General features: G+C 49.1%; 53 protein-coding genes and 1 pseudogene (2 of these 54 cut by a window edge). 44 read left to right on the top strand and 10 right to left on the bottom strand.

What is annotated here, in order from left to right:
* The 7 genes and pseudogenes from DXA36_RS09290 to DXA36_RS09260 all read left to right on the top strand — a co-directional run.
* Nucleotides 1-197, top strand: the end of a protein-coding gene (locus DXA36_RS09290; protein ID WP_118678425.1) for a flavodoxin. Its footprint begins 562 nt before the window's first position; 197 of the gene's 759 nt are visible here — the last part of the coding sequence; the start codon falls outside the window, past its left edge; the stop codon is at nucleotides 195-197.
* A 21-nt stretch (nucleotides 198-218) separates the two neighbouring features.
* Nucleotides 219-751 (top strand): annotated as a pseudogene (locus DXA36_RS34210) (flavodoxin family protein).
* Between the two features lie 18 nt (nucleotides 752-769).
* On the top strand, nucleotides 770-1,522 hold the full coding sequence (locus DXA36_RS09280; protein WP_118678423.1) for a flavodoxin: 753 nt from the start codon (nucleotides 770-772) through the stop codon (nucleotides 1,520-1,522).
* A gap of 26 nt (nucleotides 1,523-1,548) precedes the next feature.
* Nucleotides 1,549-2,193: a flavodoxin gene (locus DXA36_RS09275; protein WP_330425003.1), complete on the top strand. Its 645-nt coding sequence runs from the start codon at nucleotides 1,549-1,551 to the stop codon at nucleotides 2,191-2,193.
* A 142-nt stretch (nucleotides 2,194-2,335) separates the two neighbouring features.
* Complete coding sequence (locus DXA36_RS09270) at nucleotides 2,336-3,007, top strand: DUF4405 domain-containing protein (protein WP_118678421.1); 672 nt, start codon at nucleotides 2,336-2,338, stop codon at nucleotides 3,005-3,007.
* Complete coding sequence (locus DXA36_RS09265) at nucleotides 3,004-4,038, top strand: FAD:protein FMN transferase (RefSeq protein ID WP_118678419.1); 1,035 nt, start codon at nucleotides 3,004-3,006, stop codon at nucleotides 4,036-4,038. The genes DXA36_RS09270 and DXA36_RS09265 overlap by 4 nt, the downstream gene beginning before the upstream one ends.
* 30 nt (nucleotides 4,039-4,068) lie before the next feature.
* The gene (locus DXA36_RS09260) at nucleotides 4,069-4,749 is read left to right on the top strand and encodes a response regulator transcription factor (protein WP_118678417.1); all 681 of its coding nucleotides are present in this window, start codon (nucleotides 4,069-4,071) and stop codon (nucleotides 4,747-4,749) included.
* Nucleotides 4,750-4,793: 44 nt separating this feature from the next.
* On the opposite strand, the gene DXA36_RS09255 is transcribed toward DXA36_RS09260, so the two are convergent.
* Both DXA36_RS09255 and DXA36_RS09250 read right to left on the bottom strand, forming a co-directional pair.
* Nucleotides 4,794-5,144 (bottom strand): TnpV protein, encoded by a 351-nt coding sequence (locus tag DXA36_RS09255; protein WP_118678415.1) that lies wholly within the window; start codon nucleotides 5,142-5,144, stop codon nucleotides 4,794-4,796.
* A gap of 155 nt (nucleotides 5,145-5,299) precedes the next feature.
* Nucleotides 5,300-5,695: a putative ABC transporter permease gene (locus DXA36_RS09250; RefSeq protein ID WP_118678413.1), complete on the bottom strand. Its 396-nt coding sequence runs from the start codon at nucleotides 5,693-5,695 to the stop codon at nucleotides 5,300-5,302.
* 127 nt (nucleotides 5,696-5,822) lie between these two features.
* Between DXA36_RS09250 and DXA36_RS09245 the strand changes: the two genes are divergently transcribed.
* From DXA36_RS09245 to DXA36_RS09180, 14 genes are all read left to right on the top strand, one after another.
* A complete protein-coding gene (locus DXA36_RS09245; protein ID WP_118678411.1) occupies nucleotides 5,823-7,133 on the top strand; it encodes a bifunctional folylpolyglutamate synthase/dihydrofolate synthase in 1,311 nt (436 codons plus the stop codon).
* Entirely contained in the window at nucleotides 7,123-7,680 is a 558-nt protein-coding gene (gene folE, locus DXA36_RS09240; RefSeq protein ID WP_207666350.1) for a GTP cyclohydrolase I FolE, read from the top strand. Before DXA36_RS09245 ends, folE begins: the two co-directional genes overlap by 11 nt.
* 26 nt (nucleotides 7,681-7,706) lie before the next feature.
* Nucleotides 7,707-8,189 (top strand): HD domain-containing protein, encoded by a 483-nt coding sequence (locus DXA36_RS09235; RefSeq protein WP_118678407.1) that lies wholly within the window; start codon nucleotides 7,707-7,709, stop codon nucleotides 8,187-8,189.
* Between the two features lie 58 nt (nucleotides 8,190-8,247).
* Nucleotides 8,248-9,057, top strand: a complete 810-nt coding sequence (gene folP / locus DXA36_RS09230; RefSeq protein WP_118678405.1) for a dihydropteroate synthase — start codon at nucleotides 8,248-8,250, stop codon at nucleotides 9,055-9,057.
* A gap of 89 nt (nucleotides 9,058-9,146) precedes the next feature.
* A complete protein-coding gene (gene folK / locus DXA36_RS09225; RefSeq protein WP_118678403.1) occupies nucleotides 9,147-10,007 on the top strand; it encodes a 2-amino-4-hydroxy-6-hydroxymethyldihydropteridine diphosphokinase in 861 nt (286 codons plus the stop codon).
* Nucleotides 10,008-10,009: 2 nt separating this feature from the next.
* On the top strand, nucleotides 10,010-11,134 hold the full coding sequence (gene pheA / locus DXA36_RS09220) for a prephenate dehydratase (protein WP_118678401.1): 1,125 nt from the start codon (nucleotides 10,010-10,012) through the stop codon (nucleotides 11,132-11,134).
* Between the two features lie 63 nt (nucleotides 11,135-11,197).
* Nucleotides 11,198-12,532 carry an ATP-binding protein gene (locus DXA36_RS09215; RefSeq protein ID WP_118678585.1) on the top strand — a complete coding sequence of 445 codons (1,335 nt, stop codon included), beginning with the start codon at nucleotides 11,198-11,200 and terminating at the stop codon, nucleotides 12,530-12,532.
* A gap of 64 nt (nucleotides 12,533-12,596) precedes the next feature.
* Nucleotides 12,597-14,090, top strand: coding sequence for a Ppx/GppA phosphatase family protein (locus DXA36_RS09210; protein ID WP_118678583.1), 1,494 nt, complete (start codon nucleotides 12,597-12,599; stop codon nucleotides 14,088-14,090).
* Nucleotides 14,091-14,104: 14 nt separating this feature from the next.
* Nucleotides 14,105-16,249: an RNA degradosome polyphosphate kinase gene (locus DXA36_RS09205; RefSeq protein WP_118678399.1), complete on the top strand. Its 2,145-nt coding sequence runs from the start codon at nucleotides 14,105-14,107 to the stop codon at nucleotides 16,247-16,249.
* Between the two features lie 28 nt (nucleotides 16,250-16,277).
* The gene (locus DXA36_RS09200) at nucleotides 16,278-16,877 is read left to right on the top strand and encodes a Maf family protein (RefSeq protein ID WP_118678397.1); all 600 of its coding nucleotides are present in this window, start codon (nucleotides 16,278-16,280) and stop codon (nucleotides 16,875-16,877) included.
* 58 nt (nucleotides 16,878-16,935) lie between these two features.
* Complete coding sequence (locus DXA36_RS09195; protein ID WP_118678395.1) at nucleotides 16,936-17,586, top strand: HAD family hydrolase; 651 nt, start codon at nucleotides 16,936-16,938, stop codon at nucleotides 17,584-17,586.
* Nucleotides 17,587-17,666: 80 nt separating this feature from the next.
* On the top strand, nucleotides 17,667-18,467 hold the full coding sequence (locus DXA36_RS09190) for a Cof-type HAD-IIB family hydrolase (protein WP_118678393.1): 801 nt from the start codon (nucleotides 17,667-17,669) through the stop codon (nucleotides 18,465-18,467).
* A gap of 185 nt (nucleotides 18,468-18,652) precedes the next feature.
* On the top strand, nucleotides 18,653-18,919 hold the full coding sequence (locus DXA36_RS09185; protein ID WP_118678391.1) for a glyoxalase: 267 nt from the start codon (nucleotides 18,653-18,655) through the stop codon (nucleotides 18,917-18,919).
* A gap of 426 nt (nucleotides 18,920-19,345) precedes the next feature.
* On the top strand, nucleotides 19,346-20,437 hold the full coding sequence (locus tag DXA36_RS09180) for an acyltransferase family protein (RefSeq protein ID WP_118678389.1): 1,092 nt from the start codon (nucleotides 19,346-19,348) through the stop codon (nucleotides 20,435-20,437).
* 123 nt (nucleotides 20,438-20,560) lie between these two features.
* Here the strand turns inward: DXA36_RS09180 and DXA36_RS09175 are convergent, their stop codons facing one another.
* From DXA36_RS09175 to DXA36_RS09165, 3 genes are all read right to left on the bottom strand, one after another.
* Nucleotides 20,561-21,391: a Cof-type HAD-IIB family hydrolase gene (locus DXA36_RS09175; RefSeq protein WP_182478990.1), complete on the bottom strand. Its 831-nt coding sequence runs from the start codon at nucleotides 21,389-21,391 to the stop codon at nucleotides 20,561-20,563.
* The gene (locus DXA36_RS09170) at nucleotides 21,384-22,301 is read right to left on the bottom strand and encodes a PHP domain-containing protein (RefSeq protein WP_118678385.1); all 918 of its coding nucleotides are present in this window, start codon (nucleotides 22,299-22,301) and stop codon (nucleotides 21,384-21,386) included. The genes DXA36_RS09175 and DXA36_RS09170 overlap by 8 nt, the downstream gene beginning before the upstream one ends.
* Nucleotides 22,302-22,458: 157 nt before the next feature.
* The gene (locus tag DXA36_RS09165; RefSeq protein WP_118678383.1) at nucleotides 22,459-24,096 is read right to left on the bottom strand and encodes an ABC-F family ATP-binding cassette domain-containing protein; all 1,638 of its coding nucleotides are present in this window, start codon (nucleotides 24,094-24,096) and stop codon (nucleotides 22,459-22,461) included.
* Nucleotides 24,097-24,464: 368 nt separating this feature from the next.
* Here DXA36_RS09165 and DXA36_RS09160 point away from each other — a divergent pair, with 368 nt between their 5' ends.
* From DXA36_RS09160 to DXA36_RS09150, 3 genes are all read left to right on the top strand, one after another.
* Nucleotides 24,465-24,839, top strand: coding sequence for a PadR family transcriptional regulator (locus DXA36_RS09160; protein WP_118678381.1), 375 nt, complete (start codon nucleotides 24,465-24,467; stop codon nucleotides 24,837-24,839).
* A gap of 101 nt (nucleotides 24,840-24,940) precedes the next feature.
* Complete coding sequence (locus DXA36_RS09155; protein WP_118678379.1) at nucleotides 24,941-25,483, top strand: DUF2812 domain-containing protein; 543 nt, start codon at nucleotides 24,941-24,943, stop codon at nucleotides 25,481-25,483.
* A gap of 14 nt (nucleotides 25,484-25,497) precedes the next feature.
* Nucleotides 25,498-25,749, top strand: coding sequence for a Smr/MutS family protein (locus tag DXA36_RS09150; protein WP_118678581.1), 252 nt, complete (start codon nucleotides 25,498-25,500; stop codon nucleotides 25,747-25,749).
* Nucleotides 25,750-26,045: 296 nt separating this feature from the next.
* On the opposite strand, the gene DXA36_RS09145 is transcribed toward DXA36_RS09150, so the two are convergent.
* Nucleotides 26,046-26,963 carry an alpha/beta fold hydrolase gene (locus DXA36_RS09145; RefSeq protein ID WP_118678377.1) on the bottom strand — a complete coding sequence of 306 codons (918 nt, stop codon included), beginning with the start codon at nucleotides 26,961-26,963 and terminating at the stop codon, nucleotides 26,046-26,048.
* A 413-nt stretch (nucleotides 26,964-27,376) separates the two neighbouring features.
* Here DXA36_RS09145 and DXA36_RS09140 point away from each other — a divergent pair, with 413 nt between their 5' ends.
* The 3 genes from DXA36_RS09140 (at nucleotide 27,377) to groL (ending at nucleotide 30,507) form a co-directional block, all read left to right on the top strand.
* Nucleotides 27,377-28,303 carry a GGDEF domain-containing protein gene (locus tag DXA36_RS09140; RefSeq protein ID WP_118678375.1) on the top strand — a complete coding sequence of 309 codons (927 nt, stop codon included), beginning with the start codon at nucleotides 27,377-27,379 and terminating at the stop codon, nucleotides 28,301-28,303.
* Between the two features lie 250 nt (nucleotides 28,304-28,553).
* Nucleotides 28,554-28,841: a co-chaperone GroES gene (locus DXA36_RS09135; RefSeq protein WP_118678373.1), complete on the top strand. Its 288-nt coding sequence runs from the start codon at nucleotides 28,554-28,556 to the stop codon at nucleotides 28,839-28,841.
* A 43-nt stretch (nucleotides 28,842-28,884) separates the two neighbouring features.
* The gene (gene groL, locus DXA36_RS09130) at nucleotides 28,885-30,507 is read left to right on the top strand and encodes a chaperonin GroEL (RefSeq protein WP_118678371.1); all 1,623 of its coding nucleotides are present in this window, start codon (nucleotides 28,885-28,887) and stop codon (nucleotides 30,505-30,507) included.
* Nucleotides 30,508-30,700: 193 nt separating this feature from the next.
* Here the strand turns inward: groL and DXA36_RS09125 are convergent, their stop codons facing one another.
* On the bottom strand, nucleotides 30,701-31,597 hold the full coding sequence (locus DXA36_RS09125; protein WP_118678369.1) for a GGDEF domain-containing protein: 897 nt from the start codon (nucleotides 31,595-31,597) through the stop codon (nucleotides 30,701-30,703).
* Between the two features lie 177 nt (nucleotides 31,598-31,774).
* Between DXA36_RS09125 and DXA36_RS09120 the strand changes: the two genes are divergently transcribed.
* From DXA36_RS09120 to DXA36_RS09080, 8 genes are all read left to right on the top strand, one after another.
* Complete coding sequence (locus tag DXA36_RS09120; protein WP_243114597.1) at nucleotides 31,775-32,533, top strand: YdcF family protein; 759 nt, start codon at nucleotides 31,775-31,777, stop codon at nucleotides 32,531-32,533.
* Nucleotides 32,534-32,656: 123 nt separating this feature from the next.
* Nucleotides 32,657-33,181, top strand: a complete 525-nt coding sequence (locus DXA36_RS09115) for an adenine phosphoribosyltransferase (protein WP_118678367.1) — start codon at nucleotides 32,657-32,659, stop codon at nucleotides 33,179-33,181.
* Between the two features lie 270 nt (nucleotides 33,182-33,451).
* Nucleotides 33,452-35,713, top strand: a complete 2,262-nt coding sequence (locus DXA36_RS09110; RefSeq protein ID WP_243114601.1) for a RelA/SpoT family protein — start codon at nucleotides 33,452-33,454, stop codon at nucleotides 35,711-35,713.
* A gap of 4 nt (nucleotides 35,714-35,717) precedes the next feature.
* Nucleotides 35,718-36,389: an MBL fold metallo-hydrolase gene (locus DXA36_RS09105; RefSeq protein ID WP_118678365.1), complete on the top strand. Its 672-nt coding sequence runs from the start codon at nucleotides 35,718-35,720 to the stop codon at nucleotides 36,387-36,389.
* 162 nt (nucleotides 36,390-36,551) lie between these two features.
* A complete protein-coding gene (gene hemZ / locus DXA36_RS09100) occupies nucleotides 36,552-38,036 on the top strand; it encodes a coproporphyrinogen dehydrogenase HemZ (RefSeq protein WP_118678363.1) in 1,485 nt (494 codons plus the stop codon).
* A gap of 190 nt (nucleotides 38,037-38,226) precedes the next feature.
* Nucleotides 38,227-39,486 carry a histidine--tRNA ligase gene (gene hisS, locus DXA36_RS09090; RefSeq protein ID WP_118678359.1) on the top strand — a complete coding sequence of 420 codons (1,260 nt, stop codon included), beginning with the start codon at nucleotides 38,227-38,229 and terminating at the stop codon, nucleotides 39,484-39,486.
* Between the two features lie 23 nt (nucleotides 39,487-39,509).
* Nucleotides 39,510-41,306, top strand: a complete 1,797-nt coding sequence (aspS, locus tag DXA36_RS09085; protein ID WP_118678357.1) for an aspartate--tRNA ligase — start codon at nucleotides 39,510-39,512, stop codon at nucleotides 41,304-41,306.
* A gap of 10 nt (nucleotides 41,307-41,316) precedes the next feature.
* Nucleotides 41,317-42,858: a diguanylate cyclase gene (locus DXA36_RS09080; RefSeq protein ID WP_147366563.1), complete on the top strand. Its 1,542-nt coding sequence runs from the start codon at nucleotides 41,317-41,319 to the stop codon at nucleotides 42,856-42,858.
* A 10-nt stretch (nucleotides 42,859-42,868) separates the two neighbouring features.
* On the opposite strand, the gene DXA36_RS09075 is transcribed toward DXA36_RS09080, so the two are convergent.
* Nucleotides 42,869-44,077 carry a DUF4190 domain-containing protein gene (locus tag DXA36_RS09075; RefSeq protein WP_118678353.1) on the bottom strand — a complete coding sequence of 403 codons (1,209 nt, stop codon included), beginning with the start codon at nucleotides 44,075-44,077 and terminating at the stop codon, nucleotides 42,869-42,871.
* 196 nt (nucleotides 44,078-44,273) lie between these two features.
* Between DXA36_RS09075 and DXA36_RS09070 the strand changes: the two genes are divergently transcribed.
* The 3 genes from DXA36_RS09070 to DXA36_RS09060 all read left to right on the top strand — a co-directional run bounded on the left by DXA36_RS09070 (nucleotide 44,274) and on the right by DXA36_RS09060 (nucleotide 48,052).
* Complete coding sequence (locus tag DXA36_RS09070; RefSeq protein ID WP_182478989.1) at nucleotides 44,274-45,101, top strand: peptidoglycan recognition protein family protein; 828 nt, start codon at nucleotides 44,274-44,276, stop codon at nucleotides 45,099-45,101.
* 11 nt (nucleotides 45,102-45,112) lie between these two features.
* Complete coding sequence (locus DXA36_RS09065; RefSeq protein WP_118678351.1) at nucleotides 45,113-46,984, top strand: GH25 family lysozyme; 1,872 nt, start codon at nucleotides 45,113-45,115, stop codon at nucleotides 46,982-46,984.
* Between the two features lie 144 nt (nucleotides 46,985-47,128).
* The gene (locus tag DXA36_RS09060; protein ID WP_182478988.1) at nucleotides 47,129-48,052 is read left to right on the top strand and encodes an AEC family transporter; all 924 of its coding nucleotides are present in this window, start codon (nucleotides 47,129-47,131) and stop codon (nucleotides 48,050-48,052) included.
* Nucleotides 48,053-48,109: 57 nt separating this feature from the next.
* Here the strand turns inward: DXA36_RS09060 and DXA36_RS09055 are convergent, their stop codons facing one another.
* Complete coding sequence (locus DXA36_RS09055) at nucleotides 48,110-48,655, bottom strand: N-acetylmuramoyl-L-alanine amidase family protein (protein ID WP_118678347.1); 546 nt, start codon at nucleotides 48,653-48,655, stop codon at nucleotides 48,110-48,112.
* Nucleotides 48,656-48,967: 312 nt separating this feature from the next.
* On the opposite strand from DXA36_RS09055, the gene DXA36_RS09050 reads away from it, so the two are divergent.
* Entirely contained in the window at nucleotides 48,968-49,597 is a 630-nt protein-coding gene (locus DXA36_RS09050) for a hypothetical protein (protein WP_118678345.1), read from the top strand.
* Between the two features lie 125 nt (nucleotides 49,598-49,722).
* Here the strand turns inward: DXA36_RS09050 and DXA36_RS09045 are convergent, their stop codons facing one another.
* Complete coding sequence (locus DXA36_RS09045; protein ID WP_118678573.1) at nucleotides 49,723-51,066, bottom strand: HlyC/CorC family transporter; 1,344 nt, start codon at nucleotides 51,064-51,066, stop codon at nucleotides 49,723-49,725.
* A gap of 178 nt (nucleotides 51,067-51,244) precedes the next feature.
* On the opposite strand from DXA36_RS09045, the gene DXA36_RS09040 reads away from it, so the two are divergent.
* The 5 genes from DXA36_RS09040 to recJ all read left to right on the top strand — a co-directional run.
* A complete protein-coding gene (locus DXA36_RS09040; protein ID WP_118678571.1) occupies nucleotides 51,245-51,619 on the top strand; it encodes a TIGR04086 family membrane protein in 375 nt (124 codons plus the stop codon).
* A 222-nt stretch (nucleotides 51,620-51,841) separates the two neighbouring features.
* Nucleotides 51,842-51,985: a six-cysteine ranthipeptide SCIFF gene (gene scfA, locus DXA36_RS09035; RefSeq protein WP_009250044.1), complete on the top strand. Its 144-nt coding sequence runs from the start codon at nucleotides 51,842-51,844 to the stop codon at nucleotides 51,983-51,985.
* Nucleotides 51,986-52,169: 184 nt separating this feature from the next.
* Nucleotides 52,170-53,585, top strand: a complete 1,416-nt coding sequence (scfB, locus tag DXA36_RS09030) for a thioether cross-link-forming SCIFF peptide maturase (RefSeq protein WP_118678343.1) — start codon at nucleotides 52,170-52,172, stop codon at nucleotides 53,583-53,585.
* Nucleotides 53,586-53,605: 20 nt separating this feature from the next.
* Nucleotides 53,606-55,783 (top strand): protein translocase subunit SecD, encoded by a 2,178-nt coding sequence (gene secD / locus DXA36_RS09025; RefSeq protein WP_118678341.1) that lies wholly within the window; start codon nucleotides 53,606-53,608, stop codon nucleotides 55,781-55,783.
* A gap of 156 nt (nucleotides 55,784-55,939) precedes the next feature.
* Nucleotides 55,940-57,671, top strand: partial view of a single-stranded-DNA-specific exonuclease RecJ gene (gene recJ / locus DXA36_RS09020; protein ID WP_118678339.1) — the 5' portion only. Its footprint extends 38 nt past the window's final position; 1,732 of the gene's 1,770 nt are visible here — the first part of the coding sequence; it begins with the start codon at nucleotides 55,940-55,942; its stop codon lies off the right edge, out of view.

The following is a 57,671-nucleotide window of genomic DNA, read 5'->3' as shown; positions in this document are numbered from 1 at the left end:
ACGAGTACGATTTTTCCGGGAAAAACATCATTCCTTTTAATACCCATGGCGGCAGTGGATTTTCAAATACGATCAGCACGATTAAGAACTTGGAGTCAGGTGCAAATGTTGATGAGGATGGATTATCTATCAGCCGAAATAACATTCAAGATGCGGAAGCTGACATTATTAGTTGGCTTGACGGACTTGGATTCTAAAAGTAAGGAGACGAGTTTAGAATGAAGAATATTTTAATTTTATCCGGCAGCCCCCGTAAGGGCGGAAACTCTGATCTTCTGTGCGACGAATTTTTGCGCGGCGCGCAGGAAAGCGGAAACAGGGTGGAAAAGATTTTTCTGCGCAACAAAAAGGCTATTGCAACGCCTGCTACTACTGTAAAAAGAGCGGCGGCAAATGCACCATTCAGGATGATATGAGCGAGATTCTGGACAAGATGCAGGCAGCCGATGTGATTGTGCTGGCAAGTCCTGTTTACTTCTATTCCATTGACGCACAGATGAAAGCAGTTATCGACCGCTCCGTGGCAAGGTGGACGAATATATTAGACAAGGAATTTTATTACATTATGACTGCCGCCGAGGATGGCGAAACCGTGATGGATTGCACACTGGAGTGTTTCCGTGGATTTGCCGCCTGTTTGAAGGGATCTAAGGAAATGGGCGTGATTTATGGAAAGGGTGTTTATGAACCCGGCACGATCAAAGCCACGCCTGTGATGAGCGAAGCCTACGAAATGGGAAAACGCGCATGAGTAAATCAAGGAGGTTACATGAGAAAAATACGGAAAGCAAAACAAAATAAGCTGCTGCTCCTATTATCTGTGTTGACAATGCTGCTGATTATGACTGCCTGTTCCGGCAGGTCAGATATAAGCGGAGAGACGCAAACCGCTCCGACTACTGCTCCGGAAACCAATAATGTACCAGCAGAAAGCAATACGGAAACGGTTGGAGCAAAAGAGGAAGCCAAAAACGGTGAAGGGAAAATCTTAATTGCCTATTTTACCGTTCCTCTCAATGACGGCGTGGATACGGTGGCGAGGGCAAGCCGCACAAAATCAGATGACGGCACATATGGAAATGTTCGGTATCTGGCAAATCTCATTCAAGGCTATGTTGGCGGAGAGTTATTCTCCATTGATACCGCTCAAAAATATCCAATGGACGATATGGATGAGATGCTGGATTTCGCCTATAAAGAGAAGGCTGACAATGACCGACCGGAGTTATCGACTCACATCGAAAATTTAGATGATTACGATATTATTTTTATCGGTTATCCTAACTGGAATGCGGATTTACCGATGCCAATGTACACCTTTTTTGAAGAATATGACTTTAGCGGCAAGACAATCATTCCTTTTGTTGCCCATGGCGGCAGTCGGGCATCCGATACCGTTCAGACGATTGCTGAACTGGAACCCGATGCAACAGTCTTTGATACCCCTGCCACTGTTTCATGGAACGAAATAGATAAGGCTGACAGCATTATCAGCGAATGGGTAAGCACTTTGCCCTTCTGATTAAGAAGAATGGAGGTAGTGCAGGAATGAAAAAATTCAAGCACTTTTTAGGGATTTTGTTGTCAGGCGCACTGCTGTTCGCTTTGTCCGCCTGTGGTCAATCGGCGCCTCCGCAGCCACAAGCGCCCGCTCAAAATCAGGAGTCAATCTCGGCTGAAAACAGCACTGAAATCAGTCCGTCAGAAGATTCCAATCCTGAAACAGCGGCAGATGCCATAAAAGGCAAAACGCTGGTGGTCTATTACTCCGCTACCGGAAGCACGAAAGAGGTCGCCGGATACATTGCGAATACCGTGGGCGGTGACATCTTTGAAATTGCTCCGGTGGAACCCTATACTTCTGGCCATTTAGACTGGACAGATGATACCAGCCGCGTCAATCGGGAGCATGACGATCCCTCTCTGCGAACCGTGGAGTTGGTTTCCAACACAGTGAACGACTGGGATTCCTATGATACAGTATTTATTGGCTACCCTATCTGGTGGGGCATTGCCGCTTGGCCGGTGGACAGTTTCATCGCAGCGAATGACTTTAGCGGAAAAACAGTGATACCGTTCTGTACATCGGTTTCTTCCGGGCTTGGGACAGAGCGGTCAGCTTTTGGCGGAGGCGGCAGAAGCTGGCGATTGGATGGAAGGCCACAGGTTCTCCAGCGGAGCATCGGCATCTGAAGTCCAAGAATGGGTTGCTGATCTCAATCTCATGGTGAATGAATCAGCAATGTAAACACCGTTTCCCTTTCATGGTAATCTGCAACAGCGCCAATAACCTTGAACGAAGTCTGATAAATTTCAATTTGAATGGAGTCCTGAAATGAGCGTAAAAGCAAAATGGAGAATGTTGGTTGATAGCTTGATGGTGGTACTTATACCGCTGTTAATGGCATATTCCTTAATTGGAGAAACAGCACACGAGTGGTTAGGCGTGATGATGTCCCTGCTTTTTGTTGGACATCATCTGCTAAATTTTTACTGGTTTAAGGGACTGGTAAAAGGCAGATGGACGGCATTACGAATTTACCAGACTATCGTCAATATTCTCCTTTTGCTATGTACGCTCGGCTTAATCATCAGCGGCATTGCGCTTTCACGCACTGTTTTTTCGTTCCTGCCAATAGAGGGCGGCGGGAGTTGGGGCAGGACGCTCCATTTATTAACCTCGTACTGGGGGTTCGTGTTGATGTCCTTTCACTTAGGACAGCACTGGAGCATGATTCTAAACAGGGTGCGGCGTTCAGCGAAACGCCCCGTTATATTACGAGTTTTGGCCGTTGCTTTCGCCGGATATGGTATCATAGCCTTTATAAAACGTGAAATAGGCACTTATATGACATTACAAAATACATTTGTCTATTTTGATTTTGGCGAACCCTTATTTTTTTTCTTTATCGACTACATAGCAATTATGGGATTGTTTGTATTTCTTGGATACTATGTTACATCAGCGTTAAAATGGCTGAATAAAGGAATGAGCAGGGAGCGATGAAAAAAAGAAAAAAAGTAATTGCAACCGTTATTCTTTTATTATCTCTATTGGGATGTTTTTCGCAGCAAAATGAGACAGATATCGAGAAAACGATTTCCTTCTTTGCTATGGACACTTATATTGAACTGACCGCATCCGGCGAAAATGCCGACGCTTCTCTTGCAACGGCACAAAAACGAATTGAGGAATTGGAGCATTTGTGGTCGGTAACAGATAAAAAAAGCGAAATCTATGCGCTTAATCATAGCAAGGGACAGTCTTTATTGTTAAGCGATGATACCGCCGCTCTGCTTTCTTTCGCTTTGGAGGTTGCCCAAAAGACAAACGGTGCATTAGAACCGACCGTTTACCCGGTACTGGCCGCATGGGGATTTACAACTGAAGAACGAAACATCCCATCAGAACAAGAGATAGCGCAGAGCATGGAACTGGTTGGGTACAAGAACGTGGAACTGATTGGGAATACGGCAACCCTGCCGATAGGGATGCAAGTTGATTTAGGCGCAGTCGGCAAAGGATATGCAAGTGACGAGGCCGCAGAAATTTTAAGAGAGAATGAAATTAACTCTGCACTCCTTGATGTTGGGGGCAGTGTTCAAATGATAGGTAAAAAGCCAGACGGCAGCGACTGGAAAATTGGTTTGAAAAACCCGCTTTCAGACGGCAATTTGGGAGTTTTAAGTATTTCTGACTGTGCGGTTGTGACATCTGGTAATTATGAGCGATATTTCATAGGTGAGGACGGAAAGCGATACGGGCATATTATAGATCCTGCTACCGGCCATCCAACGGAAAATGAACTTGCTTCGGTGACTGTTATTGCAAAAGACGCAAAACTCTGTGATGGATTATCTACGGCATTATTTGTTATGGGACTTGAAAATGCAAGCGATTATTGGAAAAAACATCAGGACTTCGATATGATTTTAATAATGGAGAATGGGGAAATTCATCTTACCGAAGGTATAAAAAATAATTTTTCTTTGAGTGAGGAAAGCAAGAATACGAAGATAAATGTAATAAATTTGTAAAAGCATTTATTTTAGGAGAGGGGGTTTCATATGAACCATGTATTGATAATTGATAAGGATTTATTAATTTGCAAAGAAATAAAATACAGTTTGCAGGATGATATGACGGACGTGTATTATACGCAATCTGTCGAAGAAGCGATACATATGCTGCAAAAAGAATCCTATTCACTTGTCATTATGGACGCCTGCCTTTCTCAATATGGTGGGACTGCGCTCATTCAGCAAATTCGGCAAATGAACCCTCTCCCTATCCTTGCCCTATCTGAAACCGCCAGTACAGCGGATAAAGTGGCGGCGCTCAAATGTGGCGCTGACGACTTTCTGAATAAACCCTATGATTTGGAAGAATGTCTTGCCAGAGCGCAGGCGCTTATGCGGCGATACACCCAGCTTAACCATATAACCGGCCGCAATTATGCCCTTGTCAGCCATGGGAATTTGATGTTAGATACAGCACGGCGGCAAGTTACCGTAGGAAATGAAAAAGTTATCCTGACAAAGAAAGAATATGATCTCCTGCTGTATTTTATAAAGAACAGTAACCGTGTATTAACATTTGAGCAGATATATAACGCGGTATGGCATGAGGAATATCTAAAGGATAACTCGACTATTTTCTACCATGTCGGAAACCTTAGAAAGAAGATAAATGTCGATTGGATTGAAAGCGTATATGGAATTGGATATCGCATTCACGGTATAAATTAAGAAGCTGTGCCGAGCGAGACAACAATCGAGCGGCACAGCTTTGTTTATACATAAATCAGTTCTGTTTTTACAATTTCATCGGCAACAGCCTGTGCCTGCTCCGAGATACGAATACGCTCCAGCGCATCCTCCTCCGGCATGGGGTGCTGTTTTAGATAATCGGCGCGAAGGCGCTCTGAAAGTTCAAATACACGCATATCCACCGTGGCACAATGCTCTGCCAGCTTTCCTGTGAAAAGCAATTCCCGGTACATTTCCTGCTTGAATCCGTGAAGATACTCCAAGAGCAGGCATCCGTACTTTCCAAGATTTTTTAGCAGCTCGCTGCCCTCAACCTCAATGTTCGGGTAAAGTAATCCGTCAATTTCGATATACTCCAAATCCATGATAGCCATAAGCGGCCTCCTTGATAAAATGATTTACAATTTACCAGTTTCGTTTCGGCTGTTTGCCTTAACTTACTTGTTTCTCGTAAACATCCTTATCAAAGAGACCGCTTTGGCTGCCGCTTCTTTTCTTCCTTATTATCTTTCTCCGTCACAGGACAGGATTATTTCCTGTCCGTTATTGCATGTTCCATAAGCAGGCCGGTTATAATCCAACAAGGGGCATAATCAAGCCGGATGATTCTTCCGATATTCCAGCGGGCCTTTCCGTAATTCCAGGGGCACAGCCCTTTTTTCTGAAGGAGAAAACCGGAGGCATATTCTGCGGAAAATATACAGAGGGCATAAACGCAGCCCCGTACCAGCCAATGGCAGCGCTTTACCAGGGAATAAATTGGCTTTAACAAACAGCCTGCGCCGTAAATGGGAAACATCCAAAGGGATGTGGTGCCCTGCAGGGACATCTTCCTCTGCTGCAGGGAATGGAGGGCGGTAAATGTAATTTCAAGGCACCAGCCAAGGATGCCGCATTTAATAAAATCTTTTACTATTTTTTGCATGCTAATATTTTTACCGCTTATTCTTTTTTTATTCGAATTGTGCTATAGTGTGTTTGAAATCAGGGAGGCAGGAAGTTGTGCGGCAGCTGCGCCGGGATATTAACGGCGGTGAAGGAGGAGAAGAAAAATGAATTATCAGCAGGCGATTGCTTATGCGGCAGAATGTGCCGGTTACGGCTGCGTTCCGGGACTGGAGAATATGCAGGATTTGCTTGGAAGGCTGGGAAATCCGCAGAATGAGCTTGTTTTTGTACATATAGCAGGGACGAACGGAAAAGGATCCGTAATGAATTTTATATCCACGGTTTTGACGGAAGAAGGATATAAAACAGGCAGATATCTTTCACCCACCATTTTTGAATACCGGGAACGTTTTCAGATCAATGGAAAATATATCAGCAAAGCGGAACTGGGAAGGTTTATGGAGCCTGTGAGGAATGCGGCGGAGGCTATGGCGGCGGAAGGGAAAAACCATCCCACTGCTTTTGAAATAGAAACAGCCTTATGCTTTTTGTGGTTCCGGGAGAAAAAATGTGATATCGTGGTTCTGGAAACGGGCCTGGGAGGGAGGCTGGATGCCACCAATGTGATTCCGGCCCCTCTTCTGTGTGTACTGACCTCCATCAGTATGGATCATATGGCTTTTCTTGGTGATACCCTGGAAAAAATTGCATGGCAGAAAGCGGGAATCGTTAAGGCGGGAAGCCGGGTGGTGACAGGGAAGCAGAAGCCGGAAGCTATGAAAGTGATAACGGAGGCCTGTGAAAAGCTGGGCTGTCCATATTCTGTTTTGGATCCGGAGGAGATATCCGGTATAAAGTACGGGCTGGAAAAACAGCGTTTCAGTTATGGAAGCCACAAAGGGCTGGAAATAACCATGGCGGGAAACTATCAGATAGAAAACGGTGCGCTGGCGGTGGAAGCGCTTGACCGGCTGGGAGAGCTGGGCTTCCCTGTAAAGGACGAGAAGCTGCGGCGGGGGCTGCTGCAGGCAAAATGGCCGGGCAGATTTGAAATTGTCGGCAGAAAACCGCTTTTTCTGGTGGACGGAGCGCATAATGAAGACGGAGCCGACAAACTTGCACGCTCCATACAGTTTTATTTTACAAATAGAAGAATCATATATATAATGGGAATATTGAAGGATAAGGAAGCGGATAAAATAATCCGGAATACCTGCCGGTATGCGGAAGCGGTCATTACGGTGGCGGCGCCGGGAAATCCCCGGGCGATCCCGGCCTATGAGCTTGCCGGAGAAGTCCGCCGGTATCATGAAAATGTGACCGCTGCGGACAGTCTGGAAGAGGCTGTGGAGATGGCCCGTCTGCTGGCGGGCAAAGAGGATGTAATCCTTGCCTTCGGTTCCCTCTCTTTTCAGGGGGATATCATCAGAATCGCAGAAAATGGTGCAGTCAGGAGAGACACGCATGGTAGATAAGTCAAAAATTGAAGAAGGGGTAAGACTTCTTCTGGAAGGAATCGGGGAAAATGCGGATCGGGAAGGGCTGCGGGAAACGCCCCGGCGGATCGCGCGCATGTATGAGGAAATTTTCGGCGGTATGGACGAAGATCCGATGGTTCCGCTGTCCAAACAATTCCAGGCGGAAGGCGCCGGAATTGTCCTGGAAAAGGACATTACCTTTTATTCCACCTGCGAGCATCATCTCATGCCCTTTTTTGGGAAAGCCCATGTGGCTTATCTGCCGGACGGCAAGGTGGTGGGACTGAGCAAGCTGGCCAGGACGGTTGAAATTTTTGCCAGAAGGCCCCAGCTTCAGGAAAAGCTGACGGCCCAGGTGGCGGATGCCATGATGGATTATCTCCGGCCGAAGGGCGTGATGGTGATGCTGGAAGCGGAGCATATGTGTATGACCATGCGCGGTGTCAAAAAGCCGGGAAGCAAAACGGTAACGGTGGCTGTGAGGGGCGCATTCGAAGAAAACAGCGGACTGCAGGATACCTTTTATCATATGCTGGGAAGATAGGCAGCATATGCAAAACGGAGAAAAATATGGACAGAATAAACCGGATAGTCAGTAATTCCTGTTATCAGGATTGCCTGCGAAGAAACAGGGCGCATGAGGAAACACGTATATTCTGCAAGCACGATATAGCCCACTTCCTGGACGTGGCCCGTCTGGCCTGGATTGAAAATCTGGAACGAAACGGCGGTGCGGACAGGGAGCTTATTTATGCGGCGGCCCTGCTCCATGACTGCGGGCGTTACCGCCAGTACGAAGAGGGAATTCCTCATGAGCAGGCCAGCGCGGAGCTGGCGGAGGACATTCTGCCGTCCTGCGGTTTTACCGATAAGGAGAGTAAGGATATCATGGAGGCTGTCCGCCGGCACCGGAATCAGGCCGTGGCGGAGGATTCCGGTTTGTCCGGCCTGATTTACCGGGCGGATAAACGCAGCAGATGCTGCTTTGCCTGTCCGGCCGCGGAGGCTTGTGACTGGAGCCGGGAAAAAAAGAATCTGCTGCTGCTACGGTAAGGTTCCCGGCCCGGCTGTAACTGGGAAGGGGCAGAACGGTTAAACGGAGGAAAATGAGATGTACATAGGCGGACAAGAATTTGCCACCAGCGGAAAGACCTATATTATGGGAATCCTGAATGTGACGCCGGATTCCTTTTCTGATGGAGGAAAGTACAGCGGACGGGATGCCGCGTTAAAGCATGTGGAAGAAATGATAAGGGATGGCATGGATATCCTGGATATCGGAGGGGAGTCCACCCGGCCGGGCTATACCAAGATTTCCGTGGAAGAGGAAGCGGACCGGGTGGTACCTGTAATTGAAGCGGTCAAAAGCAGGTTTGCTATCCCGGTCTCCCTGGACACGTATAAATATCAGGTGGCCCGCGCCGGGATCCAGGCCGGGGCGGATTTGATTAATGATATCTGGGGCTTACGATATGATGAAGGCCAGATGGCGGAAACCATCGCAAAGAGCGGGCTTCCCTGCTGCCTGATGCATAACCGGGCGGAAGCGGATTACGGTGATTTTATGGAAGATCTGGCTTCCGATTTGGCGGAAACCCTTCGGATTGCGGAGGCGGCAGGAATCCGGGAGGACCGGATTATCCTGGATCCGGGCGTAGGTTTTGGAAAAACTTATGATAATAACCTGGAAGTCATCAACCGCCTGGAAAGCCTTCACATCTTTAACTGCCCGCTGCTTTTGGGAACCTCCCGGAAATCAGTAATCGGCCTGACTCTGGATCTTCCTGCCGGCGAGCGGCTGGAGGGCACCCTGGTTACCAGTGTGTTCGGGGTGATTAAGGGCTGCTCCTTTCTCCGGGTACATGATGTAAAGGAGAATAAAAGAGCCGTACAAATGGCGGAAGCCATTTTACGTAAATAGTTCCGATTTGTCAGAACGTTTCCCTTTTTACGGGGCCAAAAAGGCAGAGGCAGTATCACGGATTCATCCGCGACAGGCAGGAGGATAACATGAAGGATCAAATAAGGATAAAAGGGCTGGAAATTTATGCCCATCATGGAGTATTTCCGGAGGAAAAGGAAAAAGGGCAGCATTTTTTTGTGGATGCCGTTTTATATACGGATACCAGGAAGGCCGGCTTAACGGACGATTTGAATTGTTCCACAGATTATGGACAGGTCTGTAAGCTGATATACCGGTGTATGACTGCGCAGACCTATGATTTGATTGAACGGGCGGCGGAGCAGACAGCCCAGGAGGTGCTGCTGGAATTTCCGCTGGTGGAACGTATAGAGTTGGAACTGCATAAGCCGGAGGCGCCTATCCCTCTCCCTTTCAAGGATGTTTCCGTAAGGATTGAAAGAGGATGGCATAAAGCCTTCATCGCTTTTGGATCCAACATGGGGGATAAAGAGGATTATCTGGAAAAAGGGCTTAAAGAGCTGAAGGAGCATCCGCTGTGCAGAGAAGGGAAAATATCAGGCATATACCGGACGACGCCGTATGGCGGTGTGGAGCAGGATGATTTTCTCAACGGTGTGCTGCAGCTGGATACCCTGCTGGGGCCTTTCGAGCTGCTGGAAAAAATGCAGCAGGTGGAAAAGCAGGCAGGGCGTGAGAGGAAGGTTCACTGGGGCCCCCGGACGCTGGATTTGGATCTGCTGCTGTATGATGACAGAATCATTGACTCCGAAACGCTGACAGTACCCCACCCCGATATGCAGAACCGGGACTTCGTACTCGTCCCGTTATGTGAGATAGCCCCGTTCGCCAGGAACCCTGCCACAGGCAGAACCGTGAAGCAAATGCTGGAAATGCTGCAGATGGGCGGAGAACGGCATGTGATGGATAAAGAGCCACAGGAGGCGTAAATATGGATTTAGGAGATTTAAGAACGCAGATTGATGCGGTGGATGAACAGATTGTGGACCTGTATGAGCGCAGAATGGATATCTGCAGGCAGGTGGCGGAAGTGAAAATCGGGACCGGAAAAAAGGTTTTTGACCGGGACCGGGAAAAGGAAAAGATCGCGAAGGTGCGTTCCCTTGCCCATAATGATTTTAACAGGACGGGGATTGGAGAGCTGTTTGAACAGCTCATGTCCATGAGCCGGAAGCTGCAGTACCAGCTTTTGACGGAAAAGGGAAGCATGGGACGCCTGCCCTTTATCGGAGTGGATACCCTGGGGGATGACCGGGTGCGCGTGGTGTTCCAGGGCGCGGAAGGCGCCTATTCCCAGGCGGCTATGCATCAGTACTTCGGGGAGACGGTAAACAGTTTTCACGTGGATACCTTCCGGGATGCCTGCTGCGCGATTGAAGAGGGCAGCGCTGACTTCGCCGTGCTGCCTATTGAGAATTCCACGGCGGGCATCGTAAATGAGATTTATGATCTCCTGGTGGAATTTGAAAATTATATCGTGGGCGAGCAGATTATTAAGATCGAGCACTGCCTGCTGGGCGTACCGGGTGCCGCAATAGGGGATATCAGGACGATATATTCCCATCCCCAGTCTCTGATGCAGAGCGCCCGGTTCCTTTCGGAGCATGACTGGAAACAGATAAGCCTGCCGAACAATGCGTTCGCGGCCAGGAAGGTTGCACAAGAGGGCGATCCCAGCCAGGCGGCCATCGCGGGGGAATATGCAGGCAGGGTATACGGCCTTGAGGTATTGAAGAAGCCGGTAAACCAGTCCGAGACGAATTCAACCCGCTTCATCATCATTACCAACCAGAAAATATTCCGCAAGGACGCCAAAAAGGTGAGTATCTGCTTTGAAATCCCTCATGAAAGCGGCTCCCTGTATCATATGCTCTCTCATTTTATTTATAACAATCTCAATCTGACCAAGATTGAAAGCCGTCCGATAGAAGGACGTAACTGGGAATACCGGTTTTTCATTGACTTTGATGGGAACCTGGCGGACAGCGCGGTGAAAAATGCCCTGCGCGGCCTGCGGGAGGAAGCCAGGAATATGAAAATCCTGGGAAACTATTAATAGAAAGGATTTTTACTATAGCTGGGATTGCATGGAACAGTTATGATGAAAGAGGATGTGACGATGCGGGAGAAAGAACTGATAGTATACAAGGATTTTGGGGAGGACGGCGCCCTCCTCAGGGATATGGTATGGCTGATGGAGCACTGCGGGAACGGCGGAGAAGGGGTACAGAAGGAAAGCGCCCTTTTATATGACTGCATGCACGGCCTTCTGGAGATGGCGGGGAGCCACGGATTTTCCGGCAACCTCTGGCATTGCTATCTCACCAACCTTCTGGTGAACAATGAAAACAGCTACAGCCGCGCCTGTGAAATCCGCGGGACGGTGGAGGGAACCATCAACCAGGCAGTGCTTCATGATATAATTATTTTTAAAGAGTTTTTTGACTACGATTTCTCCGCCATGATGGAGAAGCTGCAGGTGCCTGCTTTTACGCTGGCCCTTTCCTATGAAGGGAACATGCAGGAAAGCAAAGTCTACAATACCCGTATCCGGGATCGGATCTGCACTCTGGCAGTCCGTTTTAAGGAAAATAAAACCCCGGAAGAGATGAAAGATACGCTGACGGACTTTTATAAGGAATATGGGGTGGGCAAGTTCGGCCTGCATAAGGCGTTCCGCATCAGCCACAGGGATGAGGAAACCCATATCGAACCGATTCTGAACATAGCCCATGTCCGGCTGGAGGACTTAATCGGCTACGAAACGGCAAAGAAAAAACTGATTGACAATACGGAGGCTTTTGTAAAAGGGAAAAAGGCCAATAACTGCCTGCTCTACGGGGATGCGGGAACAGGAAAATCCTCCAGCATCAAAGCCATTGCCAATGCATATTATTCGCAGGGACTGCGCATTATTGAGGTATACAAGCATCAATTCCAGGATCTGAATCATGTGATCGCCCAGATTAAAAACAGGAATTATAAATTTATCATCTATATGGATGATTTAAGCTTTGAAGATTTTGAGATTGAATATAAATACCTTAAGGCTGTAATAGAAGGAGGGCTGGAAAAGAAGCCGGCCAATGTGCTGATTTACGCTACCTCCAACAGAAGGCACCTCGTCCGGGAAAAATTCAGCGATAAGAGAGAGCTGGACGATGACCTGCATAACAATGACACCGTGCAGGAGAAATTATCCCTGGTATCCCGGTTCGGCGTCACCATTTATTTCGGGGCGCCGGATAAATCCCAGTTCCAGGACATTGTGAAGGCGCTTGCGCAGCGTTATGGACTGACCTTGCCGGAGGAAGAGCTGCTTGCACAAGCCAATCAATGGGAGCTGTTCCACGGAGGTCTTTCCGGCAGGACGGCACAGCAGTTTATCGATTATCTGTTGGGAAGCGGTAACCGTGAAGACAGGCCGGGAATTGCACCTGTCGGGCAGCCGTGAGGAAAGGAAGGGATGCAGGGTGAAGACTTTTGCAGCAATTGATGTAGGCTCCTATGAGCTTTCCATGAAAATATTTGAATTTTCCCCTAAAATCGGCATTCGGGAAATCGATCATATCCGCCACCGGATTGATTTGGGAAACGATACCTTTGCCACAGGGAAAATCAGTTATGAAAAGGTGGATGAGCTGTGCCGTGTCCTGCGGGAGTTTGTGGAGATCATGCAGGGTTATAAGGTGGAGGATTTTAAAGCTTACGGAACCAGTGCCATCCGGGAAACGGAAAATACCATGATTGTGCTGGATCAGATCCAGCAGCGCACAGGCATCCGCATAGATGTACTGAGCAATTCCGAGCAGCGGTTCCTGGATTATAAATCCATTGCCCTTAAAGGACAGGATTTTAACAAGATTATTGAAAAAGGGACGGCAATCGTGGATATCGGGGGCGGCAGTATCCAGGTATCGCTGTTTGACAAGGATACGCTGGTGGCGACCCAGAATCTGCGTCTCGGCGTGCTCCGCCTGCAGGAGCTGCTGAATAAGCTCAATGCCAAGCCGTCCAAATATGAAGGGCTGCTGGAGGAAATGATCGAAAGCCAGCTGTCCGTCTTTAAACGGATGTATCTGAAGGATCGTACCATCGACAATATCATTATTGTGGATGATTACGTTTCCGCCCTGATCCAGAAGCGCCTGAACGGTTCACAGACACCGGGGTATGTGGACAGTGCCAGCTATGAAATGTTCATGCAGATCATGCGCACCCATACGAAGGAAGAAGTGGCGGCCAGATTCGGTATCTCCACAGAAAGCCTTCCGCTTGTGTTCATTTCCGCCGTCCTTATTTACCGGGTGGCGATTCTTATGGAAGCGAAGCTGCTTTGGGCGCCCGGTGTGACCCTTTGCGACGGAATTGCTTATGAGTATGCGGAAAAAAATAAGATTGTCGGGCCAAAGCATGATTTCGAACAGGACATTATCGCCTGCGCCAGAAATATCAGCAAGCGGTTTATGGGAAGCCGGCGCAGGGGAGAAACCCTGGAGCACATATGCAACACCATTTTTGACAGTATGAAAAAGGTACACGGCCTGGGAAAAAGAGAACGCCTGCTTCTGCGTATCGCCGCCCTTCTCCATGACTGCGGCAAATATATAAGCATGGTGAACCTGGGGGAATGCTCCTACAGTATAGTAATGGCAACGGAGATCATAGGCCTGTCCCACCGGGAGAGGGAAATCGTAGCGAATGTGGTCAAATATAACCATCAGGAATTTGATTATTATGAAGAACTGGGAACCACAACAACCCTGGATCCCCAGTCCTATCTGACGATTGCCAAGCTGACGGCTATCCTTCGTGTGGCGAATGGCCTGGATCGCAGCCATAAGCAGAAATTCAAGGATTTCAAGACCATCCTGAAGGAAGATCAGCTGATAATTACCGTGAATACCGCGGAGGACATCACTTTGGAAAGAGGGCTGTTTGCCGCAAAAGCTTCTTTTTTTGAAGAAGTGTTCAGTGTGCATCCTGTGATTAAACAGAAAAAAATCATGTAAACGGAGAAACGATTATGGCGGAGAAAAAAGATTATCTGGACCCTGAGCTTTATACCAACCGGGAGCTGAGCTGGATCCTTTTCAACAAAAGGGTGCTTTCGGAAGCGAGAGATAAACAGATCCCTCTGTTTGAACGGTTAAAATTCCTCAGCATTACCGCTTCCAATCTGGATGAGTTTTTTATGGTGCGTGTGGCATCGTTAAAGGATATGGTGAATGCCAAATATACCAAAAAGGATATTGCGGGACTTACAGCCGCCCAGCAGCTGGAGCAGCTGAATGTGGTGACCCATGAACTCGTTGCCCAGCAGTATTCTACATACAACCGTTCTTTGCTCCCTTTGCTGAAGGCAAGCGGGCTGACGGTTGTGGAACAGCATGAGAATCTGAGCGAAGAGCAGGCGGCTTACGTGGATGCTTATTTTGAAGATAACGTTTATCCAGTGCTCACGCCTATGGCGGTGGATTCCTCCAGGCCTTTCCCGCTGATCCGCAACAAATCCCTGAATATCGGGGCGCTGCTTTCCAAACGTAAGCAAAAGGGGGAACTGGAATTTGCCACCGTGCAGGTTCCCAGCGTCCTGTCCCGGATTGTGCCCATTCCCGCAGGTGAAAATGCAGGGAAAGCCATTATCCTTCTGGAAGAGGTGATAGAACGCAATATTTCCAGGCTGTTCCTGAATTATGATGTGGTCTGTTCTTACCCTTTCCGCATTATGCGGAATGCGGATCTGACAATTGACGAGGATGAAGCGGAGGATCTGCTGAAGGAAATCGAAAAGCAGCTGAAGAAGAGACAGTGGGGCCAGGCGATCCGGCTGGAAGTGGAAGCCGGCGTGGATAAGCGCCTGCTGCGTATTATTAAGGAGGAGCTTTCGATAGAAGAAGAGGATATATACCGCATCGACGGCCCTCTGGATCTGACCTTCCTGATGAAAATGTACGGAATGGAAGGCTTTGAACATCTGAAGGCAGAAAAATATGTGCCTCAGCCGGTACCGGAATTCATGGAGGAGGGCAGTATATTTGAAAAACTGCGGAAAGGCGATATCCTGCTCCATCATCCTTTTCAGACCTTTGAACCGGTAGTCCGGTTTATCAGGGAAGCGGCAAAGGATCCGGATGTGCTGGCAATCAAGCAGACGCTTTACCGTGTCAGCGGCAATTCCCCTATCATTGCGGCCCTGGCCCAGGCTGCCGAAAACGGAAAGCAGGTTTCCGTTCTGGTAGAACTGAAGGCCCGTTTTGATGAAGAAAATAATATTGTCTGGGCGAAAAAACTGGAAAAGGCCGGCTGTCATGTGATCTACGGCCTGGTGGGCTTAAAAACCCACAGCAAGATAACCCTGGTGGTCCGCCGGGAGGAGGACGGCATCCGCCGTTATGTGCATCTGGGAACCGGTAATTATAACGATGCCACCGCAAAGCTGTATACGGATATCGGCATGATGACCTGTTCGGAGGCTATCGGTGAGGATGCCACGGCGGTATTCAATATGCTTTCCGGTTATTCGGAGCCTTTGTCCTGGAATAAGCTCTCCCTTGCGCCGCTGTGGCTGAAGGATAAATTCCTGTATCTGATAGCCAGGGAAACCAAACATGCAAAAGCAGGAGAGCAGGGCAGGATCGTGGCTAAAATGAATTCCCTCTGCGACCCGGATATGATTGCCGCCCTGTATGAAGCCAGCGCGGCAGGTGTAAGGATAGAACTTATTGTCCGCGGGATCTGCTGTCTCAGGGTGGGAATCCCGGGGATCAGCGATACGATTTCCGTGCGCTCTATCGTGGGCACCTTCCTGGAGCACAGCCGGATTTTCTATTTTGAAAACGGAGGAAACAGCGAGGTTTACTGCTCCAGTGCGGACTGGATGCCCAGGAATCTGGAACGCCGTGTGGAGATCATGTTCCCCGTGGAGGATCCGAAGCTGAAGGAAAAAGTGCTTCATATACTGGAGGTACAGCTGAGGGATACGGTGAAAGCACATCTGCTCCAGCCCGAAGGGAGCTATGAAAAGGTGGATCGGCGGGGGAAGGAAACCTTCAATTCCCAGGAAGCATTCTGCATCGAAGCGGTGCAGGCGGCCATGGCCCAGGCAGATCCCCATGACGGCAGGGTTTTCATCCCCGAGGTGCATATGGAAATGGAAGAGGAAGCATGAAAGGGATAGGAAAGAGGAGGATGTCGGCATGAAGCATAAGATGATACTGGCGTCTGCGTCACCCAGGAGGCGGGAGCTTCTGACACAGATTGGCCTGGAATTTGAAGTCTGTCCCAGCAGCTGGGAGGAAGTGACGGATAAAAAGCTTCCATGGGAGGTGGTTCAGGAACTTTCTTTCCATAAAGCGGTGGAAGTGTATAATAGGGCCGTATCGGAGGATAAGGCCCTGAAGGAAGAAACGGTGGTGATAGGCGCGGACACGATCGTTGCCTGCCGCGGGGAAATCCTGGGGAAACCCGGTGATAAGGAACGTGCGGCGAAGATGCTGGGTATGCTTCAGGGAGACGTGCACCAGGTTTATACCGGTGTCACCCTGGTCTGGCAGGAACAGGGAAAGACGGAAACCTTTTGTTTTTATGAATGTACCGATGTACGGGTGTATCCGATGACAGAGGAGGAAATTGTCCGCTATGTGGATTCCGGGGAGCCGATGGACAAGGCGGGAGCGTACGGAATCCAAGGGGGGTTTGCCGCCTTTATCCGGGGAATAGACGGAGACTACAACAATGTGGTTGGCCTTCCTGTGGGAAGGGTTTACCAGGAGCTGAAAAAGAGAACGCTGCTCTGAAAAAGGCGGGAACATGCCGGAGGGGTGGGATAGAGCCGCCGGGAAAGGATAAAGGAAGATGAAGAAAGCTGTTATATTTGATTTGGACGGCACGCTTGCCAATACCATAGAGTCCCTGACCTATTGCGGGAACAGGGCGCTGCGTAAGTTCGGGCTGCCCGAATTCGAAGAGGCGGATTATAAATACTTTGTGGGGGACGGGGCCGCCGTTTTGGTGCGCCGTGCCCTTCTTAAGGCCGGGGATACCGGGCTTGTCCATTTTCAGGAGGTATTGGAGGAATATACCCGGCTATTCGAAAAGGACTGTATGTACCACGTGAGGCCGTACGAGGGGATAACCGGACTTTTGGAGGAACTGAAGAGAAGGGGGATACGGATTGCGGTTCTGTCCAATAAGGCTCATGAGAACAGCATCTATGTGGTGGAAACCTTGTTCGGAGCAGGTCTTTTTGACTGGATCCAGGGTCAGACGGACGGCGTGCCTAAGAAACCCGATCCGGCAGGTGTCGATCGGATCCGGGAAGAGCTGGGGCTTGAAAAGGAAGATATCCTCTATGTGGGGGATACCTGTGTGGACATGAAAACCGGAAAAGCGGCGGGTTTGTTTACCGTAGGAGTCCTTTGGGGCTTTAGGGACAGGCAGGAACTGGAAGAAAACCATGCGGATGCCATCATCGGAAAGCCGGCGGAACTGCTGGAACTGCTGTAAGCTGGATGCGCATCCGCCCGGCGGCAGGGATATGCCCTGCTGTTCCCAAATACAAATAATGCTTGAAAGGCTGAAGGAACATGATTAAATTGATAGCTTCTGATATTGACGGAACGCTGATTCCGGATTCCACGCCCAACCTGTACCCGGAGATTGTGGAGGAGATCAAAAGCCTGACGGATCGGGGAATACTCTTCTGCGGCGCCAGCGGAAGACAGCTCGCCAGCATCCGCAGTGTATTCCGTGAGGTGGAGGATAAAATCTGTTATATAGCGGAAAACGGGGCCCATTTGTATTACAAAGGGAAAGACCTTGCGGTTACCGCCATGAAACCGGAGTATGCGCGTCAGATTGTGGAACAGCTCCGCAGCCTTGGCAGGGAATACGAATTTGTTGTATCCACCCCTCACGGCAGCCTGTTGGAAACCAAAAACAGAACGTTCCTGGATATGATGAAATACGGATATCATAATATTTTCCGACAGGTGGAGGATGTTCTCGCCGGAGAGGAAGTGATTCTCAAGGTGGCGGTGTACCATAGAGGCAGCATCCGCCGGCTGGGGGAAGAAGTTCTGATCCCGCAGTGGGGCGGACTTGTGAAAACCTGCGTGGCCGGTGAGGAGTGGGTTGATTTCATGGATGCTTCCGTTGACAAGGGCAATGCCCTGAAAAAACTGCAGCAGATTTTCGGGGTGCACAGGGAAGAAACCATGGCCTTCGGGGATAATACCAATGATATCGGCCTGATGCAGGCCGCAGGCTTCAGTTATGCGGTGGAGAACGCCAGGCCGGAGGTTAAAGAGGCGGCTCGCTATCTCTGCCCTTCTTATCTGGAAAAGGGAGTCTGGAAGACAATCGTGGAGCGGTGCGGACATGGCTGATGCCGTACCAGCCCCTGTCCCTCCCTGCTTTTCCCCCGGACGGTGGTGCTGCAGGGCACAAAGGCCGTCTGAACTGCTGCCGCTCTGGGATAAAGAATCGTGCCGATTCGGAAAAAAGTCTTGCACAATCCCCGCATAGACGGTATATTTTATGTAGAAGAACCAAGTAGGAAGGAGGGAAGAAGATGCACGATTATGATGATGCGGTCTTAATGTGTTTTCTGAATAACCAGGGACAGCTCTTTCCTGAAGAAGATGTGGCTTCCAATCTGGAAGAGGCAGAAGCTTTTCTGGAAGAGTGTATGGCTGTTGTGGTTGATTCCGCAGAAGAAGTGAAGGATTATTTCGAAGAAGCCGGCATTGATATGGAAGGTGCTGATTTGGACGAAATTCTGGAGGCGGATGAGGTTTTTGACGTGGGAGACGGAAGATATCTGATTGTGGAGGGCTGAGGCCCGGCAAACGGATTACAGAAGGAAAGGAACACAGGACAGTTCCCGGGAAACATAGGCGTCGGGCTGCTGCCCCGGTGCTCCGTAAAACAGGTGTATAAAGTAATGGCTGCCTGACAGCCGCTTTATACACCTGTTTTTGTGTTTTACGCAACCTTCGCAGTTCCCTCCGTGACAAGTAACCGGAAATGATCAGAAAAACGTAGCTTGTACGAAAAAGCATTGACCGGCAGGGAAGAAGGATGGTATACTGGACTTGTTTAGGAGAGCGTGAAATGTAAACAAAACAGGATTGCAGCTATGCCGAAGCCCAAATTTGGCATTGCCCAGGCTTTTAGGCCGCCTTCCGGTCATCCCATGACCCTTAGGAGGATGTGAAAAGAAATCGCATGACTTGTTTTCAAAAAAAGGAGAGATAATTAGTAGATGATTCAGGGAAAAAAGCAGATTGGTTGGATTAACTGCGCCAAATTCTTTGCGATATTGGCGGTATTGGTTGATCATGTTAAGGGGATTTTGTACGAGGACGAGACGATTCAGTACATATTTTTTTATTCCGTAACCGTATTCATTTTCCTGGCAGGGATGACGGCCTATTATTCCCTGCAGAACAGAAAGAAGGAAGAAACGGGCGGAAAGTGGGTGCTCAGAAGGCTGGGGCGGATACTCGTCCCGTATCTGGCGGCAGTGGCGGTTTACCAGTATGCCCGGGCCGGATTCCAGCTGAATCTGGGGGCGTATGTATTATGGGCGGTGAATTTTAATCTGGAGGGGCAGTTTTATTATGTGCTGATTTACCTTCAGCTGATCGCGGTGGCACCGGTGGTTTATCTGCTTGTTATGAACTGCAGAAGAGGAAAAGCCAGTTTCCTGTTCCGGATTCTGTTTCTGGCGCTGGCCTGGTTGGTTTCCATGTTCCTGATGAAGCATAGCTTTGCGTTGGAAACCTATGGAGGAGGGAAATATCTGCTGGGCGGCACTTATTTCTTTGTTTTTGCAGCGGGGATGCTTGCGGCGGACCTCCATATTTCTTTCCGGGAGAAACGCACGGCGGGAATCGCGTCCCTGGGGGCCGGTGTTATCCTGGCAGCTTCCCTTGGCTTTCTTCTCCGGGACCGTTTTGCCTGGGATGAGTCCATGTTCGGATGGCTGCTGCGGGTAAATCCTCCCGGCATTACACTGATGGTATATTCCTTTGCTGTCGTGCTCTTTTTGTTTGCAGGAGGTTCCTTCCTGATTCTCTGGAACAAAAAAGGGATGAACCGGATTCTGCAGCTTATGCAGTATATAGGCAGGTATACGCTTTATATCTTTTTATACCATACCCTGATTCTGGATACCTTTCTGCCCCGGCTGACTTTTCTGGACCATATGCCGGGTGTGCTGAAAACTCTGGTATACATGGCGGGAATGCTATTTATTCCGATAGCGGGGAAGGTTCTGTATGACCGGCTGAAACGTATCCTGCGGGAAAAAGCGGCAAAAGAAGAAAACGTGCTGCAGGAGAGTGTGGAGTAAATAACATTCGGCATGTACTGCGAGCCATCCGTTTTTGTAGGTAACAGCAAGGAAGCCGTTTCAACATGCGGGCAAATCCCCGGTTGAAACGGCTTCCTTTTTTCCGGTATTACCGGGAGAGGGTCAGCACAGGATAAATTTCTCGATTGCTTCGATCAGCCCGTTATGCCCGTTATCCTGGGACGTGATGAAATCGGCGGCTTCTTTGACACAGGGGTCTGCGTTGGCCATGGCTATCCCTGTGCCGGCCGCCAGAAGCATGGATATGTCGTTGGGGGCGTCGCCTGCGGCAACGCTGTCGGCGGCCGGAATGCCAAAATGACGGCAAACCTCCAGAATGGCGTTTCCTTTGCCGGCTTCGCGGCTGTAGAATTCCAGATATTGGTCATTGGAAAACTGGGCTGTGATTTCCCCGCCGTACTTTATTTCCACCTCTTTTTTTAAGGTTTCAAGCAAGGTTTTGTCGGTGAGATGGATACAATGAACCTTATAAGGCGGCCGCTGCAATACGGAAAGGACATCCAAAGCGGTGATAAGGGGCATGTGGATTCGTTTCCGGTAATGGATGACCTCTTCATCTTCCTTTTCACATACGATTTCATGTGCGGTGTAGGTCTGGGAATGAATTCCTTTTTCTTTTGCCATAGCCATAATATCGGCGGCGATAGGAAAGGCTACTGTTTTTTCCATCAGGGGAGCGCGGGAACAGCAGTCATAAATGAGGCTTCCGTTGTTGGAAATGATCAGAGTGCCCGGATAGAATAAGCCGGCCATTTCCATAACCTCAAGGATGCTGTCCAGGGGGCGTCCGGAGGTGAGCACCAGCCTGTGGCCGGCTTGCGTCAGACGGTCCAGGGCTGTTTTCATTTCGGGGGAGACGGTGCTGTTGTCCAACAGCAGGGTTCCGTCCATATCGGTAAATAAGATTTTAGGAGAAATGCATTCTTTATTCATCAAATAATTCCTTTCTTTTCTGCTGCAGCGCTTCCAGGATGCCGGCAGGAATCCGGAGGCCGCCGTAGCCGGTTGCCATTTCCAGCCCCGGCTTGCTTTTCCCATGGAAGTCGGAGCCGCCGCTGATGAGCAGTTGGTTTCTTTCCGCCAGCCGTTTCATTTCCCGTTCTTCTTTGACGGAATAAGTGGAATATACGGCTTCGATACCAACAAGCCCCGCCTCCTTCAGACGTGTTGTAAGCTGCTGCAGGGCATCCCTTCCCATATGGTAAAGCGTGGGGTGTGCCAGGATGGGAATCCCCTTCGCATCGAGGATAAGGCGTACCGCCTGTTCCGGTGTCACTTTTTCCCGGGGGACAAAGTATTTGCAGCGATCGCCCACATACCTTTCGAAGGCTTCGGGAAGGCTTCGGATATAGCCGTGATCCAGAAGATATCTGGCGTAGTGTCCCCGGGTGATAACGGATCCGGGAAAAGCCTCCTGAAGCTTTTCAACAGTGATGTCGATACCGGCCTCCTGCAGTAAGCGGCACATTTTCTCGTTCCGGAGGATGCGGGAATCCACAAATGCCCGGATCTGCTGTCGGAATGCCGGCATGTGATAGTCAATAAACAGCCCCAGGATATGAATATCTTTTCCCATATATTCGGTAGACAATTCAATGCCGGGTATGATTTCCAGACGCCTGGCAGAAACGGGATTTGCGGAAGTAACACGCACGGGATCGGTTTCCATGGCATTTTCCACTGCGGCATTATAGCGGATAGCTTCATCAAGCCCGTCAATGGTATCGTGGTCGGTGAGGGCGAAAGCGTCCAGCCCCTTTTCCTTTGCCAGATCCACCAGCCGGGACGGAGACAGGCTGCCGTCGGATTTGTCGGAATGGACATGTAAGTCTACAATATGCATGCTGATAACCTCATTTTCTGCTTCTTTTATCTTGTTGACTCAAACTTCGCAGGTGCCGAATGGCCTTCCGCCGGCTGTCTGCGAAGTTTGGGTTATTGCCGAGTATTAAAAAAAGGGAAAGCCTTCCGTACAGGACGGCAGCTTTCCCCTCTCAGAATTAATTTTCGTCGTCTTCCTTGTTGGCAGTATAAACGGTACGTTTTCTTGCCATGGCATCGCTTTCCAGATATTCGTCATAGGTAGTGATTTTATCAATTAATGTTCCGTCCGGAAGTATCTCCATAATACGGTTGGCCGTGGTCTGCACAAACTGGTGGTCGCGGCAGGCAAAGAGGGCCACACCGGGATATTTGATGAGTCCGTTGTTAAGAGCGGTAATGGATTCCATATCCAGATGGTTGGTAGGTTCGTCCAGAATCAGGCAGTTAGCCCCGGAAATCATCATTTTGGAAAGGAGGCAGCGGACTTTTTCACCGCCGGAAAGGATACGTACCTTCTTCACGCCGTCTTCTCCCGCAAAAAGCATACGTCCCAGGAAACCGCGGACATAGGTGATATCATCCACGGGGGAATATCCCATAAGCCAGTCGGCGATAGTATAATCGTTGTCAAATTCCCTGGTGCTGTCCTTGGGGAAATAAGCCTGTGAAGTGGTAATCCCCCATTTATAGCTTCCTTCATCCGGTTCCATTTCCCCCATAAGGATTTGGAAAAGGGTGGTTTTTGCAAGCTCGGTACTTCCGACAAAAGCGATTTTATCGTTATGCCCGACAATAAAGGAAATATTATCCAGCACTTTTTCTCCATTAATGGTCTTGGAAATCCCTTCGACAGTAAGCACCTCGTTCCCGATTTCCCTGTCGGGGCGGAAATCGATATACGGATATTTTCTGCTGGAAGGCTTGATTTCATCAAGCTCAATTTTTTCCAGCGCTTTTTTTCTGGAGGTAGCCTGTTTGGATTTGGAAGCGTTGGCGGAGAAACGGGAAATAAATTCCTGCAGCTCCTTGATTTTTTCTTCCTTCTTTTTATTGGCTTCCTTCATCTGTTTGATGAGCAGCTGGCTGGATTCATACCAGAAATCATAGTTGCCGGCGTAGAGCTGGATCTTACCATAATCAATATCTGCGATATGGGTACATACTTTATTCAGGAAGTAACGGTCATGGGAAACAACAATCACCGTATTTTCAAAATTGATGAGGAATTCCTCCAGCCAGGCGATGGCATCCAGATCCAAATGGTTGGTAGGCTCATCCAAAAGCAGGATGTCCGGGTTGCCGAAAAGCGCTTTGGCAAGGAGTACCTTCACCTTCTGGCTGCCGTTTAAATCCTTCATCAGGGAATCGTGGAAATCGGTATCCACGCCAAGGCCGTTCAGAAGGCTTGCGGCATTGGACTCCGCTTCCCAGCCGTCCATCTCGGCGAATTCCCCTTCCAGTTCGCTGGCACGGATGCCGTCCTCATCGCTGAAATCCTCTTTGGCATATATGGCATCCTTTTCCTTCATGATTTCATAAAGGCGCGCATTTCCCATGATTACGGTATCCAGAACCGGAAAATCATCATATTTGAAATGATCCTGTTCCAGCACGGAAAGACGCTGGCCGGGGGTGATTATCACGTCACCGTTGGTAGGCTCCAGCACACCGGAAAGGATTTTTAAGAAGGTGGACTTGCCGGCGCCGTTTGCACCGATTAGGCCATAACAGTTCCCTTCCGTAAACTTAATATTAACTTCTTCAAAAAGCGCCTTTTTCCCGAGACGCAGGGTCACATTGCTTGCACTAATCATTTTGAAAACTCCTCCATAAAACGCGGCGGTCATAACAGAAATAAACCGGCAGATTCTTCTTAATTCAATTCTCTTTTCGCCCTGTAACTGTTCTGTGCCTTTACAATGCCCGCACTGTTTCGTTACCTTTACCTATTTTACAGAAAAACAGGGAATTTGCAAGCCATTCTTGAAAAATAGTATGGAAAATGTGCAACAGTTCAGGCAAGTATGAACTGTTACGAAAAGGTTCCGGTTCAGCCTGCCCGCTGCACGGGTGTCAAAATAATTATGTTGACATACGACATATGTCGTGATACGATATAAGAAATAATATATCGTACGGCGACATAGCGGATGGCGATATAGTGGGAGGAAGGAGAGAACATATGGAGCCAAAGAAGGAACCGCTGACAGAAAGCTACTTTTACATACTTCTGTGTCTTTGCGGCCATACCAGTCATGGTTATGGAATTATGCAGGAAGCGGGACGGCTGTCCGGGGGGCGTGTGAAAATAGGATCGGGAACCATGTATGGAGCCGTCAGCAACATGATAAAAAAGGGCTGGATTACGGAAACGGAGGAAGAACCGGAGGAATCCCGTATATTTCAGAATCGGGGCCAGGGCATGAGAAAGAAGCTGTATGTACTTACCCCTGCCGGGAAAAGGGCTCTTGAGGAAGAGATCCTGCGGCTGACGGAGCTTTTGGAAAGTGCGGAAAAGGTGCTCGGCAGTCAGGAACTGCAGATGCTGAAACGGTGAGTTCCGCCGGCAGGGAAAAAGGAATTGTCCGTTTGAACGGCGGATATATAGTGAGAAGAAAGGAAAAACTGCAGGCGGCCTGCGGACAGGAGGATTGAATTATGGATACAAAAATATCGTTCCGGGGATATATGGCATGGAATTATGACAAGGAGGAAGCGCATCTGGACAAAATGTCTGAAAAGGGATGGCAGCTGATTAAAGGCGGCTGTTTTTTCAGTGTCTATAAAATGCAGCCGGAGGTAGTTTACCGGAACCGGATTGACTATAATCCGGATGCTATCCGTACCAAGGAGGAAAAAAGAAGATATCTGGAGCTGTTTGAGGCACAGGGCTGGGAGTTTGCCGGCAATACTTTTAACGGCTGGATATATTTCAGAAAAAAATATGTGCCCGGAACGCCGGAGGAGGAGTATGAAATATATACGGATGCAGAATCCATAGAAGAGCTTATGAAAAGATGGAAGCGTCTGGGGATTATTATAAGCGTGCTTCTGGTTATGTGGCTTGGCATATATCTGAGCGTGGCGCTTTCCGGCGGCTATGTCAGCATACTGCTGGTCATGATTTATATCCTGCTGCTGTTTTGGGTTCAGTGGGGAATGTACCGGATGAAGAAAAAGTTTACCGGCGGAAGGGATTGAAGGGAGGCCGGGGAATGTACGCAGGTATAATGGAACTGGATCTTCATGGGAAAAATGTCCTGCAGGCGAAGCAGGAGGTGGAAAACGCCCTGAAAAGGGCGGACGGCAGCGTATACAGGCTGCGGGTTATTCACGGTTTTCACGGCGGAACCGGTATCAAAAGCATGCTTCTGGAGGATTACAGCTATGACAGGGAGCCGAAGGTCATTCGTGTACAGGGAGGTGTCAATCCAGGAATTACAGAGCTCGTGCTGCGGGATTATTAGCCCCATATCCGGGAATAAAGCCGGATTTGCTGCCAAAACATAAGGGAAAGTCCTAATTATCGGACTCTTTATATGCTATTCTTAAACCATCGAAGGGCTCGCAGGAGCCTGACAGAGGTAACGGAAACAGTTAGGTTGGTTTAAGGACAGCAGAAAGGAGCCGCGGTATGAAAGGATTTTATGTTGGGGAAGGTTACATGGGATGCGTAAACGGACAGTACATGCTTTTTGCAGACGAGGCTGATTATATGGATTATGTAGAGGAGCAGGCGTAATGACGTCTGCTCTTTTTCGGACTATTCGGTTAACGAGGCAAGAATACGGTTGAACTTCCCGCTTTCACTCCATTGGGGAAAATGGCAGGAATTTTCAAACCAGTAGAATTCTTTTTCGGATTCCAGGCTGTCATAGTATTTCCTTGCCAGAGAAGAGGATACATGGCTGTCATGCCTTCCTTCTATAAAACAGACAGGAACGGCATATTTCCGGCAGCCTTCAAAATCTGTTCCCATCAGTTCCTGCCACAGAAATTGGATAGCCTGCAGGCTGCCCTTCTGACGGCGGAGCAAGTCGGCCGGGGTGTAATAGCGGGACAGCAGGAATGGCATTATCAGGGTATTGTAGTTTGTTTTCCCATAAAGGGAGCCCTTATATTTAACCACCAGCCCGGTGACAAAAAGCAGATCCTTTAACCATTCCTCACCGGTATAGGTACAGTCCGTCCGCTTGAGCCGTTCCAAATCCTTCCCTTCTGCATGGGCAAGAGCGTAATCGTAAGCTTCCCGGCAGGATTTCTGCATATTCACGACCTGCCCGCAGCCAATATAGGTACGGACGGTTTCCGGGTGCCGTTGGATATAGGCAAGTCCGAGGACGCTTCCCCAGGAATGGCCGACTAAATACAGCTTATCCTGATGAAAACGTTCCAGCAGCCATTGGATGAGTGCATGGAGATCCTGCTCAAAGAGAGCCATGGTGATATCTTCTCCCGGCCTGAATTTATAGTAGGATTTTCCGGCGCCCCGCTGTTCCCAGATCACAACGGTAAATGTTTGTTCCAGGGCACTGTTATACTTCAGAACCAGGGGGAGCGCCGCATCCCCCGGTCCCCCGTGCAGATAGAGAAGCAGTGGGGCGTTTTCCTTTTCCGAGCGGATAGATACATATTGATGGACTCCGTTTATGGGGATAGTTTTCTGTTCATTAATGTACATAATTCCTCCTGGCATGACCTGCGATATTGCGTTTATAAATTAAGATGGGAACTGTTATCCAGCTGTTCCAGTAACTGCAGGTAAAAATCCCGTCTTTTTTGCATACGTTCGTGCATGATATGATCCGCCGTGGGCGTCGAAAATCCTTCGGCTTCCCAGGACCCGAGATTTTCTATTTTCCGGCAGGCAGACAAAACGGTATTTGGTTATCTGTCATTTTTGCACGGTTTTCTTATTATATCATATATGGGATGATTGTTATAGATCCGCTTTTTCCCGTGCCGCAGCTATTACCCGGAACTGGACAAAAGACGGGAAAAAAAGTATAATGATTCTGGCTGGAGAACGGAGGCGGAATAGCCCCGGAAAGCCATTTCACAAAGAAAATCTGAAGGTGAGGAAGGACAAGGGGTATGGCATACGGTTCGGTTCCATTGGAAAAAAGGTTACGGGAAAATATAAAAAATTACAGACTGGAAAACCTGTATGATTTGGAGAAGATACAGAAGAGTTTCCGGAATCTGCACACTGCGCTGGGTGTGGAGCTGCTTTTAACGCAGCGGCATGGGGAAAAGGCAGTTTCAGCAGGGGACTTTGCCGCCTTCCTGCCGGATGTGGTTTCAGATCCGGGACGGAAAATCCGTGTGGCGGACAGGACGGTGGGCCATCTGTATGCCAAACCGGCAGGGGCGGATAACGAACAGGCCGTGGAGGCTGTCCTGGATGATTTGGCCGCTCTTTTTTCCTCACTCGGGGAAAAGCAGTACCGGTTCCGGGAGACTGCCATTTACGCGGATGAGTTGGAAGAGGCGCTGGAAAAAGACCGGTATCAGGCAAAACACGGGGAGCATGTGGATACACTGACAGGGCTTCTTGGCAGAACCTATTTTGACGCAAGGCTTACCCGGCTCAAAGAAACAGGTACGGCGCCCAATGCCCTGATTTGCGTGAACATCAATGACTGGAAGTTTGTTAACGGCCATTTCGGTGATGAGGAAAGCGACAGGCTCATCCGCATTGTTGCCGATATCCTGAAAAAAGAAGCAAAGCCGGAGTATCTCATAGGGCGTGTGGACGGAGATGTCTTTTATATAGTAATAGAAGCTCCGGAGGAAGGAGAAGCCCGGGACTACTGCAGCCGGATCAAAGAAGCCTGTCAGGTATACGAGGACGCTGTGCTGGCCCCTTCGGTTGCGATTGGTATGGTAACCAGGCTGAGTGTGGAAGAAGATTTTTACCAGTGCTTTTCCGAAGCGGAATATGAAATGTTCCGGGATAAGTTCGATGAGAAAAACAGTCCCGGTTATCGGGAACGGCTGGAAAAGGCATTGACTAAATAAGGAAGGCCATTTTGCTCCTGCGAAGTTTGAGTTTATAATAAATTTATAAAAAACCATAAAATTGAGAAAACAAGAGAAAAAAAGAGATATCACGAGATAATATTAGAAAAAAACGCATTTAGTCTTGTGAAGGGCGTTGCATAAAATAAACCAAAAACATAATATATGTATAGTGTTTAGCACTCAATAAAGATGAGTGCTAACAACAAAAATACCGGTGTAAGAAAGAATTCATTAAGGAGGCATTTTTATGAAATTAGTACCTTTAGGTGACAGAATCGTTTTGAAGCAGTTAGAAGCGGAAGAGACCACAAAATCCGGAATTGTTCTTCCCGGACAGAACAAGGAAAAACCCCAGCAGGCGGAAGTTATTGCAGTAGGGCCTGGCGGAATGGTAGACGGCAAAGAAATCAAAATGGAAGTAAAGGCCGGAGACAAGGTTATTTACTCCAAATATGCCGGAACCGAAGTAAAGCTGGATGACGACCAGGAATACATCATTGTGAAGCAGTCCGACATCCTTGCAGTAATTGAATAAGAAGAAAGCAAAATTAAATTTATAATCAGGAGGCGTTTAAATCATGGCAAAAGAAATTAAATACGGTGCAGAAGCCCGTGCGGCTCTGGAATCCGGAGTAGATCAGTTAGCAGATACCGTCAGAGTGACCCTTGGACCGAAAGGAAGGAACGTAGTTCTCGACAAATCCTACGGCGCACCCCTTATTACCAACGACGGTGTAACCATCGCAAAGGAAATCGAACTGAAGGATGCCTTTGAAAACATGGGTGCACAGCTGGTTAAGGAAGTGGCAACCAAGACGAACGATGTGGCAGGTGATGGTACCACAACAGCAACCGTACTGGCACAGGCAATGGTTAATGAAGGAATGAAGAACCTGGCAGCAGGAGCGAACCCGATCATCCTTAGAAAAGGTATGAAGAAAGCTACCGAATGTGCAGTGGAAGCAATTGCAAAGATGAGCTCCAAAATTAACGGTAAAGAGCATATCGCAAGGGTTGCCTCTATTTCCGCAGGCGATGATGAAGTGGGAACCATGGTTGCAGACGCTATGGAAAAGGTTTCCGGAGACGGTGTTATCACCATCGAAGAAAGCAAGACCATGATGACGGAACTGGATCTGGTAGAAGGTATGCAGTTTGACAGAGGATATGTTTCCGCTTATATGTGCACCGATATGGACAAAATGGAAGCAAACCTGGAAAACCCTTATATCCTCATCACCGATAAGAAGATCTCCAACATCCAGGAAATCCTTCCTCTGCTGGAGCAGGTGGTACAGAGCGGCGCCAAGCTGTTAATTATCGCTGAAGATGTTGAGGGTGAAGCCCTTACGACTCTGATTGTAAATAAACTGCGCGGTACCTTCAATGTGGTAGCTGTTAAAGCGCCCGGCTACGGCGACAGAAGAAAAGAAATGCTGCAGGATATCGCAATTCTGACAGGCGGCAAGGTAATCAGTGAAGAACTGGGACTGGATCTGAAAGAAACACAGCTTATGGATCTGGGACGTGCTAAATCCGTTAAGGTTCAGAAGGAAAATACCGTTATCGTAGACGGCGAAGGAAGCAAGGACGAAATCCAGGCAAGAATCGCTCAGATTAAAATGCAGATTGAAGAAACTACCTCTGATTTTGACAGAGAGAAACTTCAGGAAAGACTTGCCAAGCTGGCAGGCGGCGTAGCGGTTATCCGTGTTGGTGCTGCGACGGAAACAGAAATGAAGGAAGCCAAGCTTCGTATGGAAGATGCCCTGGCTGCAACAAGAGCTGCAGTGGAAGAAGGTATCATCGCAGGCGGCGGATCCGCTTATATCCACGCATGCAAGGATGTTTCCAAACTGGCTGAGGGTATGGACGGAGACGAAAAGACCGGCGCAAGAATCGTTCTGAAAGCTCTGGAAGCACCTTTGTTCCACATCGCCGCCAATGCAGGACTGGAAGGCAGTGTTATCATCAACAAGGTAAAAGAAATGGAAGTTGGCATGGGCTTCGATGCTCTGAAGGAAGAGTATGTGAACATGGTTGACGCAGGAATCCTTGATCCTGCCAAGGTTACCAGAAGCGCACTGCAGAATGCAACAAGCGTTGCATCCACGCTGCTGACTACAGAAACTGTTGTTGCAGATATTAAAGAGGATCTGCCCCCCGCACCTGCCGGAGCAGGCGGAATGGGAATGATGTAAGAAGATGTAACATCTGAGACAGATCGGAATTGTTACAGGCAGACATCAGATAATTGAAAACAGAACCCTATGATGCTGCGGCCGTTTGATTACGGCCGCAGTTTTTATTCCTGCGGGCAACGGCCAGGCGGATGCACCTGCATGGACCTAAAAGTTCTATTGTCATAAAAAAGCTTCCGCCGCGGCGGAAGCCCTAAAAACAACAGGTTACAAAATTACCTTTTCCATTTTCCTTTGCCTGATACATTGCCTTATCCGCCGCCCGGTAATAATCAAAATAGGAAGGGGCATACTCTTTATTGACGGCGGCCCCGATGCTGACGCTAACAGGAATACAGTTCTCGCTTAATTCCCTGGTTCGGCGGAGGATCTCGGAACAAATTCTCTGTACCAGATTCTCATCATCCGTATTATAGGCGAAAAGGCCGAATTCGTCTCCTCCTATCCGGTAAACCGTATCTGTTTTCCGGCATACACAGCGCAGTATGGTGGCGAAATGATGCAGAATCTCATCTCCCTGGCAATGGCCGTATGTATCGTTGATAACTTTAAAGTTGTCAATATCAAAAACAAACATGGCATTGCGGGTGGAAGAGCTTTGCTGCATGAGATTATTCTGGATCAGCTGTCTGCCCGCGGCGGCATTATAAATGCCGGTATGGCTGTCCATGTTGGCCAGATGCTGGAGCTTAAGCCTTTGGTGTACCTCATAGTCAATGTCCTGGAAAAAACCGACTGCCTGCATCTGCCCGGAAACACAATCCGCGAAGGAGGTAAAAACTGCACGGTACCAGTGATAGTCCCTGCACGTGCCAAGCCGGGCCAGAAGTTCGGCGGTAAGGGTACAGTCCTGGACTTCCAGCGAATGAAACAGATGGGAAAGGGCGGGAAGATAATCCGGGTGAAGCAGGCCTGTATCAACAAGTCCCTGTGCGCCGTTTGTAATCCTGTCAGGAAGCCCGCAGCGCAGCGCTGCCTCCGGTTCCGGAAACAAGGCGTGCGTCTGGATATCATATTCCCATATCATATCTGCGAAATTCTGGAGCAGAATTCCCAGTTTTTGTGAACTTAAATCCCATTCTTTTTTCATTCGTTGGTTTCCACCGTCTTTCTGTTTATATCTTACTTCTATCGTATCACCCTTTCCGATGCCCTGCAATCTGGCAGAGAACGTAATATTTCGACAAAAGGAGACAAAAACAGGACTTTTATGTTAGAATAATTAAATCTGTTGTAACTATGAAAACGGGATGGAAAGAGAGGGAACATGAAAAAAATGACATATATAGTAATCGCTTTGGGAATTCTTTGTCTGCTTTATTGCGCGGGAATACTTATTTCCGGTGTTTACGGCTCCTGGTTTTTCCTTATATGGGGGATAGCGGGAACCGGTTTCCTCGCCCTGGCCTGGTTATACCAGCATGGTGTATGGCTGCAGCTTCCGGGAGGAATGCGGAAGCTGATGATCGCTGTCGTACTTCTGGGGGCGGCGGTGTTCCTGTTTGTGGAGGGACTGCTGATCAGCAGATTTTCCAGTAAGGGCGTGCCGGATCTGGATTATCTGATCGTACTCGGTGCACAGATGCGGGAGAGCGGACCGAGCAAGGCCCTGGCACTGCGTCTGGATACGGCGGCCGCTTATCTGGTGGAAAACGAAGGGACGCTCGTGGTGGTGTCAGGCGGAAAGGGGAGCAATGAACCGGTGAGCGAGGCGCAGGGAATGTATGACTATCTGACCGCAAAGGGAATTGCACCGGACAGAATCCTGCTGGAGGATCGATCCACCAATACCAAAGAAAACCTGGAGTATTCCCGCAGCCTGATTCCGGAGGAGGCTTCCGTAGGAATCGTAACCAATAACTTTCACGTATACCGCAGCACCAGACTGGCTGCCAGTCAGGGATATTCCACCGTCTATGGCCTGGCCGCCCCTTCGGATACCGCCATGCAGGCCAACAATATGGTACGGGAATTTTTCGGCGTCATAAAAGACCTTCTCTATGGAAATATGACCCTTGGATGGTAATAGATCAGTCGGCCCATTGATAAGCAGGCAAATACGGACATTTTGGTCGGTTGACTTATCTGGGGAGAAATAATATAATAAAATATAGTTTTTTAGGGAAAAATGACCAGAAGGAGAAGCGCCATGAAGAAACTGGAAGAGTATGTGAGATGTATCCCGGATTTCCCGGAGGAAGGAGTTATGTTCAGGGACGTAACCAGTGTCCTGCAGGATGCGGACGGCCTGCATCTGGCTATTGATACCATGCAGGAACTGATAGATGATCTGGAATTTGACGTGGTAGTGGGACCGGAATCCAGAGGATTTATTTTCGGAACGCCTATCGCTTACAATAATCATAAACCCTTCGTTCTTATCCGGAAAAAGGGAAAGCTTCCCTGTGAAACCGCTTCCATGGAGTATGATCTGGAGTATGGCACTGCTGTTATTGAGATTCACAAGGATGCTATCCGTCCTGGTCAGAAAATTCTGATAGTGGATGATCTTATCGCTACCGGCGGTACTACGGAGGCGATGATCCGCCTGGTGGAAGAGCTGGGCGGAGAAGTGGTCGGAGTCGTCGTCCTTATGGAGCTTGCGGGCTTGAAGGGACGGGAAAAGCTGGCAGGATACCGTCTGGAATCCGCCATTTGCTTTGAAGGAAAGTAAGACAGCAGGGCAGGGAGTGTATGGGATGGAAGCGATGTCCCGCACTCTATGGAATCCAGTAACCAGATCAATATAATGCAGCGCCGGTGATGATATATGAATATGACGGATGAAAAGATAACGGATAAGGTGCAGGCCGTGGCTCCCACAGAAACGGCCGTGCTGCCGGAAGAAAAAAGTAAAATTGTGTATGAGGGCGGCGGCAGTCTTGCCCGCGGACAGAGAAAGAAAGGCAGAGGCCTGGTTCTTGACGACGGACGGATTGAAGCCATGAAAGAATATTTAAGTCCTGAGGAGCTTTATCAGGACCTTATTTCCCGTGTGCGCAGATATCATCCGTCGGACGATATTTCCATGATAGAGAAGGCCTATAAAATTGCCTATGCCGCCCATGAAGGGCAGGTGCGCAAGTCCGGGGAGCCTTATATCATCCATCCCTTATGTGTCGCCATAATCCTTGCGGATTTGGAACTGGATAAGGAAACGATTGAAGCGGGGCTTCTTCACGATGTGGTGGAAGACACCATCATGACCGAGGAAGAAATCGAAAAGGAATTCGGGCCGGATGTCGCCCTGCTGGTGGACGGCGTTACCAAGCTGCAGCAGATCAATTTCCCCAGTGACAAGGGAAACGGGGATAATAAAACGGCGGATCAGCAGGAAATGCAGGCGGAGAACCTGCGTAAAATGTTCCTTGCCATGGCAAAGGATATCCGGGTTATCATGATAAAGCTGGCCGACCGCCTCCATAATATGAGAACCCTGAAATACCAGCCTCCGGCCAAACAGCAGAAAATTGCCAGGGAAACCATGGAAATCTATGCGCCTATCGCCCAGCGCCTGGGCATATCCAAAATTAAGGTGGAGCTGGATGACCTTTCCCTGAAATATCTGGAGCCGGATGTCTATTATGATCTGGTGGACAAAATAGCCGTCCGCAGAAGCGAGCGGGAAGAGTATATCCAGCAGATCGTGGATGAAGTGACGGAACATATGAAAAATGCAGGCATCAAGTCCCAGATTGACGGACGTGTGAAGCATTTCTTCAGCATCTATAAAAAAATGAAAAACCAGAGCAAGACGCTGGATCAGATTTACGATTTGTTCGCCGTGCGTATTATTGTGGATTCGGTAAAGGACTGCTATGCAGCCCTTGGTGTCATCCACGAAATGTATAAACCTATACCCGGCCGATTCAAAGACTATATTGCCATGCCAAAGGCCAATATGTACCAGTCTCTGCATACCACGGTAATCGGCAGTTCCGGCCAGCCTTTCGAAATCCAAATCCGTACCATGGAAATGCATAAGGCGGCGGAATTTGGTATTGCCGCACATTGGAAATACAAAGAAGCCTCTGACGGCAAGAAGGTGGCGGCCCAGGAAGAAGAAAAGCTGGCCTGGCTGCGCCAGATTCTGGAATGGCAGAGGGATATGTCCGACAATAAGGAATTCATGAATCTGCTGAAAAGCGATTTGGATCTGTTTTCCGACAGCGTTTACTGCTTTACCCCTACCGGTGATGTAAAGACACTGCCGGCGGGCAGCACCCCTATTGATTTTGCCTACAGCGTGCATACCGCCGTGGGAAACAAGATGATCGGAGCCAGGGTAAACGGCAAGCTTGTCACCATTGATTATGAAATCCAGAACGGCGATCGGATAGAGATCCTCACTTCCCAGAATTCCAAAGGCCCCAGCCGGGACTGGCTGAATCTGGTAAAGAGCACACAGGCCAAAAACAAGATCAACCAATGGTTTAAGAACGAGTTCAAAGAAGAAAATATCATAAAAGGAAAGGAAATGCTGAACGCTTACTGTAAAGCCAAAAGCGTGAACATTTCCGATATCATGAAGCCTCCTTATATGGAAGCCCAGATGAAAAAATATGGGTTTAAGGACTGGGAATCCCTTTTGGCAGCTGTTGGCCATGGCGGGTTGAAGGAAGGCCAGATTATCAACCGTATGCAGGAGCTGTATGACAAGGACCATCCCAAGGTGCTGAGCAATGAGGAGGTGCTTGCCAACGTGGCGGAAAACGCCCAGGCAAGGCAGATGCTTCCCCGCGCAAAGAGTAAGAACGGTATTGTGGTTAAGGGGATCCATGACGTGGCGGTACGTTTTTCCAAGTGCTGTTCCCCGGTCCCGGGTGATGAAATTATCGGTTTTGTTACCAGGGGAAGAGGAATTTCCATCCACAGGACAGACTGCGTGAATGTCATCAATCTGCCGGAAGTGGAACGGGCGAGACTGATCGATGCAGAATGGGAGGCTTCCCCGGATAACAGGGCAGGTGAAAAATACCTGGCGGAAATCAATATTTACGCCAATAACCGCAGCGGCCTGCTGGCTGATATCTCCAGGGCCCTTACAGAAAAGAACATCGATATCCTCTCAATGAATACAAGGACCAATAAACAGGGAATGGCCACCCTGTCCGCATCCTTTGAAATCAGCAGCAGAGATGAGCTGATCCGTATCATCGATAAGATCCGGACAATAGACAGCATAATTGATATAGAAAGAAGTTAAACACATGGCGAATTTGAAAATAGGGCGCATGGTTCTCAGCATGTGCCAGACCAATTGTTATTTTGTATATAAGGAATCACAGAATTCCGGGACAGAGGCCCAAGCCGGTGCCGGGAAAGAAACGGATGTGGTTCTGGTGGATCCGGCAGACCAGGGAAGGCAGATTTATGAAGCCCTTAAAGGGAAAGGATTTCATGTATCTGCCATTCTGCTTACCCATGGCCATTTCGATCATATCTGGGGAGCCAATGAACTCCGTAAGCTTTCAGGCGCTCCCATTTATGCTTATGAGCAGGAAAAAGAGGTATGCGAAAACGCCGCAATGAATGTATCGGATCAGGCCGGCAGGCCGGAAACCGTCGTTCCCGATTATTATCTTGAGGATGGAGAGCTGCTGGAGCTTGCCGGAATGCGTTTCCGCCTTCTTGCAACACCGGGCCATACCAAGGGAAGCTGCTGCTATTATATAGAAGAGGAAAAGATCCTGCTGTCCGGGGATACCCTGTTTGAGGGATCCGTGGGAAGAACGGATTTCCCTACCGGAAGCATGAGCAGCCTGGTACGATCCATCAAGGAAAAACTGCTGGTGCTTCCCGGAGACGTGACCGTATATCCCGGACATGGGGATCAGACCACTATCGGTGATGAAAAGAAATATAATCCCTATTGCCAGTGAAAGGAACAGATTATTTTGATGATAAAGTACAAGAGGATGCCTATCCTTTACTTAACAAATAAGTGACGGCATCTGTTATCAGAAACATCAGTACAAACCAATCGGCAAAGGCTGGATTGGTTTTACTCATGTTTATCTATGAATGGGGAAGGAAAGCATGAAATGCTGGCAGTAAGGCTGAATAAAGCACAATTTGAATATGATATCCATTCCATCATAAAGGCCTTTTATCCGGCGGAGACGGTGAAGGTTTTTGAAGAGGGGACGAAGGATTTTGAATCGGACGGGGAGAATCCGCGGATTTTTATCCGGTTTGGCAGCGAAGCAATACAGGTGGAACTGTCGGGAGCGGAATATGAGGCTGTATTGAGCAGGCCGGAGGAACGGCCTGTGGTTAAAAATGAATTAAAGCAGCTGTTGTACCGTATCCTTTCGGAATATACAGGAAAACAGCTGCCCTGGGGAACGCTCACCGGAATCCGGCCCACAAAAATTGCCATGCAGTTCCTGGAGTCCGGGGCAGCCGGCGGAAACGAAGGAACGGGTTCCGGGCGGCCTTCCACAGAGGAGGAGATCCTGGATTATATGAAGGAGACCTATTATTGCAGTGAAGAAAAAGCGCTGCTCGCTATTGATATAGCCAGGAGGGAAAAACGGATATTGGCGGATATCCATTATGATAAAGGATACAGTCTGTATATAGGCATTCCTTTCTGCCCTACTACCTGCCTTTACTGTTCTTTTACCTCATTTCCTATCTTTTCCTGGAAAACCAGAGTGGGGGAATATCTTTCCGCGCTGGAGAAAGAAATCGATTTTGTCAGAGAAGCATGCAGGGATAAGATCTTAGACAGTGTTTATATCGGAGGGGGAACACCCACCACACTGGAACCCGAAGAGATGAGGCGGCTTCTTAAAAAGATAAGGGAGTCCTTTGATTTTTCCCAGGTAAAAGAATTTACCGTAGAGGCCGGCCGTGCGGACAGCATTACCCGTGACAAGCTTAGGGTGATGAAAGAGTATGGCGTAACCCGGATATCGGTAAATCCGCAGACCATGAACCAGGAAACCCTGGACTTAATCGGAAGGCGGCATTCGGTGGAGCAGGTGGAGGAAGCGTTCCGCGTGGCCAGAGAAGAAGGCTTTACCAATATCAATATGGATCTGATTCTTGGGCTTCCCGGAGAAACGAAGGCGCATGTGGAACATACGATGGAAGCCGTTAAGCGGCTGCATCCCGACAGCCTTACCGTCCATTCCCTGGCTATTAAACGGGCTTCCAAAATGAGTCTCTGGATAGAAGAAAACGGGCTTGAAACTCTCCATAATACGGATGAGACCATGGAAATTGCTGCGAAAGGCGCAGAAGAATTGGGGATGAAGCCTTATTACCTGTACCGCCAGAAAAACATGTCCGGCAATTTTGAAAACGTAGGCTATGCCACGGAAGGAAATTACGGAATCTATAATATTCTTATTATGGAAGAAAAGCAGACCATCATGGCGCTGGGCGCAGGGACTATTTCCAAATCGGTATATCCGGACGGCAGGATAGAACGTTGTGACAGCGTAAAGGATGTGGCTCTCTATATTGAAAAAATCGATGATATGATAGACAGAAAACGACGGCTTCTTCAGATGCAGTAGTACAGGCAGAGTCGGAACTTTCCCTTGAAAAAGAAAGGGAAAAAGTGTAAAATCGGTGTAGCTGTTCAGCGGCTCTGTGTACGTGCTGTGCTGGCAGTAAAAGAATGTGCCGCGGAAACGAAGGACAGACAGGCAACAGTTAAAATGGAAGGTTTCGGACAGAATGGAACCAGGAAAGGAACGAATAATTATGGCATTGAACAAGAAACCGGTAACAGGAATGAAGGATATTCTGCCGGCTGAGATGCAGCTGAGAGATTATGTGATTGGCGTAATAAAAGACACATATGGCAAATTCGGGTTTACCTCGATCGAAACGCCTTGTATGGAAAACATCGCAAACCTGACAAATAAGCAGGGCGGCGATAATGAAAAGCTGATATTTAAAATATTGAAAAGAGGGGAAAAGCTGAACCTGGAAACGGCAAAGGAGGAGGCTGATTTAGTAGACGGCGGCCTGCGTTATGATTTGACGGTTCCTCTGGTACGTTTTTATTCCAACAATGCCAGCCAGCTGCCAACGCCCTTTAAGGCGCTGCAGATGGGAAATGTGTGGCGTGCGGACAGACCCCAGAGAGGACGTTACCGCCAGTTTATGCAGTGCGATATCGATATTTTCGGGGAACCCTCCAATCTGGCGGAAATAGAGCTGATTCTGGCAACCACCACCACGCTGGGTAAGCTCGGTTTCAAAAATTTCCAGATCCGCATCAATGAGCGCCGGATTCTTAAGGCTATGGCGGCTTACAGCGGATTTCCGGAGGAAAGCTTTGATTCTGTATTTATTATCCTGGATAAAATGGATAAAATCGGACTGGACGGCGTGGCAAAGGAACTGCTGGAATGCGGTTTCAGCCAGGAAAACGTGGATAAATATCTGGGCCTGTTCAGAGGGCTGGAGGAAGCTTCGGATGGTCTCGGCTATCTGAAGGAGACTCTTTCGGGTTTTCTGGATGAGGAAATTGCTGACAATCTAAGTGAGATAACGGAAAGTGTCAGCGCAACAAAGACAGGGGAGTTTGCTATTGTATTCGATCCGACCCTGGTACGCGGAATGTCCTATTATACCGGAACGATATTCGAAATCGCGATCCCGGAGTTCGGGGGAAGCTGCGGAGGCGGAGGCCGTTATGATAAGATGGTGGGCAAATTTACAGGCAATGATGTTCCTGCCTGCGGATTTTCTATTGGTTTTGAACGGATTATCCTGCTTCTGATGGAAAATGGTTTCCAGATTCCCGGAAAGCCCGGGAAAACAGCGTTCCTTATTGAAAAGGGAGTGTCCGGGGACGAGCTGTGCAAGGTGATTGCCCAGGCCCAGGAAGAACGGGCAAAGGGGACCCAGGTACTGGTGGCACGGATGAATAAAAACAAAAAGTTCCAGAAGGAACAGCTTATGAAGGAAGGCTGGGAGGAATTCAGGGAATTTTACCAGAATCCTTTAAAATAAATCTTAAGATGAAGGAGACAGACATGCTAAAGTCAATGAAAGGGCTGAAAAGAACCCACAGATGCGGGGAATTGTCCGCAGCTAATGTGGGAGAAACCGTTACCGTAATGGGATGGGTAGCCAAGCAGAGAAATAAAGGCGGAATTATATTTGTTGATATGAGGGATCGTTCCGGTATCCTCCAGGTGATTTTTGAAGAGAGCGACGCGGGTGCGGAAGGCTTTGCCATAGCGGAGAAGCTGCGCAGTGAATATGTGGTTGCGGTTGTGGGGAAAGTAGAAAAGAGAGCCGGTGCGGTTAATGAAAACCTGGCAACCGGTGAAATTGAAGTACGGGCATCCCAGGTACGCATTTTATCCGAAGCGCTGACCCCTCCGTTCCCCATTGAGGAAGAGTCCAAAACCAAGGAAGAGCTGCGTCTGAAATACCGTTATCTGGATTTAAGAAGGCCGGATCTGCAGAGCAAAATCATTCTGCGAAGCAAGATAACAATGGCAATCCGGGAATTTATGTCTAAAGAAGGATTCCTGGAGATCGAAACCCCTATGCTGACCAAATCCACACCGGAGGGAGCGAGGGATTATCTGGTTCCCAGCCGTGTGCATCCGGGAAACTTTTATGCATTACCCCAGTCTCCCCAGATTTTCAAACAGCTTTTGATGTGCTCCGGCTATGATCGCTATTTCCAAATCGCCAGATGCTTCCGGGATGAAGATCTGCGTGCGGACAGACAGCCGGAATTCACACAGGTGGATATGGAGCTGTCCTTTGTAGATGTGGATGATGTAATCGAAGTGAATGAAAAGCTGCTGAAATATATCTGTATGGAAGCGATTGGACTGGATGTGCAGCTGCCTATTGCCCGGATACCTTGGCAGGAAGCCATGGACCGCTTTGGCTCCGATAAGCCGGATACCCGGTTCGGAATGGAATTGGTGGATGTTTCCGGCGTTGTTGCCGGCTGCGGCTTCGGTGTATTTACCACTGCCCTGGAAAACGGCGGCTCCGTAAGGGGTATCAATGCCAAAGGACAGGCGGAAATGCCCAGAAAGAAAATCGATGCCCTTGTGGATTTTGCAAAGGGCTATGGTGCAAAAGGCCTTGCTTATCTGTGTGTTCTTCCTGACGGGAGCTATAAATCCTCCTTTGCTAAATTTATGACGGAGGATCAGCTGAAAGCCCTGGTGGAAGCTATGGGGGGAGAACCCGGCGATCTTCTGCTGTTTGCGGCGGATAAGAATTCCATTGTCTGGAATGTACTGGGCGGCCTGAGACTGGAGCTGGGAAAACAGATGAACCTGATTGACAACAGCAAGTTCCATTTCCTTTGGGTTACGCAGTTCCCTCTTTTCGAGTGGAGCGAAGAAGAAAACCGGTATATGGCGATGCATCACCCGTTTACCATGCCTATGGAAGAGGATTTGGAGATGCTGGAGACGGATCCCGGTAAGGTGCGTGCAAAGGCATACGATATCGTATTGAATGGTACGGAGCTGGGCGGAGGAAGTGTCAGGATTTCTGACGATAAGATCCAGGAGCGGATGTTTGAGGCACTTGGATTTACTAAAGAGAGCGCATATGAGCGTTTCGGATTCCTTCTGGATGCTTTCAAATATGGAGTGCCGCCTCATGCGGGCCTGGCTTATGGGCTTGACCGTCTGGTTATGCTTCTCACCGGCGCGGAAAGTATCCGTGAGGTAATTGCATTCCCGAAGGTAAAGGATGCTTCCTGTCTGATGACGGAGGCACCGAATGTAGTTGACGGGAAGCAGCTGGAGGAACTGGGTATCTCTATCAATCCTATAGAAGAAAAGGAATAAGAGTATAGACTTGGCAGCGAAACAGGAACCCCTGGATAGATTACAGGAACAATTATTGCATGCGTCCCATGTGGACGAAATCTATGATCATCTGATGGAAACAGCGGCCGGGCTCACGCAATACGAGGGGCTGGCGCTGTTCATACGGAAGGGGGATACCTCTGTCTTTGAACAGAAGAGGCTTGTGGGCCGGTTTCCCATTATCCCCGGAAAGCTGGAAGAGGAACTGTTTGACAGTCCCTTTCTTAGCCGAGCCTTCGGCGCACAAATAGCCGGTGAAATGATCTATGAAGGCAGAAAATTTGGTTTCTTTCTTGTGCCCTGCCAAACAAAAGAGGAAAAGGAGCCGCAGGAGGAAAAGAACCTGCGTCTCCTTTGTACGTTGGGAATGCTGTCGCTGAAAAATGCATGGAATGCCGGGGAAGCCTGGAAAAATTTTGTGACGGATGATGTGACAGGCGCTTATAACCGCAGATATCTGTTGAAACGGCTGCGTGAGGATATGGGGAATTCCATACATCAGGCGGCTTTAATTGATATTAATGTGGATGATTTCAAACTCTACAACGAAATGTACGGCTATATGCGCAGCGATACGCTGCTGCAGTTTGTGGCGGAGATCATCCGGGAGGAGAAAAGCCCGGAAGGGGAACTTTACCGTTTTGGCGCGGATGAGTTCCTTTTACTGGAACAGCAGATGACGGAGGCGGAGGCTTTGGAGACTGCCGAGCGTATCCGGAAAAAAATCAGGCTGGTGAGCCGGGAAAGAAATAAAGTGATCCATCAGCTCACTGTGAGCTGCGGCATTGTCCTGTATCCTGAAAATATCGGTGCAAAAGAGGATTTGCTGGGAAGCTGCGCCCGTGCGGTGTATTATGCGAAAACAAGGGGGAAGAACCAGACGGCGCTCTGGAGGAAGGAAGACCGTCCCAGAGAGGGATCCGGCTATTACCGGAGTTCCTTTGAAAAAATAGCGCCTACGATCTATGCGCTGATGGCTGCGGTAGATGCAAAGGATCAGATCACCTTCCGTCATTCCCTGAAGGTATCGGAATATGCCACAGTCCTTGCCCAGGCGCTGGAACTCAAGGAGGAGGAAGTGGAGATCATCCGGGAAGCAGGGCTTTTGCATGATATCGGAAAAATCGGCATTCCGGAGAACATCCTGAAAAAACAGACCTTTCTTACGGAAGAGGAATATGCCGTCATGAAAGAGCATGTGAAGAACGCGGTGGAAATGATCCGCTTCCTCCCGGATATGAATTATATGCTGCCTGCCGTGATTGCCCATCATGAACGGTATGACGGAAAAGGCTATCCTACCGGTATTGCCGGGGATGCTATCCCTTTGGGAGGCCGCTGCCTTGCCCTTGCGGACAGCTTTGACACGATGACCGCAAGAAGGCCGTATAAAGAACCGATGCAGATATCCTATGCGGTGAAAGAGCTTGAAAAAGGAAAGAATACCCAGTTTGACCCCTATCTGACGGATGTGTTCCTGCAGCTGATAGAGGAAGGAAAAATCCGTGTATGGTGCAGACAGGACGGATAGGAGGGGAACCTCAGTCAGGGTAAATCGTCGTGCTGTTCACGATGATTTCGTAATCATCAAATTCCAAATCGTTGTAATCCGAGTCATAGGGGACTGAAAAATCCACGTTGGCCGATTCTCCCATATCGGTTATGTATTGGGAGTTCATACCGACAGCATTGCCGTCTTTATAATATAGACATACCAGTTCCACGGAATCAAATACCATGCCGGTTGGGTTGGTAATGGATGCAAGAACCCCGCCGCCGGCTCCCGTATTGGATTGGATCTGGAACTGTGAGCCATAGTTCCTGCCGTAGTACTTGTAGTCCACCTCTTTTGCCAGAGTGTTAATTTCATACCGGCTGTAAGGAAGGCTGTTATAATCCTTGTCATACGGATAGGAAACATCCACTGCCGCTTTGCCGCCTGCAGCACAGCCCCATATATAGCTGTTCCTCAAAAACAGCAGATCGTCATTTTCATCATAATAGGTTACTGTGATTTCCAGCTCTACATCAACGTTGTTTTTGTTTTCATAAAGAAGGATCAGCCCTCTTGACGTCTCGTAATCCGTCTGGGTGATATTGGGCATCAGCACGCCGCTGGCCGCACTTTCCTCTGCGGTCGGAACGTATATTTTCTGGTCAATCCCCCGGGCCGAGCGATCCTGGCTTACCCCTATCCCATAATAAACAAGGAAGGTGAGGAGGATGGAAAGAACCGCCAGTACCATTCCGGCCACAGGCATCCCTTTTTTACGGCTGTTCTGTACCAGGGATATAATACCCAGTATAATAGCCAGGACATCAAAAGCGATACCGACAAACAGGACACCGGTCAGGAAACCCAGTATACCCAGGACCAGACAGGCAATAGCCAGGCCGCTGCTGCGGTTGGAGGAGTAAATCCCTCCGCTCCCCTGATTATAAGGCATATTAGGCTGATAAGGCCCATTGGGATAATTGGGGCCTGAAGGAAAGGGACTGTTGCCGGCAAAAGGATCCCCTGCGGAAAAAGGGGCGCCGTTATTGGAATATTGGGAGTCATAACTGCCGGGGCCCGCCTGTCCGGAATAGGGGGCATAATCCTGGCCGCTGTAGTAGGTGCGGGATGTCTGCGGATCATAATACTGCTGCTGGCCGGTCTGGTTGCTGTCTGGCCGCCCGTTATCCGGCCGGCCCCATTGTCCTGTATTGTCAGTAGGGCCAAAGCCCTGTCCATTTTCATTTTCGTACATTTTTTATCCCTCATTTTCGTTTACGTCTGATATGTATTATAAGACATTTGAGTAATTTTGGAAATAGAAGAATCAATTTTAAAGAAAACTTCATTATTTATTAAATAAAAAATCCCGGTTTTCCTGCTATACTATTATCATATGATTCAAACGCCGTGTGAAAACGGCAGATAAAAATCCAAAGGATGAAAAAGGCATGGCAAAACGAGGGGTACAGACGGGCAGAAGATATTATCCGGGCACGAATACAGGTGCTGCGGCCAGGGAACTGGAATATATTGATATAACGCTGCGGGAGCCGCCGCAGCGGCGAAAGAGGAGCAGGGAAGAGATCCTTGCCAGGAGAAGGAAACGGCGCCGGCAGCGCATAATCGCCCGTACCGTTCTGGTAAGCGGGATTCTGGTTACCGGGATTCTTCTGGGTTTCCTCTTATGGAAGGCGATCGGGATAATACAGGAAAGCGGTGCCTTTACCCGGTTCCCGGATGCGGAACGGACGGAACTTATCCGGGAAAATGATACAAGCAAACCGGCGATTACCGAAAATTTCCTTACGGTAAACCCTTATTCCCGGCCGGGGGAACCATTGGACGGGGTAAAAAATATATTTGTTCACTATACGGCGAATAAGAACACGTCGGCCAGCCAGAACCGGAGTTATTTTGAAAACCTGGGAATTACCGGGGAAACCTCCGCCAGCGCACATTTTATCATTGGGTATGAGGGAGAGATCATCCAGTGCCTGCCCTTGAATGAAATCGGCTATGCCGTAAAGACCAGGAACTATGATTCCATATCCATAGAGTGCTGTTATCTGGATGAGAATGGTAAATTTACAGATGCGACATATCAGTCGCTCATCCGGCTGACGGCCTGGCTGCTTAAGGAATATAAGCTGACTCCGGAGGATGTGCTGCGCCATTATGATGTGGGCGGTAAGAAATGTCCGCTTTATTTTGTGGAACATGAGGACAGCTGGGAGCGGTTCCGGCAGGATTTGACCGAGTATATTCTGGAAAAATAACGAGGGATACTATGGACGGGCGAAAAAAGAAAGGGAAACACAAAAAGCGCAGGAACCGGGACGGCGCGTTCCTTGTTTTGGCAGCGGGGGTGGCTGTGCTCCTGGTGGCGGCGCTTGTGACGGTCATTTTACGGGTTTCTTCCGGAGATAAAAGCCGGGAAACGGGAAACCTGACGGAGAACACTGCGGAATCTGCCGGTACAGAGGAAACTGCTGCGGGGAGTATTCCGGCAGCGGAGGAAAGCGTGGGGACGGAAACGGAACATACCGAAGAGGCTGCCGGAAAGGGCAGCATTACTGCGGTGGCGGCTGAAGTGGGAAGCATGGAGGATGAAGAGGATCCGCAGAAATCCTCCGATGCCTCCGGGCAGGGAAGCGGTGCTTTTGCAGCGATTACCGCAGACACCCTGAAGCCTGAAGACGGAGAGACGGCGGAGGCTACCCTGGGAATTGACGTATCCAAATATCAGGGCGGGAATATCGACTGGACGGCGGTAAAAGAGGCCGGGATTGACTTTGTCATCGTACGCGTGGGATACCGGACCAAGGCCACGGGTATTATATATGAGGATCCCACTGCAAGATACAACATGCAGGAGGCACAGAAAAACGGGATTAAAGTAGGCGCGTATTTCTTTTCCTCAGCGGTGTCGGAGCAGGAAGCAAAGGAGGAAGCCTCCTGGTTGGCCTCTTTTATTTCCCAATATAGAATCACCTACCCGGTTGCCTATAACTGTGAGGATTTTAAATCACAGGACAGCAGACAGTACGGACTGGATAAAACCGCCCGCACCAATATTGCATCGGCGTTTCTCGACACCATACAGGCAGCGGGATATACCCCCATGTTTTATGCCTCAAAAAATGAAATGGAAGGCAGCGCCGACTGGGATATGGATGTGCTGGGAAGCAGATATAAGATATGGGTATCCCAGTATCCGGAAAAGCCCTTCCCGGATACGGCGGCTTCCACCTATTCCGGAAGGCATGATATGTGGCAGTATACCAGCCAGGGCCAGGTGGCGGGCATCGGGAAAAAGGTGGATGTGAATGTGGCTTATTTTGGCTACAGTAAGGAAGCGGAAGCCAAGGATCCTACGCCTGCGGAGGTGGTGGAGGCCAATCCGGAGGTGGGAATTATTTTTACGGAAACAGAGGAGACGGTTACCGCAAAAATAGAAACCAATCTGCGCACGGCGCCTACAACGGCAGAGGGGTCCCAGGTGGTGGATAAGCTGGTGAACGGACAGACAGCGACGCGGACCGGCGTGGGGAATAACGGCTGGTCCCGGCTGGAATACAACGGGCAGAAGGTCTACGCAGTCAGCAGTTTCCTGACCACGGATCTCACCTATCAGGCGCCCGTAAAGGAAGAGTCTCCTGTACAGGAAGGACCCGGTTATGAACCCGTAAACGAAATCGTAACGGCCAAGGATACAACGAACCTGCGCACAGGGCCGGGAACGTCGGAACAGGATACCATCGTCGCCACCATCCATTACGGGGATACGGTAACCAGAGTGGGAATCGGCAGCAACGGCTGGTCCCAGATCAGCTATAACGGACAGATCTTATACGCGGTTACCAGTTATCTTACAACGGATCTCAATTATAAAAACAGCACCACACCCACGCCGGATAATCCGGAGGCAGGCATTACCTTTACACCGGCCAATGATCTCGTTACAGCCAAAAGCGAGACAAACCTGCGTACAGTACCCAGTACGGACAGCCCGGATACGGTGGTCGGTATTCTTCACAACGGAGAAGTGGCGTCCCGGACCGGAATCGGAAGCAATGGATGGTCCCGTCTGACCGTGGGCGGACAGACAGTTTATGCGGTGACGAATTATCTGACAGGCGCCGGAGGCGATACACCGTAGTCTGCCATCCGTTGGGAATCCATATGGAAATACCGGAAAATCTGTGATACAATGCCATGTATAGGCCTGAAGAGATATCCCGCATACCGGCACGGACGGTATAGGCGGCAGACAAAGAAACGGGGCCGAGGGGGATTGGGATACATGGACACCTTTGTAGTGCTGCAGCAGATGCTGATACTTTTGGCGATGATGGCGATCGGGTATGTGAGTTACAGAAAGGACTGGCTGGACAGAAATGCATATGCGAAGCTTTCCAAAATTGTGGTGAACATCCTGAATCCCCTCATCATTATCAATGGGGTAATGGAACGGGATAACGGGGAAAACGGAGAAAAGATACTGCTGAATCTTGGTTTCATCGCTTTCTATTTCACGATCCTGATTCTGACGAGTTTTCTTGTGGTACGCTTGCTTAAGGTGGAAAAACGGCACGGCCATCTGTTCCGGATGATGATGGTTTTTTCTAATGTGGGATTCATGGCAATCCCGCTGATATCCAGCATTTATGGGGAAAAAAGCGTATTTTACGTTTCTTTTTATATCCTTGGCTTTAATCTCCTGCTGTATACATACGGGATTCGCTTAATATCCGGAAAGGCAGATGGGAAAAAAGAGAAGCTGCGGCTGGGGAAGCTTATGAATCCGGGGGTGGCGGCGTGCCTGGTGTCCATTGTGATTTTTGTCTGGCGGGTGCCGGTGGCGGACAGTGTAAAAAGCTTTGTCGGGTATATGGGGAATGCCGCCATTCCCATGTCGATGATGCTTATAGGGGCATCCATTGCCCAGGCGGATATCCGGGAACTGGTGAGCGATCTGAAAATATACGGACTTTTGGGCATCAAGCTTCTTGCTTTACCGATTGCGGCGGCTTTGCTGCTTAGAAATTCGGGCCTTCCCAATGAACTGACAGGGATTTTTATTTTCATGCTGGGAATGCCTGTAGCGAGCATAGTGGTTCCGCTGGCGGCGGAATACGGGGCGGATGAAACCTGCTGTACCCGGGGGACCGTGCTGAGTACGCTGTTTAGCATTATCACAATACCTCTGATATCCCTGTTTATGTAGGCGGAAATGATACGCCTGCCGGCGGGAAAACAGCCGGCAGGTGCGGATGTATCCTGCTTACCAGGTCCAGAGTGTTCCTGCGATACCGTCTGCAATGGCCCGGGCGGTGGCATCGAACTCTTGATCAAACAGCGCGTTGTCCTGATCGTTATTTATGAAGCCCACCTCCACCAGAACGGCGGGAATGTTGCTTTGACGCAATACCACCAGATTGGGGCGTTCATTGACACCCAGGTTCTTCCAGCCCACTTCTTCCAGCTGTCGGTTGATATTGGTGGCAATGGTGCCGGCCGGCAGCCAGGCATTGTATACCAGGCTTTCCACACCGCTGTATTGGTTGGGATAGGGACTGGAATTACGGTGAATGGAGATAAAGATGTCGGCGCCGGAAGCGTTGCCCTCAGCGGCCTTTTGATAAGGGGATTCATAGATGTCCTCTGTCCTTGCGTATATTACATTGAAACCGTAGCTCTCCAGAATATCGCCTACGGCGAGAGTGAGATTCAGGGTATCATCTTTTTCACGTCTTCCGTTGTATACGGCACCCGGATCCGATCCGCCGTGCCCCGCGTCAAGAAATATCGTATAAGTATAATCAGCCATAAAAAATCACCTGTATTTTCCTTGCTATTATTTTATGCTGTAAAAATCACCTTGTTCCAATTCGTCTGAAAAAGGCGGAGGTAAGAAAATTCCGATAAGGGAGGGGCGGAAAAAACGGCCGGAGTCCGGGCAGGATCCGTAAAGCGGCATAAGCTGCCGCGATCCTTTTTGCAAGAAAAGCGAATTTTCGTTTCAAGAAATGCCAATCTTTAGAAAAAATTGAGAATTTCCCCAATTGTTTTTTCAGATGCAGGAACTATGATAAGAGTACCGGGATAAACAAATACAACCCGGAGAAAAGAGTGGGGATGAATGAAAAAAGCAGGATTGATATTAGGATTACTTCTGGTGCTGGGAGCAGGAGCCTTTGCCTGCGGCAGGGCGGTACAAGTGCATGCGGCACCGGCAGCGGAAAATGACGTTGCGCAGGAGAAGTTAATTGCTTCTTATTACGACGGACAGCAGTCCAGAGCCTTCCAAATGCTTCATAAATCCATTTTCAGGAAATTGCTGGTGCAATGGGCGGGGGAGGCGGTGGATCCGGTCTGGAATTATGACAGCTTTACCGCGTATCAAATGCCTGATACCGAGGAAACCCGCCTGACGGAGACTGCAAAGCTGTACTGTTGTACTTATTCCGGTGCTGACGGTACATACGGATATGTGGTGGTTGCTTATGAAGGGAATGGTTTGACCAGGATAAGCCTGGAAAAGACCCCTTATCTTTTTGACCTGAAGGCCAATTGGGAAGCTGTTATGGCAGGATTGAAGGAAGCCGGCATCGATCCGGACTCGGCGGAAGCATCCAGAGTGAGAATTGCAGACGAAAATACGGAAAGTACGGCAGAGGCTGTGCGCATAACGGATGACAGCGGAAACAGTTGTCTGTTCCGGTTCGATGAAGAAGGCGTGGTATTTTTAACAGAAGAAGCCCCTGAATGAGTAAACGGACGGAAACAGAGGATGCTCCGCAGGCCGTCCTTATAGGAATCAGCGAGACTCCTTTGTATGAAACAGAAACGGGAAAGCACCCCAGAGGGGTGCTTTCCCGTTTTTTTTGCTGCCGATTAATCGGCGGATGCTTTTTCTTTATTTCCCCTGTCAAAAAGGGAATCCCGGGAATCGGTGTCTTCCTCGGATTCCTCTTCGGGATCGGCCGGTTCAGGCAGGGTCATCAGAACCTTGGTAATCCGGTTCTGCTGGACGTTTTCCACCCGCAGGGCGATGCCGGAATCCGTCGTTACCTCATCACCGGGTTCCGGCATGCGGTCAAGGATTTCTATGATAATACCGCCGATGGAGTCGTAATCTTCGCTTTCCAGTTCCGTATCCAGGGCATCGTTGATGTCATCGAGCTTCATACCGCCTTCCACCAGATACTGCCGTTCGCCGATTTCCTGAATCAGTTCGTCTTCATCCGCATCGTATTCGTCTCGGATTTCTCCCACGATTTCCTCCAGGAGATCCTCCAGCGTGATCATACCCGCGCAGGAACCGTATTCATTGAGCACAAAAGCCACATTAAACCGTTTTTCCCGCATTTCTATCATCAAATCAGCAGTTTTCTTATATTCATAAGTATAATAGGCATCCCGGAGAATATCCGTAATGCGGAAGTTTTCCCGATCTTCCACCAGAATAAAGTCCTTGATATTCACAAGGCCGATGATGTTGTCGTTATCATCCTGATATACAGGAATCCGGGTGTACATATATTCCTTAAACACACGGAGAAGCTCTTCATAGCCGGCCTCTACGCTTATGGTGCTCATATCGATACGGGGAATCATGATATCTTTGGCGACGGCATCGCTGAAGTCAAACACATTGTATATCATTTCCCTTTCTTCCGATTCGATGATACCGTCCTCGTGGCTGACATCCACATAGGTCTTTAAATCGGATTCGGTAATTTGATCCTTTTTCTTATTGGGATCCACATGCAGCAGTATCATGATGCCTACGGAAAGGCGATCCACAATGAAGATAAGAGGCGTTAACAGCTTCATCAATGTATAAACAACCCGTGCATAGGCCAGGGATATTTTTTCGGAACTCAGGGTTGCCGCATTCTTGGGAACGATTTCCCCGCAGAGCAGTACCACGAGAGTCAGGATGCCGGTAGCGATGCTGACCGCATAGTTTCCCCAGATTTTCATGGCCAGAGTAGTGGTGAGAGCGGAGGCGGACAGGTTAACCACGTTGTTGCCGATGAGGATGGAACTGAGCATCTTGCTGTAATTATCCAGAATTTTCTGGAGGATTACGGCACGCTTGTTTCCTTCTTCAATAAGCGTTCGCACACGCACCCGGTTGACGGTGGTGAGGGCGGTTTCCGCAGAAGAAAAGAATGCCGAGAGGGCAATGAGAACTACCAGAAAGACAAATTGTAGGACCGACGATGAATCCACGTAAAATTTCACTCCTTTTTTGTTTTGTGCCCGGCAAAGCCGAGACGGATTTTTCATAAGTTATAACTGTAATTATAGGAATCTTACAAAAATACAGAAGAAATGTCAAGCTAAACAGCAAATCCCAGGTATAAAATGCAGGGGGACAGGAATATATATGTGTCAAGGAGGAGCGGATATGGACAAAAAAGAAATCAGGAGCTCAAATATATTATTTCTTCTGAAGTGCCTGTTATTTTCCTACATATTGACAGGAGGCTTCCTGCTGCTGCTGGCGTTATTCCTTTACAAGTTTCAGCTGTCCGAAAAGGTTGTGTCCATCGCCATCATTGTTATCTATGTAATTGCCGTATTTTTTGCGGGCTTCATGACGGGAAAAAGGATGGGAAGCAAAAAATTCCTGTGGGGACTGGCGGTAGGACTGGCTTATTTTGCAGTCATGGCTCTTGTATCCCTGGCGGTGAATCATGAATTCAAAGATTTGGGCACACATTTTTTCACCACGCTGTCGATCTGTGCTGCGGGAGGAATGCTGGGAGGAATGCTCAGTTAGGGGCGTTTAGGGACACCGGAGCCTTTTGGCGGCAGTTCAGACCAGTCTGAACTGTTATGCAGCATGTACTTATTAAGCATGTACTTTTTTTGACAAAAATACTTTCCCTGAATAAAAAACTATGATATACTAGCTTAGACAATGGCGTCCGGCTTAAGGACGGTATTCTGTCCAGAGAAAGAGAGGCCGTTCAGACAGTTTCTCAAGTAAGGAGGCAATGGTATGAAACATATTAAAACACTGACCACAAGAGACTTAAAGGAATCCATGAAGAAGGGCGGCTGCGGCGAATGCCAGACATCCTGCCAGTCAGCATGCAAGACATCCTGTACAGTAGGAAACCAGAGCTGCGAGAAGATGAAATAAGCAGATTCTGAAGAAACCAAATAAGGTTTTTATAAGCAGCGATACCCATCGCTGCTTATTATACGTGAAGATGATCGGCGGGAGCCGTAAGCGGTTCCTGCCGGTGGTCGGCCGTGCAAGCGGAAAGAAAATGTAACTGTGAGGGTTACGGACAGTTGCAAGTAAACAGAAAGGAAGTTTTCCAGTGATACACCAGTACAAAAACAACGGCTACAACATCGTAATGGATGTAAACAGCGGAAGCGTACATGTTGTGGACGATTGTGTCTATGATGTGATACCACGGATTGAGGAGTGCATGAATAACGGCGTAAAGGATAAGGACGGGATTCTGGATACGCTGAAAAGGGAGGCCGTTTCTGCTGCAGGAGCGGCGGTTCCTGTGGGAAATGGTTCCTATACGGAAAGAGAGCTTGAAGAGGCCGTGGAGGAAATCCTGGAGCTTTATCAGGCAGGGCAGCTGTATACGGAGGATATTTATGAAAACTATATCGGTGCCTTTAAGGACAGGCAGACGGTGGTAAAGGCTCTTTGCCTGCATATTGCCCATGACTGTAACCTGGCCTGCCGTTACTGCTTTGCGGAAGAAGGGGAGTACCATGGAAGAAGGGCGCTGATGAGCTTTGAAGTGGGAAAGAAGGCCCTGGATTTCCTGGTTGCGAACTCCGGCAGCAGGGTGAACCTGGAGGTGGATTTTTTTGGCGGAGAGCCGCTGATGAACTGGCAGGTGGTAAAAGATCTGGTAGCTTACGGAAGAAGCCTGGAAGAACCCCATCACAAAAAATTCCGCTTTACACTGACAACCAACGGAATTCTTCTGAATGATGAAATCCAGGAATTTGTAAATAAAGAGATGTCAAATGTGGTTCTGAGTATAGACGGACGCAGGGAAATCAATGATAAAATGCGGCCTCACAGGGGCGGTCAGGGAAGCTATGAAACGATTGTCCCCAAATTTCAGAAGCTGGCGGAAAGCCGTGAACAGTTCAACTATTATGTGAGGGGAACCTTTACCCATAACAATCTGGACTTCGGCGAAGATGTGAAGCATCTGGCGGATCTGGGCTTTCAGCAGATATCCGTGGAGCCGGTGGTGGCGGATCCTTCCGAAGATTATGCGCTCAGGGAAGAGGATCTGCCCGTACTCCTGGAAGAGTATGATAAGCTTGCTGTGGAACTGATCAAAAGGCAGAAAGAAGGAAAAGGCGTTAATTTCTTCCACTTTATGATCGATTTAAGCGGCGGACCCTGTGTGGCGAAGCGTCTGTCCGGGTGCGGTTCCGGAACGGAATATCTGGCGGTGACCCCTTGGGGGGATTTCTACCCCTGTCATCAGTTTGTGGGCAAGGAAGAATTCCTGATGGGAAATGTGGACACGGGGATTGTCCGGACGGATATCCGGGATGAATTCAAATGCTGCAATGTATATGCCAAGGAAAAATGTAAGGATTGTTTTGCCAAGTTTTACTGCAGCGGGGGCTGCGCAGCCAATTCCTATAATTTTACAGGCGGCATAAACGGGACCTACGATTTGGGATGTGAACTCCAGAAAAAGCGCATTGAATGTGCGATTATGATAAAAGCGGCACTGGCCGACTAGAATGAAGGAGATAAAAAGCAATGAACAAGAAAAAAGGAATTTTCACCCTGATTGCGTTCATCGTCATATTGGCCGGATTGGGCTATGTGTCCGTTTTTGGTGTTGGCGAGAACAAATCAGGCTCCGCGTCCAGCGTTAAGCAGGGACTTGACCTGGCGGGCGGTGTCAGCATTACATATCAGGTGGTGGGGGATGAAGAACCCAGTTCGGCTGATATGAGCGACACGATTTACAAGCTGCAGAAGCGTGTGGAGAACTATTCCACGGAGGCACAGGTTTACCAGGAGGGCGGAGACCGTATCAATATCGAAATCCCCGGCGTTTCCGATGCCAATGCAGTGCTGGAAGAACTGGGCAAACCCGGTTCCCTTTCCTTCCAGGATTCATCCGGAAATGTAGTCCTGGAGGGGACGGACATTGCGGATGCGCAGGCCGGCTATCAGAACAACTCCCTGGGAAACCAGGAGCCTGTGGTTCAGCTCACCCTGACGGAAAACGGGAAGACCAAATTTGCGGAAGCAACCAAAAAGGCGGCTCCCACCCGCGACATCATCTATATTATTTATGATGGATCCGTTGTAAGCTCTCCTGCGGTGCAGTCGGAGATTACCGACGGTTCTGCCGTAATAACCGGTATGGGATCCTTCGAAGAGGCGGAGAGCCTGGCTTCCACGATCCGTATCGGCGGACTGAAGCTGGAATTGGAAGAACTGCGATCCAATGTGGTCGGTGCACAGCTGGGTTCCGAAGCGATTAACCGAAGCCTCATGGCAGGTGCCATCGGTATGGCAATCGTTATGGTGTTTATGATAGCTGTATATTGGATTCCCGGTGTGGCAAGCTCTCTGGCATTGTGTATGTATGTGGTGCTGATGATCCTGCTGCTTAACGGCTTTGAAATAACCCTTACCCTTCCCGGTATTGCAGGTATTATCCTGTCTATCGGTATGGCGGTGGATGCCAACGTAATTATCTTTGCACGTATCCGGGAAGAAATAGCCACGGGCAAGACTGTGAAATCCTCCATCAAAATCGGCTTCCAGAAGGCCCTTTCGGCAATCCTGGACGGTAATATTACGACCCTTATCGCCGCAGCCGTACTCGGCTTCATGGGATCCGGCACTATCAAGGGCTTTGCCCAGACGCTGGCTCTTGGTATCGTGGTATCCATGTTTACCGCGCTGGTGGTTACCAGGCTGATTCTGAATGCTTTCTATGCGGTCGGCCTTCAGAGCGAAAAACTTTATGGTCATGCAAGGGATAAAAAGCCTGTGGAGTTCCTTTCCAAAAAAGTGGTATTTTTTGCGGTTTCTATCGTCCTTATTGTGTCCGGTTTTGTTTTCATGGGCGTGAACAAGGGCCGTACAGGACAGATTCTTAACTACAGCCTGGAGTTCATGGGAGGTACTTCCACCAATGTCTCCTTCAACGAAAACAGGTCTATTGAAGATATCGATGCCAACATTGTTCCCATGATTGAAAAAATTACAGGTGACGGAAATGTACAGACCCAGAAGGTACAGGGTACGAACGAGGTAATCTTCAAGACAAGAACGCTGAATGTGGACGAAAGAGAAGAACTGAATCAGGTAATGGAAGAAAACTTCGGTGTGGATCAGGAGAAGATCACCGCGGAAACCATCAGCTCCACCATCAGCGGGGAGATGAGAAGAGAAGCGGTTATCGCTGTAGTCATTGCTACGGTATGTATGCTGATATATATCTGGTTCCGTTTCAAGGATATCCGCTTCGGCGCCAGCGCCGTTGCTGCATTGATCCACGACGTACTGGTGGTACTCGCCTTCTACGCGGCGGTGCGTGTATCCGTGGGCAGCACCTTTATTGCATGTATGCTTACTATTGTGGGTTATTCCATTAATGCCACAATTGTTATCTTTGACAGAATCCGTGAGAATATGGCGCTGGAAGGAAAACGGGATCTTCCCGGTCTGGTGAACAAGAGTATTACCCAGACCTTATCCAGAAGTATTTTTACTTCCCTGACAACCTTTATCATGGTGGCTGTGCTTTATATCCTCGGCGTAAGCTCTATCCGTGAATTTGCGCTTCCCCTGATGGTGGGTATTATCTGCGGAACCTATTCTTCCGTATGTATTACCGGTGCATTGTGGTTTGTCCTTCGCACAAAGGTGAAGGGTAAAACCGGGGAGACGGCGGCAAAAGCCAAATCCAGATAAAACCGGTCCATATAAAAGCGTTCTGCCGGAGCGTGTTTGAAACTGCTTTCTGCCAGATGGGCATCACAATCTGCGGGGAATGGATATTCGGACATGCCTGGGTCAGGACGCTTTTTTATGGCAGGGAAACGCGGCAGGATGCAAAGGAGTGAATAAATGGCAAAATGGTTTGTAGCTGCCAAACGGGCGGACTTTACGAAAATCGGACAGGAATTTGGAATCAGCCCTGTGCTGGCCCGGATTATCCGCAACAGGGATATTATTGAAGAGGAAGAAATACGCAGATATCTTCAGGGAACCATAGCGGATATGTATGCGCCCGGCCTGCTTAAGGATATGGAAAAAGCGGTGGATATTCTGCTGGATAAAATAAAGACGGGCCGGCCGATCCGGATAATAGGGGATTATGATGCGGATGGGATCTGCTCCACGTTTATCCTGCATAAAGGGCTGCTGCGGGCGGGTGCGACGGCGGATACTGCCATCCCCCACCGCATGAAGGATGGCTACGGGCTCAATGAACATCTGGTTGAGGATGCCTTTCAGGCAGGGATTGACACCATTATTACCTGTGACAATGGGATTGCCGCCGCGCCTCAGATAGAAATGGCCAAAGAGAAGGGGATGACTGTGATCGTAACCGATCACCATGAAGTCCCCTATGAGGAAGCGGAAGGGGAGCGCAGGTACATACTGCCTCCTGCAGATGCCGTGATCGATCCCAGGCAGGACGGGGATGCATATCCTTATAAAGGGATTTGCGGCGCCGTTGTGGCTTATAAAGTTATAGAAGCCCTTTATCGGAAGCTGGAACTGACGCAGAAAGAAAAGTCTTTGCTGGAGGAACTCCTTGAACTGGCTGCTTTTGCCACGGTGTGTGATGTTATGGAGCTTTTGGATGAGAACCGGGTTATTGTGAAATTCGGCCTGTCCCATATGAAAAACACCGCCAACCAGGGGCTGCGTGCCCTGATGGAGGTAAACGGCATAGAAAAAGGAAAGCTGTCGGCCTATCATCTCGGTTTTGTTATGGGTCCCTGTCTGAATGCCACAGGGCGTCTGGACACGGCTGTCAGGGCGCTGCAGCTTCTGGAAGCGGAGGATCGGGGAGAGGCTGTCCGTATTGCGTCGGATCTGAAGCAGCTGAACGACAGCCGGAAGGAAATGACGGATATTTACGTGAAGAAGGCGATACGGACGGTGGAAGAGAGCGGGCTCATGCAGGATCGCGTGCTTGTAGTCTATCTTCCTGACTGCCATGAAAGCCTTGCCGGAATCATAGCCGGCAGAGTGCGGGAAAAATATTATAAACCGGTGTTTGTGCTGACCAGAGGCGAGGAAGGCGTAAAGGGCAGCGGCCGTTCCATAGAAACCTATCATATGTACGAAGAAATGACCAGGGTAAAGCATCTTTTTACGAAGTACGGCGGCCATAAAATGGCTGCGGGCCTGTCTTTGGAGGAGAAGGATGTGGAAAACTTCCGGAGGGAAATCAATGCGGTCTGCACCCTGACCGAAAGTGACATGGAAGAACGGGTCCATATTGATGTCCCGATGCCGGTTTCCCATGTCTCCATGGAATTTGTACAGGAGCTGGAGCTTTTGGAGCCTTTCGGAAACGGCAATCCCAAGCCGGTTTTTGCCCAGAAGGATCTCTCCTTCCTGTCGGCCAGAATCCTGGGGAAAAATGGGAATGCCGTACGCTTTACGGTATTGGACGACTGTCAGACAAAGTGGGAAATGATGGCTTTCGGCGATCCGGAACCGATGAATGCCTATCTGGAAAAGAAATTCGGCAGGGAAGCGGTGGAACGGCTGTATCTGGGAAAAAGCCAGGATATCCGTCTGTCGGTAACCTATTACCCTTCCATCAATACCTATCAGGGGA

The organism is Eisenbergiella sp. OF01-20 (genome assembly GCF_003478085.1).
Classification (GTDB): domain Bacteria; phylum Bacillota; class Clostridia; order Lachnospirales; family Lachnospiraceae; genus Eisenbergiella.
Note: the sequence above shows the minus strand (reverse complement) of the source record. Positions and strands in the feature narration are given on the sequence as shown.

Coding starts and splice junctions, on each gene's coding strand:
- DXA36_RS09135 (WP_118678373.1), top strand. CDS start 28,554: ATGAAATTAGTACCTTTAGGTGACAGAATCGTTTTGAAGCAGTTAGAA.
- pheA (WP_118678401.1), top strand. CDS start 10,010: ATGGATTTAGGAGATTTAAGAACGCAGATTGATGCGGTGGATGAACAG.
- DXA36_RS09175 (WP_182478990.1), bottom strand. CDS start 21,391: ATGAATAAAGAATGCATTTCTCCTAAAATCTTATTTACCGATATGGAC.
- DXA36_RS09140 (WP_118678375.1), top strand. CDS start 27,377: ATGGCATACGGTTCGGTTCCATTGGAAAAAAGGTTACGGGAAAATATA.
- DXA36_RS09170 (WP_118678385.1), bottom strand. CDS start 22,301: ATGCATATTGTAGACTTACATGTCCATTCCGACAAATCCGACGGCAGC.
- folE (WP_207666350.1), top strand. CDS start 7,123: ATGGTAGATAAGTCAAAAATTGAAGAAGGGGTAAGACTTCTTCTGGAA.
- DXA36_RS09165 (WP_118678383.1), bottom strand. CDS start 24,096: ATGATTAGTGCAAGCAATGTGACCCTGCGTCTCGGGAAAAAGGCGCTT.
- DXA36_RS09115 (WP_118678367.1), top strand. CDS start 32,657: ATGAAGAAACTGGAAGAGTATGTGAGATGTATCCCGGATTTCCCGGAG.
- DXA36_RS09110 (WP_243114601.1), top strand. CDS start 33,452: ATGAAAGAATATTTAAGTCCTGAGGAGCTTTATCAGGACCTTATTTCC.
- scfA (WP_009250044.1), top strand. CDS start 51,842: ATGAAACATATTAAAACACTGACCACAAGAGACTTAAAGGAATCCATG.
- DXA36_RS09065 (WP_118678351.1), top strand. CDS start 45,113: ATGGACGGGCGAAAAAAGAAAGGGAAACACAAAAAGCGCAGGAACCGG.
- groL (WP_118678371.1), top strand. CDS start 28,885: ATGGCAAAAGAAATTAAATACGGTGCAGAAGCCCGTGCGGCTCTGGAA.
- DXA36_RS09160 (WP_118678381.1), top strand. CDS start 24,465: ATGGAGCCAAAGAAGGAACCGCTGACAGAAAGCTACTTTTACATACTT.
- DXA36_RS09120 (WP_243114597.1), top strand. CDS start 31,775: ATGAAAAAAATGACATATATAGTAATCGCTTTGGGAATTCTTTGTCTG.
- hisS (WP_118678359.1), top strand. CDS start 38,227: ATGGCATTGAACAAGAAACCGGTAACAGGAATGAAGGATATTCTGCCG.
- DXA36_RS09195 (WP_118678395.1), top strand. CDS start 16,936: ATGAAGAAAGCTGTTATATTTGATTTGGACGGCACGCTTGCCAATACC.
- DXA36_RS09070 (WP_182478989.1), top strand. CDS start 44,274: ATGGCAAAACGAGGGGTACAGACGGGCAGAAGATATTATCCGGGCACG.
- DXA36_RS09050 (WP_118678345.1), top strand. CDS start 48,968: ATGAAAAAAGCAGGATTGATATTAGGATTACTTCTGGTGCTGGGAGCA.
- DXA36_RS09260 (WP_118678417.1), top strand. CDS start 4,069: ATGAACCATGTATTGATAATTGATAAGGATTTATTAATTTGCAAAGAA.
- DXA36_RS09055 (WP_118678347.1), bottom strand. CDS start 48,655: ATGGCTGATTATACTTATACGATATTTCTTGACGCGGGGCACGGCGGA.
- DXA36_RS09060 (WP_182478988.1), top strand. CDS start 47,129: ATGGACACCTTTGTAGTGCTGCAGCAGATGCTGATACTTTTGGCGATG.
- DXA36_RS09205 (WP_118678399.1), top strand. CDS start 14,105: ATGGCGGAGAAAAAAGATTATCTGGACCCTGAGCTTTATACCAACCGG.
- DXA36_RS09265 (WP_118678419.1), top strand. CDS start 3,004: ATGAAAAAAAGAAAAAAAGTAATTGCAACCGTTATTCTTTTATTATCT.
- DXA36_RS09125 (WP_118678369.1), bottom strand. CDS start 31,597: ATGAAAAAAGAATGGGATTTAAGTTCACAAAAACTGGGAATTCTGCTC.
- hemZ (WP_118678363.1), top strand. CDS start 36,552: ATGCTGGCAGTAAGGCTGAATAAAGCACAATTTGAATATGATATCCAT.
- folK (WP_118678403.1), top strand. CDS start 9,147: ATGAAGGATCAAATAAGGATAAAAGGGCTGGAAATTTATGCCCATCAT.
- DXA36_RS09275 (WP_330425003.1), top strand. CDS start 1,549: ATGAAAAAATTCAAGCACTTTTTAGGGATTTTGTTGTCAGGCGCACTG.
- DXA36_RS09075 (WP_118678353.1), bottom strand. CDS start 44,077: ATGTACGAAAATGAAAATGGACAGGGCTTTGGCCCTACTGACAATACA.
- DXA36_RS09155 (WP_118678379.1), top strand. CDS start 24,941: ATGGATACAAAAATATCGTTCCGGGGATATATGGCATGGAATTATGAC.
- DXA36_RS09190 (WP_118678393.1), top strand. CDS start 17,667: ATGATTAAATTGATAGCTTCTGATATTGACGGAACGCTGATTCCGGAT.
- DXA36_RS09280 (WP_118678423.1), top strand. CDS start 770: ATGAGAAAAATACGGAAAGCAAAACAAAATAAGCTGCTGCTCCTATTA.
- DXA36_RS09180 (WP_118678389.1), top strand. CDS start 19,346: ATGATTCAGGGAAAAAAGCAGATTGGTTGGATTAACTGCGCCAAATTC.
- DXA36_RS09040 (WP_118678571.1), top strand. CDS start 51,245: ATGGACAAAAAAGAAATCAGGAGCTCAAATATATTATTTCTTCTGAAG.
- DXA36_RS09250 (WP_118678413.1), bottom strand. CDS start 5,695: ATGCAAAAAATAGTAAAAGATTTTATTAAATGCGGCATCCTTGGCTGG.
- DXA36_RS09235 (WP_118678407.1), top strand. CDS start 7,707: ATGGACAGAATAAACCGGATAGTCAGTAATTCCTGTTATCAGGATTGC.
- secD (WP_118678341.1), top strand. CDS start 53,606: ATGAACAAGAAAAAAGGAATTTTCACCCTGATTGCGTTCATCGTCATA.
- DXA36_RS09215 (WP_118678585.1), top strand. CDS start 11,198: ATGCGGGAGAAAGAACTGATAGTATACAAGGATTTTGGGGAGGACGGC.
- DXA36_RS09200 (WP_118678397.1), top strand. CDS start 16,278: ATGAAGCATAAGATGATACTGGCGTCTGCGTCACCCAGGAGGCGGGAG.
- DXA36_RS09185 (WP_118678391.1), top strand. CDS start 18,653: ATGCACGATTATGATGATGCGGTCTTAATGTGTTTTCTGAATAACCAG.
- aspS (WP_118678357.1), top strand. CDS start 39,510: ATGCTAAAGTCAATGAAAGGGCTGAAAAGAACCCACAGATGCGGGGAA.
- DXA36_RS09210 (WP_118678583.1), top strand. CDS start 12,597: ATGAAAATATTTGAATTTTCCCCTAAAATCGGCATTCGGGAAATCGAT.
- DXA36_RS09245 (WP_118678411.1), top strand. CDS start 5,823: ATGAATTATCAGCAGGCGATTGCTTATGCGGCAGAATGTGCCGGTTAC.
- DXA36_RS09145 (WP_118678377.1), bottom strand. CDS start 26,963: ATGTACATTAATGAACAGAAAACTATCCCCATAAACGGAGTCCATCAA.
- DXA36_RS09270 (WP_118678421.1), top strand. CDS start 2,336: ATGAGCGTAAAAGCAAAATGGAGAATGTTGGTTGATAGCTTGATGGTG.
- DXA36_RS09255 (WP_118678415.1), bottom strand. CDS start 5,144: ATGGCTATCATGGATTTGGAGTATATCGAAATTGACGGATTACTTTAC.
- DXA36_RS09105 (WP_118678365.1), top strand. CDS start 35,718: ATGGCGAATTTGAAAATAGGGCGCATGGTTCTCAGCATGTGCCAGACC.
- DXA36_RS09150 (WP_118678581.1), top strand. CDS start 25,498: ATGTACGCAGGTATAATGGAACTGGATCTTCATGGGAAAAATGTCCTG.
- folP (WP_118678405.1), top strand. CDS start 8,248: ATGTACATAGGCGGACAAGAATTTGCCACCAGCGGAAAGACCTATATT.